Origin of the sequence: Micromonospora sp. CB01531 (assembly GCF_001905095.1) — a bacterium.
Classification (GTDB): Bacteria; Actinomycetota; Actinomycetes; order Mycobacteriales; family Micromonosporaceae; genus Micromonospora.
This window is the reverse complement of the sequence record NZ_LWLS01000057.1, coordinates 114,051-161,216: the sequence shown is the minus strand read 5'-3', so window position 1 is coordinate 161,216 and position 47,166 is coordinate 114,051. Positions and strand designations below refer to the sequence as shown.

The 47,166-nt window shown below is 72.3% G+C and carries 58 protein-coding genes, 1 tRNA gene and 2 pseudogenes (1 of these 61 cut by a window edge); 29 read left to right on the top strand and 32 right to left on the bottom strand.

The features are described 5' to 3' along the window. The 12 genes and pseudogenes from A6A27_RS09770 to A6A27_RS09715 all read right to left on the bottom strand — a co-directional run. A pseudogene (locus A6A27_RS09770) lies at nucleotides 1–464 on the bottom strand (LysM peptidoglycan-binding domain-containing protein); the annotation flags it as partial. Between the two features lie 16 nt (nucleotides 465–480). Next, the gene (locus tag A6A27_RS09765; protein ID WP_073834218.1) at nucleotides 481–912 is read right to left on the bottom strand and encodes a pilus assembly protein TadG-related protein; all 432 of its coding nucleotides are present in this window, start codon (nucleotides 910–912) and stop codon (nucleotides 481–483) included. Further along, entirely contained in the window at nucleotides 909–1,376 is a 468-nt protein-coding gene (locus A6A27_RS09760) for a TadE/TadG family type IV pilus assembly protein (RefSeq protein WP_073834217.1), read from the bottom strand. The genes A6A27_RS09765 and A6A27_RS09760 overlap by 4 nt, the downstream gene beginning before the upstream one ends. Before the next feature lie 5 nt (nucleotides 1,377–1,381). Further along, complete coding sequence (locus A6A27_RS09755) at nucleotides 1,382–1,870, bottom strand: TadE family protein (RefSeq protein ID WP_083672524.1); 489 nt, start codon at nucleotides 1,868–1,870, stop codon at nucleotides 1,382–1,384. Beyond that, on the bottom strand, nucleotides 1,870–2,079 hold the full coding sequence (locus A6A27_RS09750; protein ID WP_073834216.1) for a hypothetical protein: 210 nt from the start codon (nucleotides 2,077–2,079) through the stop codon (nucleotides 1,870–1,872). The genes A6A27_RS09755 and A6A27_RS09750 overlap by 1 nt, the downstream gene beginning before the upstream one ends. 23 nt (nucleotides 2,080–2,102) lie before the next feature. Then, complete coding sequence (locus A6A27_RS09745; protein ID WP_073834240.1) at nucleotides 2,103–2,963, bottom strand: type II secretion system F family protein; 861 nt, start codon at nucleotides 2,961–2,963, stop codon at nucleotides 2,103–2,105. A gap of 55 nt (nucleotides 2,964–3,018) precedes the next feature. Continuing rightward, nucleotides 3,019–3,918, bottom strand: a complete 900-nt coding sequence (locus A6A27_RS09740; RefSeq protein ID WP_073834215.1) for a type II secretion system F family protein — start codon at nucleotides 3,916–3,918, stop codon at nucleotides 3,019–3,021. Then, a complete protein-coding gene (locus A6A27_RS09735; protein ID WP_073834214.1) occupies nucleotides 3,915–5,444 on the bottom strand; it encodes a CpaF family protein in 1,530 nt (509 codons plus the stop codon). The genes A6A27_RS09740 and A6A27_RS09735 overlap by 4 nt, the downstream gene beginning before the upstream one ends. Next, entirely contained in the window at nucleotides 5,434–6,267 is an 834-nt protein-coding gene (locus tag A6A27_RS09730) for a hypothetical protein (protein WP_073834213.1), read from the bottom strand. Before A6A27_RS09730 ends, A6A27_RS09735 begins: the two co-directional genes overlap by 11 nt. Beyond that, nucleotides 6,267–6,923 (bottom strand): SAF domain-containing protein, encoded by a 657-nt coding sequence (locus A6A27_RS09725; RefSeq protein ID WP_073834212.1) that lies wholly within the window; start codon nucleotides 6,921–6,923, stop codon nucleotides 6,267–6,269. Before A6A27_RS09725 ends, A6A27_RS09730 begins: the two co-directional genes overlap by 1 nt. Before the next feature lie 19 nt (nucleotides 6,924–6,942). Then, nucleotides 6,943–7,884 carry a hypothetical protein gene (locus tag A6A27_RS09720; RefSeq protein ID WP_073834211.1) on the bottom strand — a complete coding sequence of 314 codons (942 nt, stop codon included), beginning with the start codon at nucleotides 7,882–7,884 and terminating at the stop codon, nucleotides 6,943–6,945. Next, entirely contained in the window at nucleotides 7,878–8,339 is a 462-nt protein-coding gene (locus A6A27_RS09715; RefSeq protein ID WP_443189960.1) for a hypothetical protein, read from the bottom strand. Before A6A27_RS09715 ends, A6A27_RS09720 begins: the two co-directional genes overlap by 7 nt. Before the next feature lie 786 nt (nucleotides 8,340–9,125). Between A6A27_RS09715 and A6A27_RS09710 the strand changes: the two genes are divergently transcribed. Further along, nucleotides 9,126–9,806, top strand: a complete 681-nt coding sequence (locus A6A27_RS09710) for a prepilin peptidase (RefSeq protein WP_198940255.1) — start codon at nucleotides 9,126–9,128, stop codon at nucleotides 9,804–9,806. A gap of 157 nt (nucleotides 9,807–9,963) precedes the next feature. Here A6A27_RS09710 and A6A27_RS09705 read toward each other — a convergent pair whose 3' ends face one another. The 4 genes from A6A27_RS09705 to A6A27_RS09690 all read right to left on the bottom strand — a co-directional run bounded on the left by A6A27_RS09705 (nucleotide 9,964) and on the right by A6A27_RS09690 (nucleotide 12,828). Further along, a complete protein-coding gene (locus tag A6A27_RS09705) occupies nucleotides 9,964–10,590 on the bottom strand; it encodes a phosphatase PAP2 family protein (RefSeq protein ID WP_073834209.1) in 627 nt (208 codons plus the stop codon). Nucleotides 10,591–10,715: 125 nt separating this feature from the next. Further along, nucleotides 10,716–11,207, bottom strand: a complete 492-nt coding sequence (locus A6A27_RS09700; protein WP_073834208.1) for a hypothetical protein — start codon at nucleotides 11,205–11,207, stop codon at nucleotides 10,716–10,718. A gap of 143 nt (nucleotides 11,208–11,350) precedes the next feature. After that, entirely contained in the window at nucleotides 11,351–12,247 is an 897-nt protein-coding gene (locus tag A6A27_RS09695) for an SdrD B-like domain-containing protein (protein WP_073834207.1), read from the bottom strand. A 146-nt stretch (nucleotides 12,248–12,393) separates the two neighbouring features. Further along, nucleotides 12,394–12,828, bottom strand: a complete 435-nt coding sequence (locus tag A6A27_RS09690; RefSeq protein ID WP_073834206.1) for an ester cyclase — start codon at nucleotides 12,826–12,828, stop codon at nucleotides 12,394–12,396. 358 nt (nucleotides 12,829–13,186) lie between these two features. Between A6A27_RS09690 and A6A27_RS43085 the strand changes: the two genes are divergently transcribed. From A6A27_RS43085 to A6A27_RS09660, 6 genes are all read left to right on the top strand, one after another. After that, nucleotides 13,187–13,573: a YbaB/EbfC family nucleoid-associated protein gene (locus A6A27_RS43085; protein ID WP_241825191.1), complete on the top strand. Its 387-nt coding sequence runs from the start codon at nucleotides 13,187–13,189 to the stop codon at nucleotides 13,571–13,573. Nucleotides 13,574–13,578: 5 nt separating this feature from the next. After that, nucleotides 13,579–13,908 carry a type VII secretion target gene (locus A6A27_RS43080; RefSeq protein ID WP_073834238.1) on the top strand — a complete coding sequence of 110 codons (330 nt, stop codon included), beginning with the start codon at nucleotides 13,579–13,581 and terminating at the stop codon, nucleotides 13,906–13,908. Next, a complete protein-coding gene (locus tag A6A27_RS09675) occupies nucleotides 13,905–14,606 on the top strand; it encodes a WXG100 family type VII secretion target (protein ID WP_073834204.1) in 702 nt (233 codons plus the stop codon). The genes A6A27_RS43080 and A6A27_RS09675 overlap by 4 nt, the downstream gene beginning before the upstream one ends. A 289-nt stretch (nucleotides 14,607–14,895) precedes the next feature. Next, nucleotides 14,896–15,330, top strand: a complete 435-nt coding sequence (locus A6A27_RS43075) for a hypothetical protein (protein ID WP_143193956.1) — start codon at nucleotides 14,896–14,898, stop codon at nucleotides 15,328–15,330. Further along, nucleotides 15,327–16,004: a pentapeptide repeat-containing protein gene (locus A6A27_RS09665; protein ID WP_073834202.1), complete on the top strand. Its 678-nt coding sequence runs from the start codon at nucleotides 15,327–15,329 to the stop codon at nucleotides 16,002–16,004. The genes A6A27_RS43075 and A6A27_RS09665 overlap by 4 nt, the downstream gene beginning before the upstream one ends. 787 nt (nucleotides 16,005–16,791) lie before the next feature. Beyond that, entirely contained in the window at nucleotides 16,792–17,247 is a 456-nt protein-coding gene (locus A6A27_RS09660; RefSeq protein WP_241825190.1) for a lamin tail domain-containing protein, read from the top strand. Between the two features lie 355 nt (nucleotides 17,248–17,602). Here the strand turns inward: A6A27_RS09660 and A6A27_RS09655 are convergent, their stop codons facing one another. Beyond that, nucleotides 17,603–17,854, bottom strand: coding sequence for a hypothetical protein (locus A6A27_RS09655; RefSeq protein ID WP_073834201.1), 252 nt, complete (start codon nucleotides 17,852–17,854; stop codon nucleotides 17,603–17,605). Beyond that, on the bottom strand, nucleotides 17,851–18,234 hold the full coding sequence (locus tag A6A27_RS47115) for a hypothetical protein (protein WP_338013280.1): 384 nt from the start codon (nucleotides 18,232–18,234) through the stop codon (nucleotides 17,851–17,853). Before A6A27_RS47115 ends, A6A27_RS09655 begins: the two co-directional genes overlap by 4 nt. 284 nt (nucleotides 18,235–18,518) lie before the next feature. Between A6A27_RS47115 and A6A27_RS09645 the strand changes: the two genes are divergently transcribed. The 4 genes from A6A27_RS09645 (at nucleotide 18,519) to A6A27_RS47415 (ending at nucleotide 21,268) form a co-directional block, all read left to right on the top strand. Further along, a complete protein-coding gene (locus A6A27_RS09645) occupies nucleotides 18,519–18,743 on the top strand; it encodes a winged helix-turn-helix domain-containing protein (protein ID WP_073834199.1) in 225 nt (74 codons plus the stop codon). Nucleotides 18,744–19,023: 280 nt separating this feature from the next. Beyond that, a complete protein-coding gene (locus tag A6A27_RS09640; RefSeq protein ID WP_158073975.1) occupies nucleotides 19,024–20,325 on the top strand; it encodes a low temperature requirement protein A in 1,302 nt (433 codons plus the stop codon). A gap of 203 nt (nucleotides 20,326–20,528) precedes the next feature. Then, nucleotides 20,529–20,807: a hypothetical protein gene (locus A6A27_RS09635; protein ID WP_073834198.1), complete on the top strand. Its 279-nt coding sequence runs from the start codon at nucleotides 20,529–20,531 to the stop codon at nucleotides 20,805–20,807. A gap of 20 nt (nucleotides 20,808–20,827) precedes the next feature. Next, complete coding sequence (locus tag A6A27_RS47415; RefSeq protein ID WP_443189957.1) at nucleotides 20,828–21,268, top strand: DUF7710 domain-containing protein; 441 nt, start codon at nucleotides 20,828–20,830, stop codon at nucleotides 21,266–21,268. A 195-nt stretch (nucleotides 21,269–21,463) separates the two neighbouring features. Here the strand turns inward: A6A27_RS47415 and A6A27_RS45810 are convergent, their stop codons facing one another. Then, a complete protein-coding gene (locus A6A27_RS45810) occupies nucleotides 21,464–21,772 on the bottom strand; it encodes a hypothetical protein (RefSeq protein ID WP_241825189.1) in 309 nt (102 codons plus the stop codon). Between the two features lie 215 nt (nucleotides 21,773–21,987). Between A6A27_RS45810 and A6A27_RS09620 the strand changes: the two genes are divergently transcribed. Continuing rightward, complete coding sequence (locus tag A6A27_RS09620; RefSeq protein WP_073834234.1) at nucleotides 21,988–22,269, top strand: hypothetical protein; 282 nt, start codon at nucleotides 21,988–21,990, stop codon at nucleotides 22,267–22,269. Between the two features lie 390 nt (nucleotides 22,270–22,659). On the opposite strand, the gene A6A27_RS09615 is transcribed toward A6A27_RS09620, so the two are convergent. Next, nucleotides 22,660–22,959 (bottom strand): hypothetical protein, encoded by a 300-nt coding sequence (locus A6A27_RS09615; RefSeq protein ID WP_073834196.1) that lies wholly within the window; start codon nucleotides 22,957–22,959, stop codon nucleotides 22,660–22,662. A 729-nt stretch (nucleotides 22,960–23,688) separates the two neighbouring features. Between A6A27_RS09615 and A6A27_RS09610 the strand changes: the two genes are divergently transcribed. The 4 genes and pseudogenes from A6A27_RS09610 to A6A27_RS09595 all read left to right on the top strand — a co-directional run bounded on the left by A6A27_RS09610 (nucleotide 23,689) and on the right by A6A27_RS09595 (nucleotide 27,740). Further along, nucleotides 23,689–24,201 carry a hypothetical protein gene (locus A6A27_RS09610; protein WP_073834195.1) on the top strand — a complete coding sequence of 171 codons (513 nt, stop codon included), beginning with the start codon at nucleotides 23,689–23,691 and terminating at the stop codon, nucleotides 24,199–24,201. 554 nt (nucleotides 24,202–24,755) lie between these two features. Further along, nucleotides 24,756–26,327: a replication initiator gene (locus tag A6A27_RS09605; RefSeq protein ID WP_073834194.1), complete on the top strand. Its 1,572-nt coding sequence runs from the start codon at nucleotides 24,756–24,758 to the stop codon at nucleotides 26,325–26,327. Continuing rightward, the gene (locus A6A27_RS09600) at nucleotides 26,324–26,521 is read left to right on the top strand and encodes an excisionase family DNA-binding protein (protein WP_073834193.1); all 198 of its coding nucleotides are present in this window, start codon (nucleotides 26,324–26,326) and stop codon (nucleotides 26,519–26,521) included. Before A6A27_RS09605 ends, A6A27_RS09600 begins: the two co-directional genes overlap by 4 nt. Beyond that, a pseudogene (locus A6A27_RS09595) lies at nucleotides 26,521–27,740 on the top strand (tyrosine-type recombinase/integrase). Before A6A27_RS09600 ends, A6A27_RS09595 begins: the two are co-directional and overlap by 1 nt. Nucleotides 27,741–27,823: 83 nt before the next feature. On the opposite strand, the gene A6A27_RS09590 reads toward A6A27_RS09595, so the two are convergent. Beyond that, a tRNA-Lys gene (locus A6A27_RS09590) sits at nucleotides 27,824–27,895 on the bottom strand. 128 nt (nucleotides 27,896–28,023) lie between these two features. On the opposite strand from A6A27_RS09590, the gene A6A27_RS09585 reads away from it, so the two are divergent. The 3 genes from A6A27_RS09585 to A6A27_RS09575 all read left to right on the top strand — a co-directional run bounded on the left by A6A27_RS09585 (nucleotide 28,024) and on the right by A6A27_RS09575 (nucleotide 30,045). Next, nucleotides 28,024–28,497: an anthrone oxygenase family protein gene (locus tag A6A27_RS09585; RefSeq protein WP_073834192.1), complete on the top strand. Its 474-nt coding sequence runs from the start codon at nucleotides 28,024–28,026 to the stop codon at nucleotides 28,495–28,497. 145 nt (nucleotides 28,498–28,642) lie between these two features. Continuing rightward, complete coding sequence (locus A6A27_RS09580) at nucleotides 28,643–28,918, top strand: hypothetical protein (RefSeq protein WP_241825188.1); 276 nt, start codon at nucleotides 28,643–28,645, stop codon at nucleotides 28,916–28,918. Nucleotides 28,919–28,962: 44 nt separating this feature from the next. After that, nucleotides 28,963–30,045, top strand: a complete 1,083-nt coding sequence (locus A6A27_RS09575; RefSeq protein ID WP_073834190.1) for an NAD-dependent epimerase/dehydratase family protein — start codon at nucleotides 28,963–28,965, stop codon at nucleotides 30,043–30,045. 102 nt (nucleotides 30,046–30,147) lie between these two features. Here A6A27_RS09575 and A6A27_RS09570 read toward each other — a convergent pair whose 3' ends face one another. The 4 genes from A6A27_RS09570 to A6A27_RS09555 form a co-directional block, all read right to left on the bottom strand. Further along, nucleotides 30,148–30,897, bottom strand: a complete 750-nt coding sequence (locus A6A27_RS09570) for a ZIP family metal transporter (RefSeq protein ID WP_073834233.1) — start codon at nucleotides 30,895–30,897, stop codon at nucleotides 30,148–30,150. Between the two features lie 39 nt (nucleotides 30,898–30,936). Next, complete coding sequence (locus tag A6A27_RS09565) at nucleotides 30,937–32,136, bottom strand: GNAT family N-acetyltransferase (RefSeq protein WP_073834189.1); 1,200 nt, start codon at nucleotides 32,134–32,136, stop codon at nucleotides 30,937–30,939. A gap of 49 nt (nucleotides 32,137–32,185) precedes the next feature. Continuing rightward, nucleotides 32,186–32,905 carry a PP2C family protein-serine/threonine phosphatase gene (locus A6A27_RS09560; protein WP_073834188.1) on the bottom strand — a complete coding sequence of 240 codons (720 nt, stop codon included), beginning with the start codon at nucleotides 32,903–32,905 and terminating at the stop codon, nucleotides 32,186–32,188. A 104-nt stretch (nucleotides 32,906–33,009) separates the two neighbouring features. After that, nucleotides 33,010–33,558, bottom strand: a complete 549-nt coding sequence (locus tag A6A27_RS09555) for a helix-turn-helix domain-containing protein (RefSeq protein ID WP_073834187.1) — start codon at nucleotides 33,556–33,558, stop codon at nucleotides 33,010–33,012. Between the two features lie 70 nt (nucleotides 33,559–33,628). Here A6A27_RS09555 and A6A27_RS09550 point away from each other — a divergent pair, with 70 nt between their 5' ends. Then, entirely contained in the window at nucleotides 33,629–34,849 is a 1,221-nt protein-coding gene (locus tag A6A27_RS09550; RefSeq protein ID WP_073834186.1) for a benzoate/H(+) symporter BenE family transporter, read from the top strand. 7 nt (nucleotides 34,850–34,856) lie between these two features. Here the strand turns inward: A6A27_RS09550 and A6A27_RS09545 are convergent, their stop codons facing one another. The 4 genes from A6A27_RS09545 to A6A27_RS09530 all read right to left on the bottom strand — a co-directional run bounded on the left by A6A27_RS09545 (nucleotide 34,857) and on the right by A6A27_RS09530 (nucleotide 36,771). Continuing rightward, on the bottom strand, nucleotides 34,857–35,216 hold the full coding sequence (locus A6A27_RS09545) for a hypothetical protein (RefSeq protein ID WP_073834185.1): 360 nt from the start codon (nucleotides 35,214–35,216) through the stop codon (nucleotides 34,857–34,859). A gap of 30 nt (nucleotides 35,217–35,246) precedes the next feature. After that, the gene (locus A6A27_RS09540) at nucleotides 35,247–35,495 is read right to left on the bottom strand and encodes a hypothetical protein (RefSeq protein ID WP_073834232.1); all 249 of its coding nucleotides are present in this window, start codon (nucleotides 35,493–35,495) and stop codon (nucleotides 35,247–35,249) included. An 80-nt stretch (nucleotides 35,496–35,575) separates the two neighbouring features. Further along, on the bottom strand, nucleotides 35,576–36,046 hold the full coding sequence (gene mscL / locus A6A27_RS09535) for a large conductance mechanosensitive channel protein MscL (RefSeq protein WP_073834231.1): 471 nt from the start codon (nucleotides 36,044–36,046) through the stop codon (nucleotides 35,576–35,578). Nucleotides 36,047–36,087: 41 nt separating this feature from the next. Further along, complete coding sequence (locus A6A27_RS09530; RefSeq protein ID WP_073834184.1) at nucleotides 36,088–36,771, bottom strand: FadR/GntR family transcriptional regulator; 684 nt, start codon at nucleotides 36,769–36,771, stop codon at nucleotides 36,088–36,090. A gap of 109 nt (nucleotides 36,772–36,880) precedes the next feature. Here A6A27_RS09530 and A6A27_RS09525 point away from each other — a divergent pair, with 109 nt between their 5' ends. After that, complete coding sequence (locus tag A6A27_RS09525) at nucleotides 36,881–38,128, top strand: MFS transporter (RefSeq protein WP_443189959.1); 1,248 nt, start codon at nucleotides 36,881–36,883, stop codon at nucleotides 38,126–38,128. A 10-nt stretch (nucleotides 38,129–38,138) separates the two neighbouring features. Here A6A27_RS09525 and A6A27_RS09520 read toward each other — a convergent pair whose 3' ends face one another. Next, nucleotides 38,139–38,495 (bottom strand): STAS domain-containing protein, encoded by a 357-nt coding sequence (locus tag A6A27_RS09520; RefSeq protein ID WP_073834183.1) that lies wholly within the window; start codon nucleotides 38,493–38,495, stop codon nucleotides 38,139–38,141. Nucleotides 38,496–38,715: 220 nt separating this feature from the next. Here A6A27_RS09520 and A6A27_RS09515 point away from each other — a divergent pair, with 220 nt between their 5' ends. Then, nucleotides 38,716–39,894 carry a PP2C family protein-serine/threonine phosphatase gene (locus A6A27_RS09515; RefSeq protein ID WP_241825193.1) on the top strand — a complete coding sequence of 393 codons (1,179 nt, stop codon included), beginning with the start codon at nucleotides 38,716–38,718 and terminating at the stop codon, nucleotides 39,892–39,894. A 29-nt stretch (nucleotides 39,895–39,923) separates the two neighbouring features. Here the strand turns inward: A6A27_RS09515 and A6A27_RS09510 are convergent, their stop codons facing one another. Next, complete coding sequence (locus A6A27_RS09510; protein WP_073834182.1) at nucleotides 39,924–40,733, bottom strand: helix-turn-helix domain-containing protein; 810 nt, start codon at nucleotides 40,731–40,733, stop codon at nucleotides 39,924–39,926. Nucleotides 40,734–40,764: 31 nt separating this feature from the next. Between A6A27_RS09510 and A6A27_RS09505 the strand changes: the two genes are divergently transcribed. The 6 genes from A6A27_RS09505 (at nucleotide 40,765) to A6A27_RS09480 (ending at nucleotide 46,804) form a co-directional block, all read left to right on the top strand. Further along, nucleotides 40,765–41,331 (top strand): TIGR03086 family metal-binding protein, encoded by a 567-nt coding sequence (locus tag A6A27_RS09505; protein WP_073834181.1) that lies wholly within the window; start codon nucleotides 40,765–40,767, stop codon nucleotides 41,329–41,331. Nucleotides 41,332–41,406: 75 nt separating this feature from the next. Further along, nucleotides 41,407–41,943, top strand: coding sequence for a PadR family transcriptional regulator (locus tag A6A27_RS09500; protein ID WP_073834180.1), 537 nt, complete (start codon nucleotides 41,407–41,409; stop codon nucleotides 41,941–41,943). Beyond that, nucleotides 41,940–42,641 carry an ABC transporter ATP-binding protein gene (locus A6A27_RS09495; RefSeq protein ID WP_073834179.1) on the top strand — a complete coding sequence of 234 codons (702 nt, stop codon included), beginning with the start codon at nucleotides 41,940–41,942 and terminating at the stop codon, nucleotides 42,639–42,641. The genes A6A27_RS09500 and A6A27_RS09495 overlap by 4 nt, the downstream gene beginning before the upstream one ends. Further along, a complete protein-coding gene (locus A6A27_RS09490) occupies nucleotides 42,638–44,152 on the top strand; it encodes an FtsX-like permease family protein (protein WP_073834178.1) in 1,515 nt (504 codons plus the stop codon). The genes A6A27_RS09495 and A6A27_RS09490 overlap by 4 nt, the downstream gene beginning before the upstream one ends. 49 nt (nucleotides 44,153–44,201) lie before the next feature. Continuing rightward, a complete protein-coding gene (locus A6A27_RS09485) occupies nucleotides 44,202–44,684 on the top strand; it encodes a hypothetical protein (RefSeq protein WP_143193955.1) in 483 nt (160 codons plus the stop codon). A 2-nt stretch (nucleotides 44,685–44,686) separates the two neighbouring features. Beyond that, entirely contained in the window at nucleotides 44,687–46,804 is a 2,118-nt protein-coding gene (locus tag A6A27_RS09480) for a bifunctional polysaccharide deacetylase/glycosyltransferase family 2 protein (protein WP_073834176.1), read from the top strand. A 65-nt stretch (nucleotides 46,805–46,869) separates the two neighbouring features. Here the strand turns inward: A6A27_RS09480 and A6A27_RS09475 are convergent, their stop codons facing one another. Next, a complete protein-coding gene (locus A6A27_RS09475) occupies nucleotides 46,870–47,049 on the bottom strand; it encodes a hypothetical protein (protein WP_073834175.1) in 180 nt (59 codons plus the stop codon). Between the two features lie 51 nt (nucleotides 47,050–47,100). On the opposite strand from A6A27_RS09475, the gene A6A27_RS09470 reads away from it, so the two are divergent. Next, on the top strand, nucleotides 47,101–47,166 hold the beginning of the coding sequence (locus A6A27_RS09470) for a threonine ammonia-lyase (protein WP_073834174.1). Its footprint extends 888 nt past the window's final position; 66 of the gene's 954 nt are visible here — the first part of the coding sequence; its start codon is at nucleotides 47,101–47,103; the stop codon falls past the right edge of the window.

The window sequence follows — 47,166 nt, the reverse complement described above, 5'->3', positions numbered from 1 at the left end:
GGCGCGGCGGCGAGCGGCGGCGCGGCCACGACCGGGGGTGCGGCGGCGTGCGGGGCGGTCAGGGCGGCGGCGCTCGCTGCGGCCGGGCTCGCCGCCAGGATCAGCGCCACCGAGCCGACCAGCGCGGCCGCCGCCCGCTGCTGCCGGCGCATCCCGGGCAGCCGGGGCGCCGGCCGGCGCACCGCCGCCGCCAGCAACTCCACCAGTACGGAGAACGCGAACGTCGCCCAGCCGAACCAGCCCACCACGGCCAGCGCCCGCAGGAAGAGCTGCCCGTCGTCGCGGCTGGTCAACGCCGTACCCACCTCGGCGAGGGTGGGCAGGTGATCGGGGAGGGGGTTGCCGGCGAAGGCGAGAAGCGCGATCGGGCCGCCGGCCAGCACCGCGCAGAGCACCACGAGGGCGCCGAGCCCGGTGAGGACCTGGCCGGTCCGCCGTACGGCGGAGCGTTGCGGTGCGGCCATGGCTGCCTTCCTTTCCTTACGGTGCCCCGGTGAGCGCCCGCGCGGTGGCCTCACCGGTGACGGTGACGGAGTTGTCCAGGCCGAACAGGCCGAGCAGATCCCGGCGGTAGGTGATGCGGACGCGTACCTGGATCTGCTTCTCGCCGTCGACCACCGGGAAGCTGACGTCGTGCCCGCGGACCCCGCCGGCGGCCCGCAGGTAGTCCGCGACGGCGTCCTGGGCGCCCGCCTCGTCGATCTCCTTCGGGCCGCCCTCGATCGCCCGGGCCCGGTCGATGACCTGGCCGCCGCTGCGGGCCGCCTCGGCGGCCAGGTTGTCCGCGCGCTGCAACGAGCGGAGCTGCCCGGCGCCGTCGTAGGCCAGGCTGATGATCACGAGTACGCCGGTCATCGCCACGGCGAGGAAGATGCTCACCCGGCCGCTCTCCGACACGTGCCCACCGCTCATCGTCGACTCCGGTAGGTGTCCAGCGGGGAGGTGAAGCTCGCCGAGACGGTCTTGCCGCCCGGCACCCCGGGCAGCCTGGGCGCCCTCAGGTCGGCGAAGGAGACCCTGCAGCTCACCGTGACCGTGACGGTGGCCGGCACTCCGGGCGCGCTGCGGTACGCGGCGGCGAAGCTGGTTTCCCTCCCCTGTACCGAGCCTCGGAAGGTCAGTGCCGGCGGGGCGGTGCAGTGCAGCCCCGACCAGTCGAGCTGACGGCGGGCCGCGTCGGTGGCCGCGGTCCGGCCGGCACCCGCGTCCCGAGCGATCGAGGCGGCCCGGGCGGCATCGTGCGCGGCCGACTCCACCGCCTCGGCGGCCACGGCCGTCCGCCCGGCCACCCCGGCCAGCACCATCAGCCCGATGAAGGCCGGGGCGAGCACCGCCACCTCGATCGAGACGGAGCCCCGGTCCCGCCGGCCCGCCATGCGCCTCACCCCGTCGTCCAGCGTTCGACCGTGCCGTGCGCGGTCTGCCGGACCGGGAAGTGGATCCCCGGAATCACCGACAGGCTGCGCCCGCTGACCGTGCAGGTGACCTCGGTGGCGGCCGTCGTGCAGGTGGGGCCGGGGTCCTGCCAGTCGACGAGCCAGTCGCCGGCGGCGCGCAGGAAGGTGCTGGCCCGGTTTCGGCCCGCGTCGGGCGGGGCCTGGAGCGCACGCTGGGCGTTGACCCCGGTCTGCGCCGCGTTGAGGGCGGTGGACCGGGCGACGAACCAGACGGCGACCTGGATCGAGGCGAAGAGCAGCACCAGGATCGCCGGCATCACCACCGCCAGTTCGACCGGGTTGGCCCCCCGCTCCGCCCCGCCCTCGACGAGCCGGCGACGGACGACGGCGGCGATCCGCCCCCGGTCGCACCGGCCGGTGGGCCGGCCGGCGGAGGCCGGCCGGGTCCGGTCCGTACGAGCGGGGCGACGCATCACGGCGCCTTCGGCGCCGTGTTGTCCGGGATGGCGTTCATCCAGTTGTTGGCCTTGGCCAGGGCGAGTCCGGTGACCGCCATGGCGACCGCGACCAGGCCAAAGATGATCACCGCGGTCGGCACCGGGCTGTCGCCGCGCTCCGTGTCCCGCCGTAGCTCGGCCAGGCGGCTGGTCACCGCGGCGTACAGGTAGGTGGAGAGGCGCATGGTGTTCTCCTTCTCGCAGGGGCTCACAGACGGGCGAGGAACGGATAGACGGCGAAGCCGAGCAGTACGAAGACCAGCAACGAGCCCGGGATGTCCAGCCGGCTGGTCACCCCCTCGGCCCGGGCCAGGTTGTCGGTGCGGATCTGGTCGCGCAGCGAGTCGGCGCGGCTGCGCAGGGTTTCGTGCACCTGGGCGCCCTCGCTGCCGGAGGAGCGCATGATCGCGCCCACGTCGCCCAGCTCCGGGATGCCGATCCCGTCGGCCAGCTCCTGGAGCTCGTCCCAGGGCGAGTGCATCTGGAGCTGGGCGATCCGCAGCGCCTCCCGGATCCGGTCGAAGACCCAGCCGTCGCAGACCGCCGCCGCCCGTTCCAGCGACTGCACCGGGCCGTGCGCCGCGGACAGCTGCAACGCCACCAGGTCCAGGTAGGTGCAGACCGCCTGGCGGAACTCGTCCCGCGCGGCGTCCGCCTTCGCCAGCACCTCGCGGTGGGCGAGCAGGCCGGCCAGGAACGCCACCCCCAGGCTGCCCAACACGGGTACGACCAGCGGCAGCGACACCCCGCCGAGGAACAGCACGGCCGACGTCAGGGCCGGCGTGGCGAACCCGAGCAGGGCGGAGAGCAGCACCGACAGGGCGTACTGCTCGGGGGTGCGGTCGAGCAGGGCGAGCTGCCTGTGCGGCGGGCGCAGCCAGCGGGAGAAACCGCCCAGCCAGTCCGGCCCGGCCCCGGCGGTGGCCAGTTGCCCGGGCGGCTGGTGCAGCCGGCGCAGCGCGGGGCCGAGCGCGGGGGTGGCCGGCAGCGCCTCGCGGACCAGCAGGAAGAGGCCGAGGCCGACGGCGGCCCCGCCCAGCACGGCTGCGGCGAGCTGCCAGTTGAGGATCACCTGAGCCCCTTTTCGTTCACGACTGCGGGACTCGCCAGCACACTCCGCGCGCTCACGCGATCACCTCGTCCGGGTCGGGAGCCGGCAGGAAGCGCGCGGGCCGGGGCGGCTGGCTCATCGACCGGACCCAGACCAGCAGCCCGATGAACGCGCCACCCAGCACCGCCATCACGAGCTGCCCGACCGGCGTCCGGTACGGCCGGATGTACTCGGTGTTGACCAGCCCGTACGCGAGCGCGGCCAGGGTCATCCCGGTGAGGAAGCGGACCGCGAACCGGGGTTGGGTGCGCTTGGCCTCCACCTCCCGCCGGGTGGCCACCTCGGCCGACGCGGCGGCGGCGATCGAGCCGAGCACGTCACCCAGCCGCTCGCCGCGGTCCGTCAGGTGCAGGATCAGCGCGGCCACCACCTGGTCGCAGACCGGGTCGCCGATCTCGTCGGCGAAGGCGAGCAGCGCCGACCTCGCCAGCCAGCCCGCCTGGAGCCGGGCGGCGAGGGTGCGTACCTCCTCCTGGATCTCCTCGGGTGCGGTGGCGATGGTGCCGATGATGGCCTGCTGGAGGCCCTGCCCGGTGCCGCAGATGTCCTTCAGCCGGCGGGTCCACTCGCCGACCGCCTCGACCCGGGCGATGGCCCGCTGCTCGGCCCGGCCCACCCCGAAGAGCCACGGCACCCCGGGCACCGCCAGTGCCACCAGCAGGCCGACCACCGGCAGCCCGGTCAGCAGGAAGGCCACCGCGCCGGCCACCACCGCCGCGCCGAGCAGCACCTGGTATTGATGCTGCTCCCGTCGGCTCGCTCCGGACCCGGTCCAGACCCGGCGCAGCACCGGCCGGGTGACCGCCGCCGGACCCGCCGGCCGGTCGGTGCCGACCAGCGCGACCACGGCCAGCACCAGCCCGGCCACCGCCGCCGCGCCGGAGAAGAGAGCGACCAGCTCGATCATTGTCATGACTGCCGCCCGTCGAGGTGGGTGTGCCGGGGGCGGCGCCAGGCGCCGGTGCCGGCCTCGATGAAGCGGGTCAGCAGCCGGGCGTCGTAGCCGACGCGCAGCAGCTGGTCCCGGATCCGCTCGGGGAGGTGGCGGGGGACCGCCCGGCCGTCCGGCCCTGGCCCGAAGACCGAGGTGGTGGTGATCCGGTTGCCGTCACCGACGCCGATCACCTCCTCGACGTGGGAGACGAAGCGGTGCTTGCGACCGCCGATCGCCGTCTCGTCCTCCACCGTGACGTAGACGATCAGGTCGAGCGCGTTGCCCGCCATCCGGCGCGCCTGGTCGACCGTCATCTCCCGGCCGTGGGAGAGCGCGAGCTCGATGATCCGTTCGCTCACCCCCGCCGGGGTACGGGCGTGGATGGTGCACATCGACCCACGGCTGGTCGTCATGGCCTGGAGCATCGGCACGATCTCCCGGGACCGGACCTCGCCGACGATGATCCGCAGCACGCCCATCCGCAGCGCGACCGGGATCAGGTCGGCGATGCTCACCTCACCGGCCGGGCGGCCGTCCAGCCCGCGTTCGCCGTGCCCCTCCCGGGCCTCGAAGCTCATCACCGCCCGGTGCCGCTGCCCCCGGCGGGCCGGCAGCAGCTCGCGGCTCTCCTCCAGCAGCACGTACGGCTCGTCCGCCGGGATCTCGTCCATCAGCGCCCGGATCACCGTGGTCTTCCCCGCCCCGGCCAGCCCGGCGACCATGATGTTCAGCCCGGCCCGCAGGGACGCGCGAAGGAAGTCGCGCAGCAGCGGGTCGATCATCTCGTCCAGGTCGGGCCGGCCGCCGGCGATGTCCTCCAGGCTCACCGCCAGGGTGTTGTGCTTGCGGATCACCGCGTACGGGCGGTGGCTGACCAGGAAGACCGCGGCGAGCCGGCTGCCGTCCGGCAGTTGCAGGTCGAGGGTCGGCTTCGAGGTGGACAGCGACCGCTCGGTGGCCCCGGCCCGGCGGGCCGCCGCCTGGAGGATCTCCACCAGTTCGTCGTCGCTGTCGGCGATCGGCTCGGCCCAGTCCACGCCGCCGCCGTGCCGGGTGATGCGTACCTGGTCGCAGCCGAGGATGTGCACCTCCTCGATGGTCTCGTCGACCAGCAGCGTCTGGAGTCGCCCCAGGCCGACCAGCTCGGCGGTCACCTGGTCGAGCAGCAGCCGTTCCGCATCGGCGGGCATCGGCGTGCCGGCTCGGCGCACCGAGTCCGCGTACGCCGAGACCACCGCGACGGCCAGCCGAGCCCGCTCGACCTCCTCAGCGTCCTCGTCGAACTCCCGGCCCCGCTGCCAGAGGGTGAGCCGCTCGCTCAACTCCCGGCGCAGCTCGCGGACCACCGCGAAGTCGACCCGGGGGCGGGGCGGCGGTGCAGGCGCCGGCGGCGCGACGGCCGGTGCGCCGGGATGGTGCCGGTTCGGCGGGACCAGCGGCGGCACGGTGGAGGTGGCGCCGGGCTGCTGCCCGCGCGGGTCGTGGGAGACCGGCTCAAACCGCACCGGACACCCCCGGCCCGCTCGGTGCGGTCACCGCCCGCGGTGGCGCCGCCCCCGGCCAGGCCAGCCGGGCGCGCCGCCGGTCCAGCAGCGCCCCGACCGGCACCTCCAAGGCGCCGGCCGCGCGCATCAGCGGCCGGCCGGAGCGTACGGTGCCGCCGAGGCTGAGCACCGCGGCGGTACGCGGGTCGTGCGGCAGCCGGGCGATCACGGGCAGCCGCAGCGTCTTGCTGATCTCGCTGGTGCCGTGCCCGTCCCCGACCACCAGCAGGCGCAGGGTGCCCGGGGGGACCCGGTGCTCGGTGAAGTCCCGTTCGATCGCGCGGACGGTCGACCGGGTGGCCGACAGGTCCGGCAGGTGCGCGCGGGTGACCAGCAGCACCACCGCAGCGGCCCGCAGCACCGGCCACGGTGGGCCGCCCACCTGGAGCCGGCCACAGTCGACCAGCACGTCGTACGGCGGGACACCCTGCTCCAGACTGGTGAAGAAGTCGGCGAAGCGCTGCCAGAGCGGGCTCACGCTGCCGGCCTGGGCCGGGTCGACCACGCCGGGCAGCAGCAGCCGCTCCCGCTTCGGGGCATCCAGGTCGACCAGTTGCGACCAGAAGGCGCTCTCCAGGTTGCCGTCGCGCAGCTCCCCGACGGCCAGTTCGCCGATGCCCCGGGGACCGTCTAGCGCGCCGCCGAGATAGCCGGCGAGGATCGAGCCGCCCGCCGGGTCGCACTCGGCCAGCACCAGCCGCCGGTGCCAGCTCAGCGCGGCGGCCAGCGCGGCGGTGGTGACGCCCGGGGAGCCCTTGGCCGAGACCAGGGCGATGACCGCCATCAGGCCGCCCCGGTGAGCACGAGCGCGATCCGGTCGTCCGCGGCGAGCGCCACCACCGCCGGCACGTCCCGGACGGCCAGGGCCAGATAGACCACCACATCGTCGTGCTCCGGCGCGACGGTGTCGATCACCGTGGCCTCGAACCGGGTGCCGCCGGCGCGCGCTTCGCCCTCGGCGTTCCGGTCCGGGGTGCTGATCAGCAGGACCTTGTCGCCGGGGTGGAGCGTACGGGCCGGCACCTGACTCGGCTTGAGCCCGAGCGCGATCTGCTGCTGCCCGGGCCCGAGCAGCGGGGCGTCGGTGAGCTGCGCCGGGGTGAGCAGGGTGCCCGGGGTCAGCCGGACGGCCGCCCGCAGGCCCACCACCTCCTTCAGCCGCCGGGTCGGCACCGGCTGCAGCCCCTGGCCGCCGGAGACCCGTACCGCGACCAGGTCGTCGGCGCTGAGCTGCCGGCCCACCTCGACCGGGCGGGCCACCGCCAGGTAGCTGCCGGTGGACCGGACCGAGGTGACCGCGAAGGCCGCGCCCAGCCCGCCGAGGGCGATCAGCAGCACCGCCAGACCGAGCAGGCCGGGGCGGATCCGCCGCTGCCGGACCACCCGGGGCGGCGCTACCGGCGCGTCCAGCGGGGTCCCGTTCCGGGTCGTCACACTCACCGGGCCACCATCCTTGCGCTCATCGGGTCACCACCTGGAGTTCGTTGATCTGCACCGGGACCGTGCCGCTGACCCGGCTCTGCGCGATGTCGCCGCTCTCGCCCCCGCCGACCCAGCGCACGGTCCAGTACGTGGTGGCGCTGACCTGGTAGGTGCCGGCCCGGGCGTACCCGCGGTGGTAGCCGCAGTCGGGGGAGGTCAACCCGGCCCGGGGGCCGTCGGCGGCGTACGGGGTGCCCGGCTTGCGGCAGGTGATGCTGCTGCCGTCGCCCATGTTCCAGACGATCCGGGTCACCCGGGCGGTGATCCGGACCGTCAGCCCCCGGTCCGAGGCGGAGGCGTGCAGCGGCCCGAAGTAGGAGGACCCGCTGCTGGCCCACATCCAGACCGGCAGGCCGACCAGACCCGGCCCCTTGCTCCGCCGGGGCGCGACCGCGATCCGGGGCGGCAGCAGCGAGATCGAGGCGAGTGCGCGGCGGGCCAGTTCCTCCGGGTCGGGCGGCGCGCCGTAGCCGGGCGGCGGGCCGTCCCGCAGCACCATGGTCTGCGCGCCCAGGTCACCGCCGTTGCAGGTCTGGAGGTACCACTGCTTGCCCTCGGGCGCGGCCTGCTGCGGCTCGGCCAGCTTGTAGTAGCAGCCGTCAGCGTTGTTGAACCAGCCCAGCTGGTCGTGGTAGCAGGGGATGGCCCGGCCGTTCCACTGGCACTTCGGGGCGGTGCCACTACCGTTGCCGCCCCCGCCGGTGTTCCCGCCGCCGCCCGGACCCGGGACGCCCGGCTCGTCGTCCCAGACGTTGCAGTCGTTCTGGCCGGGCGGGCAGTTGCCGCCGGGACCGGCCGCCCGGGCGGGTACGCCGGTCAGCGTGAGCAGCAACGCCAGGCTGGCGGCGAGCAGCAGCCTTCGGGGTGTCCCGGCCCGGGTCGGGCGGGCCGGGACACCCCCTCCTCCCCAGGTCAGCACGGCTGGTCCTGATGCGCGGCACCGGCGTTGATCAGCCACCGGCCGTCCGGGTAGCGGGCGGCGGTGGCGGTGGCCAGGTACCGCCCGCCGCGGGTGCCCGGGACGACCCGGTGCTCCTTGGCGTACACCAGGCGGTAGCCGGTGGCGTCCAGGCAGTCCTGGATCTCTACGACGGGCGGGTCGGCGGCCAGGTCGACCGACACGACGGTGGGATCGGAAACGAGCGTTCCGGTACGCATCGCGCCGTGCTCCTTCGCCTCACGAATTGCCAGCCGAACTCGGGTCAGCAGTGGATCCGCTAGGAATCGGGCCAGCGCCGGATGCGCCGGGTCGCTGCGTGCGCTCGCCGCGCGGGACGCGTCCAGATAGCCGGAATAGGCGGCGAGGGCGGCTTTTCCGGCCGCTTGTTCGTCGGCCGTCGATTGGGTGGCCGGCGCGCCGCCGGTCCCGGTCAGTGGGCGGGCGGCCGCCTCCGGTTCGGTGCCGCAACCGGCGCTCGCACCCAGCAGGGCAAGGCTGAGCAGGCAGCTTGTCCAGTGGCGGGAATCCCGTGTGCGCAACGCCGTGCCCTCCTCGGTGCTGGCCCGGAGCGTTCGCGCGGGCGTACTCCGGGCATGCGGAAGCGCGCCCGGATGAATGTGACCAGGCCTCAACTGACTGCCGCTGCAATTACCTGTGTTGATCTTTAGTGAATTCGAAAGGTTGTTTCCGATTGGCCTCCGACGCCAATTGCTCGGGGTTGCGTCGTACCCAAGGGGCGAGCATAGGCTGACGTCCGCCGATGCAACAGAGGCAATTCATTCGACTACTTTGAGTGATGACAGGTGGTGGTGGTCGGTGGGTGTCCGAACGGCGACGTTCGCCCGACGGTCGGCCGGGCCGGTGGCAGGAGTGCCCGCAACCTGTCAAGAGCCCGGCCGGGCCGGTTGGCGGCTGAGCGGTGGAGGAATGGGTGGCATCGGTGCCTCTGGTCCGATCCGTCCCGCCGGAATCCGGGCTGTTCCTCCGCGGTTGGTCGGCGGTCTCCCGGCCTCCGGCCGCTGTGGTCGGGACGCCGGTTTCCGCGCCATCCGCCACACGCCGGAGCGGCCAATATCACTCTCCGTGCTCCAGAGTGGAACGGTAAGCAACCGTGCCGGAGGGGTGAGGTGACGGCCGTACGGCTCCGGGGCGCCGGATCGGAGACCCCTGCCCGGCGTCCGGTGGTGCGGCTGCTCGCCGCCCTGGCCCTCGTACCGCCGATGCGGCTGGCGGTCGCGCGGTACGCCGTACCCCCGGGCTCGGTGGACCGGGCCCGGTGCGACCGCTGCGGCACGCCGGTCGGCCTGGACCGCCCGCTGCCGGCGCTCGGGCCGGCGGCCCGCTGCCCGGGCTGCCGGGCCCGGATCGGCGCGCCGCCCGGCGCGGTGGAAGCCGCCCTGGCCACGGCGGTGGCGGTGCTCGCACTGGCCGACGGACCGCTCGGCGGGCGGGCGGCGGCGGCCTGGTGGCTCGCCTGGGCGGTGCCGCTGGCCCTGATCGACGCGGCCGTGCACCGGCTGCCGGACCGCCTCACCTATCCGGCGGCGGCCGGCGTCTGGGCGCTGCTCGGGGTGGCCGCGCTGGCCGGGGCCGGTCCGGCGCCCTGGCTGCGGGCCACCGCCGCCGGGCTCGTCCTCGGCGCGGGCTTCGCCGCCACCACCCTGCTGCTCGGCCGGCGCGGGTTCGGCCTCGGCGACGCCAAGCTCGCCCTCGGCGCGGGCGCACTGCTCGGCTGGTACGGATGGTCGGTGCTGGTGGTCGGGCTGGTGCTCGCCGTCAGCCTTTCCGCGCTGGTCGGGCTGGCCCTGCTGGCGGCGCGCCGGGTCCACTGGTCCAGCCACCTGCCCTTCGGCCCGTTCCTCATCCTCGCCACCGCCCTGGCCCTCCTCCTCGCCCGCTGACGCCGCCCGGCGTGGGCCGCGCCCGCCGCGCCTGTCCCTCCGTCGCCACCCGGTGGCCGCACCTTCTCCGAAAGAGTGGCCATGACGCCCGGGACACGGACTATTTCCGTGAATCTGCGGCCAGGGCGGGGCATGGGCGCGGGCGGCGGCGGGTGGATCAGCGGCGGGCGGGGCGGGTGAGGGGTCGGGCGGCGCGACGGCTGCGCCGAGTCAGCAGCTCGGCGACCGGGCGGGCGGCGAGCGGGGTGAGCAGGGCGCCGACGAGAACCCCGAGCAGCAGGCCGGCGGCCACATCGTGCGGGTAGTGCACCCCGACGAAGGTGCGGGACAGCGCGGCCAGCAGGGCCAGCGGGGCGGCCACCAGGCCGATCCGGCGGTGCAGCAGCAGCGTGGTGGCGGCCAGCGCGCCGGCGATCGTGGCGTGGTTGCTGGGGAACGACCAGTCGCCGACGGGTGGGCAGTGCCCGGCGACGATCACCAGGTCGGCGGGGCTGCGGCAGGGCCGGTCCTCGGCGATCAGGTCCTTGAGCCCCTCGCTGGCGCCGTACGACAGCAGCACCGTGACCGGCGCGGCCAGGGCGAGCGCCCGGCCCCGGACGCCCCCGCCGACCAGCCGGGTCAGCGCGGCCAGCACCATGAGTACGCCGAGCAGCAGGATCGCACCCTCGGTGAAGTGGGTGGCGAACCAGTGCACCGGCTGCGGCGTGCTGTCGGCGTACCGCACGATGTCGTGGTACCAGTCCGCGCTGATATCCGGAACGTCGGTCATGACGGCGTCAGTCATGGATCACCTCACCAAATGTTCATACTCCGTTCACCCGGAGGGTGCCGGGAAAATCCCCATCGGGCACCGGAGTCTCAGGCGGTTCACAGCCGGTGAGCAGGGATCACGCAGTGGCGGGGCGGGGGCTATGGAGCGTCGGACGGGTGGGGCGGCGCCGGCTGCGCGGGCACCCCGGACATACGCTCGACGATCTCCTCCAGCGCCTCGAAGGCGTACGCCCAGTTGTGGCACTTGAAGCTGCGCAGCCCCTCGATCGGGCTGCGGCAGTCGGCGCAGTGCACGCCGGGGATGGCCTCCGGCACCTCGGTGTTCACGTACTTGCGCTCACCGAGGATCACCCGGGCGATCATCGTGCGGTCGTGCACCCCGTGCAGGGCGGACGAGACGATGTCGTACCAGTTCACCCGGCGACCGCACTTCGGGCAGTCCGGGTCGTCGCCGCTGACCCAGAGCGGGGCGCCGATGCTGCGCGCCGGCATGTTGAGCAGCTTCTCCAGCCGGCGTACGTCCGACTCGGGGGTGGTCCACCGGTGCCGGCCCGGCAGCGAGGCGGGCGAGTCGTAGACGGCGCGGAACACCACCGGATCGACCTCCACGGTCTCCCGCCTACCGGTCATCGGTACCCCCTCACTGCGGCATGCTTGCCACCGTCGTACCAGGTGGGCGGCATTCGCAGCCGGATCATGGACACGACGGGCCAGCGGCGTGTCGGCGGGGCCCGCTCGCCCCGGGATCGCTTCCCGGGGCGAGCGGGTGCGGTTCAGGTCTGGGCCACCAGGCCGGCGTCGATCACGTATTCGCCACCGTGGTGGGCGGAGAACTCCGCGCTGCCGATCAGCAGGGTGGGCTCGAACTGGTACGACGTCACCATGTCGGAGTCGGTGGTGTCGTTACCCATGTCGGCGACGGTGCGGCCGTACCGGCTGGATGCCTCGATCCGCACCTGGTAAAGCAGCTCGGTGCGAGCGGTGATGGACCAGGTGCCGTCAGGGTTGACGGTGGTCGAGCCGCCGCCGACCGCCTGCCCCTGCCGGGCCCAGAGGCTCACCCGCAGCACGCCGTCCGGGCCGTCCGCGACGGCCGGCTCGCCCTCATCGCGCTGCCCGTCCCGGTCCAGGTCCTGCCAGACGGTGCCGCGGATGACGCAGGTGCCGGCGATGGCCACGGTGACCGAGCCGGTGTTGTTGTCGGGGTTCGCCTCCCGCTTCTGCGGGGCGATGCTCGCGGTGATCGGCACGGTGCTGCCCGGGGTGGCGTCGGCCACGACGAGCGGCACGTTCAGCCGATCCCGGCCGCCGGCCACGAGCTGCGGGTACGTGCACGAGTAGCTCGTCGCGCTCGCCACCGTGCAGTTCCACCCCGAGCCGCCGTACGGGGTGGTCGTCTGCAGCCCCGGCGGCACCGAGACGGTCACCTTGACCGCCTCCGAGTCGCCGTTGCCGACGTTCCGGACGTCGATCTGGGCGGTGAAGGTCTCCCCCTCCGCCGGATTCAGCACGTCGGTCGTCACCAGGTCGACCAGCAGGTCGGGCTGGGCGCGCCCGGCCGCCACCGCGTCAGCCGGGAGAACCGCCGCCGTGACTCCGAACAGAGCGAGGCCGGCCAGGGTGGTGGGGATGACATCTCGGAGCGAGCGGGACAGGGAATTCAGTCGCATTGACTTCCTCACGCCGTGCGGGACGCCCCTGCCGGATGGCGGGGCGGGTTGGAGATCAACCTCTTCACTCATCCGGCGTTGTCGATGCGACTGCCGTTACACCGCGGCGGTGGTGGGCCGCCTGCCGCGCGCCTTTCGCGCCAGTGTCAGGGCATCAGGTCGAGCTGCGTCATGATGCCCGCCAAGTCGGGGTGGATGCTGAGCTCCACGAACCGCCCATCCTTCACCCGAGCGAAGTACGCCCCCCGCCCAACCACCGTCCTGCCGGTCGGCGGCACCTGGGTCGAACCCACCGCCATGGGACCGGTGTGGGTTCCGGTGAACTCCACCTCGGCGGCGACCGCGCCATCATCATCGTCCACGAGGCGGCTGGTACGGCGGATCCGCATGTCCGGCAACGCGGTCAGCCATGCCTCCACGTATTCACGCGCGCCCGCCCTGGTAGTGATTGGCGCGCCGACCGTGGTGTCGCGAAGCACGAAATCATCGGCCAGCAGGTCAACGAAGGCATCGATACGGTGGGTGTCCCACGCCGCGAGCCGGGCATCATCCAACCTTTCGAGGGCTTCCCTGTCGATCACGCACCTCCAGCTGGCATCCGCACGCTCTCGGCACATCCTGCCTGGGCACCGCTGGCCAACTGCCGCGTATCGCTTATTCCGCCCCGATCAAGGCGGTTTCCGCGTCCGCTGGGGGCTGTGGCCATGCTGGTTCCGGCTTGGCGAGGTCGGAATCGCCTCCTCCGCCGGCAGTGTCGGCGCCATCTTCGACAACGCCGTGACGTACGTCTGTTGTGGACCGTGGCGGTGCCGACGGTGGTCGCCCGTGTGGATGCGATGTTAGTCTGCGTCGGCCACGAAATGATCACGGTGAGCAACCGGGGGACACATGGGGGCCGGCGTTCCGAGCGCGGGGGGCTTGCTGGATCCGGACGGCGCGATGGATCGGCTGGCGGCGTGGAAGGGCCGGATCGACCGGTTGGCGGCCGACACCAAGGCGATGAGTGACCGGCTCCAGGAGCTGCGGGTGACGGTTGCCGACGGCAACGGCCTGTGCGAGGTCACGGTCGACTCTGTGGGGGCGTTGGTCGACCTGCGGCTGGGTCCACGGATTCAGCGGGTCGCCCCCGAGGTCGTGGCCAGGACGATCATGGACACGATCCGCGAGGCGAAACGGCAGTTGGCCGACCGCTCGCAGGAAATCATCGCCGACACGGTGGGCACCGAGTCGGCAGCGGCGCGAGCGATCGCCGAGCGCGTCGGGCAGCAGCTACGGGACTCCGATCCCGCCGCGGACAGCCCCGACGACCGGCACTCCGGGTGGTGAGCCCGATGGCCGACGGTTTCGCGGTCGACGCCGAGCAGATCCGCGCGCACGCCCGCAATGTCGACACGCTGCGCGGGCGTTTCGACGCGATCAAGACCGCCAGCGCGCACATCGCGCAGAGCGACGAGGCGTACGGACTGCTCTGCAGTTGGCTGCCGGCGATCCTGGAGGGCCGGCACAGGCGGCAGGACGAGTTGATCGCGTACGTCGAGGAGAACCTGTCGTTGGTGGCCGCCGGGCTGCGGAAGACCGCCGACAACTACGACAACGCCGACACCGACGCCGACACCACGATCCGTAAAGCGGGTGGGGGGCTGGCGGGGGCGGCGCGATGACCGACACGTCACTGGTCGCCGACGTCGTCTCGACCCGCAAGCCCTGGACCGGGGCGGCCCTGGCCGACAGCTTCCAGGGGCTGGTCGACGCCATCCACAGCGAGGGCTGGGTCGACGACCTGATCGCGGGCGCGGCGTTCGGGATCGAAGCCGCCGCGAGCGTGATGGACCCGTTCAGCGCGCTGCTGGCCAACGGGCTGGGCTGGGCGATGGAATACTTCGAGCCGCTGCGGCAAATCCTCGACGAGCTCACCGGCATGCCCGACGTGGTGACCTCGCACGCGGCCACCTGGGACAACATGGCCGCCGCGCTGCAGAGCATGGCTGCCGACCTCAAGTCCTTCGTCGAGGGGGACACGCCGCACTGGCAAGGGCGGGCCGCGGACGCCTACCACGGCCTCATGGAACACAACGTGGAGGCGATCAACGGGCTCGGCGGGATCTCCGCCGCGATGGCCGCCGCCACCCAGGCCGCCGGGAACCTGGTGATGTTCACCCGCGACATCGTGCGTGACCTCATCGCCGACCTGGTGGCCCGCGTGATCGTGTGGGCGGTCGAGGCGATCTTCGTGGTCACGATCCCGGTGATCGCCGCACAGATCGCGGCAGCCGTGGTCAAGTGGGCCGGGCGCATCCTGACCTACGTCATGTCCCTGATCACCAGCCTGACCAACCTCTCCAAGCTGCTGGACGGCTGAGGGCCCGACGATGGCGAAACCCAAAACCCCCCACGGCGGCGGAAACGGCGACGGCCCGAACTCGTCCCGCCCACCCGGCGACGGTGAGGGCGATGGCGCCGGTACCCCATCAGGGCGACGCCGCAGTACCGACGTCCCCGAGAACGTCAGCCGAGCGCAGGAGACCGTCGCCGAGGAGGCACGCCAGGGCCGCCCGGGCGGCGACCAGGGCGGCTCGCAGGGCAAACCCTCGGGCAGCGACGACGGATACCAGACCCCGAAACCCGGCACTCCTGAGTACGACCGCCGGGTGCAGGAGCTCGCCGCCGACCCGGCCCACAACGGAAAGATCAGCGCCAAGTCGCGCCGAGAGGCGGAGGTCGGGCTCGAGGCCGAGGCGCAGGGCAAGATCCCTGGCCCGATTCGCCGCGCCGAACTCGACAACACCGATCCTGCATTCCAGAAGGATCAGGGCGAGTTCATCGACGGCAACGGAAACAACTGGGACGTCAAGAGCCCGGTCGACACCTTCCCAGCCGGCCGGCAGGCCGGCCAACCGATGCCCGAGGGCACGAAGGGACGCTACGACGGCGACGAGTTCGAGCAGAAGCTCGCCGACGAGGTGGACGGCGGACAGCATGTCATCATCGACAGCAAGAACCTGTCTCCGAGCTCCCTGGCCGACCTCAAGAGGCGGGTCGCCGGTAACACGGACTTGGACGGCAAGGTGGTGTTCCTCGAATGAGCAGGTACAAGCAGAGCAGCGCTGACGTGACCCGTTGGCCCGACAGTCCCGAGGCCAGGGAGGCGCTCGAGGAATGGTTCACCGCCGTTGCCTCGGACCCCACGTCGTACCTGTCGGGCGATTTTCTCGATTTCCGCGGCGCGGACCTCAGCACCATCGACCTGACGGATGCCTACCTGGTCAGTTCCTGCCTGACCGGCGTCCGATTCGAGGACGCCAATCTCGGCGGCGCAAACCTGAACAACGCAGAGCTTGCGGACGCCGACCTGAGCTTCGCCGACCTGGCCAAGGCGGAACTGGTTGGTTGCTCAGCCCCGAACGCCCGCTTTCGCGGTGCGAGGCTGTTCGCGGCGGAGCTCGACGAAGCCGTCCTGGCGGGTGCCGACCTCAGCCACGCGATTCTCAACTCGGCCAAGCTGTACAAGACCGATCTGCGCGGAGCCAACCTCGAGTTCGCGAGCCTGCGGTGGTGCATCCTCGGGGGCGGCACGATGCCCGCAGTCCTGACCGGCGCACGGATGTTCGGCTGCCAACTTGAGGGCGCCAAGGGGACCGTGGTCGGCCCGGTCGTGGTGGACGAGCACGGCACCCGGTCGCTCGACGGCGCCGAACTCGAGGCGTGGTTCTCGGAACGGGACGCGGAAAACATCCAGGTGCTCCGCGTCTCAGGCTGAGCAGCCCCTCCTTCGCGAGCGCCCTCCATGGGGCCACCTCTCTCCACCTGGCCAGAGCGGAGAGGGGTGGCCTGCGGTCGCAGACGAAAGTCCCCCAGCAGTAGCGGACCGTACCGGCCAGGGCCGGCGCGCGGAGCACCCGGTTCAGCCTCTTGCCCACCGGCGGCTCCGACAACTTGCCGCAGATCGAGCCGGATGGCTTTTCCCAGACGCCTAAGTAGACATCGTTTCCCTGACAGCTACTTTCCGGAGGGAAACTACCCCGGAGTTCCGCAGCCGGCGTATGGCCCTAGGCTACGAATCTTCGGATTGACCAGGACAAACGCGTTCGGGCAGCGCAAGTAGGCGTGTCACTAGGGCCAGACGTTTCTGCAGGTCAGCGGCCTGCCGCCGTCTGGCTTGCGGCCGGCTCGGGGCGGTACGCGACACCGTCCGGGCGCGCAGACCATAGCGACACGGCATCGACCATCAAGACAACGACACGCCGGATGGGTCGTTACCTCCCGGTTTGCACCCCACATCTCGACTGCTTTGAGTTCCTGGCCTAGTGACACGGCCACCCGCGCTGACCTGCGGAAACACAACCGCCTAGTGACACGCCCTACCGCCTATACGAGACCGTGTCCTTGCAGGTCAGGGGCCGCTTGCGTGTCGCAGGACCGGTCAGTTGCTGCGGAACGCAGGCTACCGTTCGCCGCCGTTACGCTCTGCGCGCATGTGATGCCGTCGAGGCATCTGGCCGGCGACGGGTTCACGCCGGCGTCCATGTCCAACCAAGGGGGACCACTTGAAGAAGACGCTGATTGGGTTCGTCTCGGCGCTCGCGATCGCCGTCGGCGGGTCGCTGGCCGTCGCCGCCCCGGCGCAAGCGGCCACCCCGGCCGTGATGATCACGAAGGTCTACTACAACTCGCCGGGCAGCGACAACGGGTCGAACACCAGCCTGAACGCGGAGTACGTGCGGCTGACCAACAAGCGCAGCTCCACCATCAACCTCAAGAACTGGACCCTGCGCGACAAGTCCAACCACGTCTACAAGTTCAGCAGCGACTTCAACCTGAAGGCCGGCTACAGCGTGGTCATCCACACCGGCAAGGGCACCAACACCAGCAGCAACCGCTACTGGGGCTTGTCCTGGTACGTGTGGAACAACACCGGCGACGCCGCCTACCTGCGCAACTCCGCCGGCACGGCGATCGACAGCTGCTCCTGGGGCAGCCGCGGCAGCTACACCTACTGCTGACAACACCTCCGCCGCAGGCTTTGACGCCGGCCCACTGGAGAAGGTGGGCCGGCGTTTGCCCCATTCGGTCAATGACGCTGGCTACGGTGGCGATCTTCCCGCGAACCCGGCTCGGCACGTCGTCCAGCAGTTGCGACACTCGCCGCCAAGATCAGCGCTAGTTTGTGCCGCGGTTGTGCCCGATGATCTTCTTCCGGCGTCGTTGCAGCTCACCGGCGATGAAAAGTGGGCCGCCAGGGACTCGAACCCTGAACCTATGGATTGCCGGCGAGCCGGTCGGCTGGAGTGTTGCGCGAGGTCATCTGGGCTGCTGAAGTGCTTCTCGGCCGGGTTCGGCTGGCACGGTTGCTGTACATCACTGCTGTACTGCTGGCGTCGGCCGAGCGGCCTCCCTGGTCCAGCCGAGAAAGCGGCGGTGCAGCACGCCGGCTGGCGTCCACGGCATGTCCTCGGTGGCTTGGACGAGATAGGAGCCGAGGTAGAGGGCCAGCGACACCGGAGCATCGGCGTACTCCGCCCGTAGCTCCCGCTTACGGGTCGGGCAGGGCCAGGGCAGGTCGCAGCCTCCGCAGCTCCAGGTCGGCATGACCGGGCCGTGGGTGGTCACCGCACACCCTCCAGGAAGCGAGCGGTGATCGTCCGGGCCTGCCGGCTGGTTGCCCATTCCACCTGCCAGCACGGGTACGGCGTCAGCCGCGACCACCAGGCACGACAGCCGGCGCACATGCCATCGAGCCCGCGAACGTGTACGGCCAGGATCGCGTGCTCCTGGTCGCCTTTCACTGCGCCTCCTCTCCTGGCCAGTGGCCACGATTGATCGGAATCCGGTGCCGGGCGCGACATGGCAGCTCGGCACCGCAGCGGCAGATCCGCCGCCACTTCCGCCAGGACCAGACCGGCCGGTGCCGCCGTGCGAGGGTGAGCGCTACCGCCAGGACGTACTCGTCGTAGGACGCGCGCCCTTTGTTCTCCGACCCCTGCCGCCAATGGCCGGCATCCCGGGCAGCGCAGCCGGCACCTGCGGTCGAAGCACTCGCATCGTTCGGTCTGGTCACCGCGCCTCCCGCCGACGCCTGGGGTCCGTGGGCACCCCGTCACCCGTGCCCGGAGACAGGGCACCCACGGCAGGACACCCGGCCGCCAAGCTGGGTAGTCCCACGAGCAACTTAGGACGCAATGTGCGCAGGGTCAACAGCTACGACACATAGCGTTGTAAGTCGAGCCCGTGATGTGGTCTGCTTGCACCAGCCGCCAAGCTGGGAGCACCACCTATGTCTGAAGCTGCCTACCTGCAGGTCGCCCGAGATATCCGTGAGCAGATCAGCTCCGGACAGTTAAAGCCGGGCGACAAGTTGCCCTCGTTCGCTGCCCTCTGCGAGCACTACGAGGTCAGCAACACCGTCATCCGCGCTGCCATGCTCCTGCTCAAAGCTGAGGGCCTGATCGACGGCCGGCAAGGCAAGGGTGTGTACGTCACCAACCCCCTGCCCAGGTAGGCCCGGGCAATACGCCGAGTCCGGGCGCCTCGTGTACAAGCTCTGTGCATCGCGTCCGCACACGTCGGGGACCGGCTGCACGCTCGGAGTTTCGTCCATGCCAGGGCTCGTCAGTGTGCTGCCGTCCGGCGTGGTTGCTGTCAGGGTTGCTGTCGGCAGCTCTCCGCCGGCGACCCAGGGCGACCCGCGCTGTCCGGCGGGGGGCCGTCGGCGACGAGGTCGACCGCGATCAGTGATTCGGGCATCTTCGGTGTGGCCGGCTGCCACACTCTGTCGTGTGGTGAGTGAGGACGACGGGGCGTCCGATGGCAAGTCAGCGCGAGCGCCGCGCGGCATTCGACCGCTACGCGAGGGCGTCGGCGTAACCAGCGTGGAGCTCTTCTTCGACCTGGTGTTCGTCCTCGGGTTCATCCAGGTCGTTGCGTTGATGGAAGACGACTTCACCAGTCACGGCGTGCTGAACGGGATGCTTGCGCTGGCCCTGCTCTGGTCGACGTGGTCCATCTATGCCTGGCTGGGCAACAGCCTCCAAGCCCGGGTCGGGCTGATCCGGATCGCGCTGCTGTTTGTGACGGCGGTAACCCTTGCAATGGCGGTGGCAGTCCGGCAGGCATTCACCGGCCTCCCGGGCGCGGCTATCTCCGGCCCGGTGGTGTTCGTCGCGTGCTTCGTGGTCGTTCGGCTGGTGCATCTGGCACTGCGTTGGTACGCCATTCCAGACACGAGGCCGCGCATCGTCCTGCTGGTCGCCGCGCCATTGTTTGTCGCCTCCGTTCTTCTGTTCTCCGCCGCCGTCGTGCCGCAGCGACTGTTCCACGACCCCTGGCTGGTCAAGGCGAGCCAGACCGGGCTCTGGATGCTCGCCATCATCATCGACTATGGCCGCGCCCTGCTGCTGCGGTCGTGGGGGTTGCACATCATCTCGGCCCGACACTGGGCGGAGCGGCACGGCCTCATCGTGCTCGTCGCCCTTGGCGAGTCGCTCATAGCGGTTGGCCTGACTAGCAGCGGCGTGCCGATGACTGGATCGCTCATCGCGGCCCTCGTCTTCGCCATCGTCACCGCCGCCGCATTGGGCTGGACCTATTTCGACGTCGTCGCGATCGCCGCCGAGCGGACGCTAAGCCAGAACACCGTCCAGCGCCGGGTCGCCTACGCCCGCGACGCCTACAGCTATCTGCACCTGCCGATGATCGCCGGCATCATGCTGCTCGCCCTCGGACTGCACCACGTGGTGACGATCATCAAAGACAACGAACTACACCATTCGACCGCGCGACTGGAGAGCCTGGGGCTCCACGCCCTCTACGGTGGAGCAGCCCTGTTCCTGCTCTCCCACGCCGGCTTCCAACTACGGATCACGCGCCTGCTCGGACGGGTCATCTGGCCGCGATTGATTACCGTAGCGCTGCTGGTGGCGCTCATCCCTGCCGCTGGCCAGCTTTCGGCGGTAGTGGCGCTCGGCCTGCTGGCGGTTATCTGTGCCAGCCTGGTCATCACGGAGGTCCTCGTCGCCGGCGGGCGGCGTAAAGAACTGCGCGAGGCCGCTCTAGCCGGGGGCTTTCGGCCAGAGGGCCCATAGATCGGGCCGGCGCCACCCTAACCATCAGCTTCGGAATCGGATTGATCTACACGTTGGGTAGCCGCATCGCCCGGTAGAGGAACACGGAGCGTTCGGTTATGGCCGGCACGATTGGCGGCGATGGCTCCTGTTGGCCCCTGCGTCGGGCACGGATCGGGCACGCGATCGAGGGCGGCCGTCGTCCCGGGTGAGAGGCTGAGCGCGTGGGACTGAACAAGGAGCTAGCAGCGCGGCTTGCCGATGCACGTCTTGCTGAATGGCGACGCGTCGGCTCTGGCGAGTGGCGCGCGATGCTCGACGACAAGGACGTACGCCAGGTCGTCGGCGAGGATGGCAAGCAGTACAGCGCAGTCAGCTACGCCCTTGATGATGGCGATGGGCGTGTCCGCATGTCGGTGGCCGTGGATGACGGGGGCTGGTCGGCGTTCGTGCCGCTGGTGTGCGACGAGATCATGAAGCCGGATGGCACCTTCGTCGAGTGACCTCTTCTGTGTGAACACGGATGCGCTCCACCGTTGGGTGCTGTCGGACGCTGCTCTGTGGTGTCAAGCATGGCCGCTGTGCTGTCCCGTGTCGTCGGCTACCGGTTGTTGTTGTTGCTTTCGCTGCCTCCTGGCTGCCTCACTCCGGCGGCTGGCATACTGCGGCGGTGAACGACAGCCGGAGTGCCCAATCGTCCCCGACGGTGTGGGTCTTCCATGGCGATGGGGCGCACTTCGCGTCTGGCGTCTTCGCTTCCCGGGAGGACGGCCTTGCCTGGGTGGCTCGGCACCGCCTCACCGGCATCCTTAGCGAATATCCACTCGGGGAGGGCTGCTACGACTGGGCCTTGGCACGGGGTCGGTTCCGGCCAAGCAAGCCACACCACGGCAAGCCCGGCCATGTTGCCGAGTTCTCCCCCAGCCTTGATCACGTCCACGTCACCGACGGCGCAACGGACTAGACGCTACCTCCGGGCCGCGGTACCCGGTCGATACCTGCCAGCCGACGTAGCCAGCGCCGGCCGGAGCACTTGACCCCCAGTCAACAACCAGGGCGTCTCTACCTGGGCCGACCTCCGCCATACGCTGGCGCTCGTGTCCGTCGTCGTCCACGGACGTCCGGTCCAGTACACCCCGATCGTCACCCAGCTAGTCACTCAGCCGCCGGCTTCGACTTCGGCTGGCCGTAGTCTCACTTGCCAGTTGTGAGCGGCATGGTCGGCCACGACCGCATCGAAGTAGACGCCAACAGTTGGAAGCTCGCTGCCGCGCGGGAGCGCGGTTATCTCCAGCAGGCCAAGCGCATCCGGCTGGCCGTCGATCTCGACGAAGACGCCGAACGTCATCGCCGCGAGCACCCGCACGCGGACTCGTGCACCCACAGGCAGTGCCGACTTGATCGCGGGCCACGAGCGCTTTGCTCGCTCAGCTCTGCCGTCGAGCAAGCTCCAGGCGTCGGGGCTCATGGCCACTCATCCTCGCACGGTCAGTTTGGAAGGTGCCTTGATTCGGAGGCAGCCGGCTCCATCTGTGCTGGTGATCAGGCTGGCTTTCCGTTGGCCCGGCGACGGAGACCACACGGAAACGCCGCTGTTGACCCCTACTGACCGGCCTGCCGGGCACGCAGCGGGCACGGATGTTGTCGGACGGCGGCGGCATGGTGCCGGCTATCGTCCCTTGCATGTTCGTCGAAATCATCGGAGATCAGCACCTACCCGACGCGGTCGATCGAGACGACGTCGAAGAACTCTTGGAGCAGACCCTTGGTGACGAGGGCAGCGTCACGGGTGCCGGCACGGGCGATGGACGGTGGCACCTGGACGTAGAAATCGACACCGACGGACAGCAGGCGCAGTTCCTCGTGCAGCGGCTAGCACAAGCGCTCGTTGACGCCGGGCTTGGCTGGGTGCGCGTCCGGCCTGAGGCAGAGGACGCGGGGTTGCCTGCCTCAGCACTCGTCTGAGTCACGCCCTGGTCGAAGCACGACCACCGACCTCTTCGTCCCGAACGAACTTCCGGGTTGGCTCGACCAGCATCGACAAGGGCGATGAGGTGCGGAGAGGGTCCACGGGTGTCCGTAGTTATCCGCCGGGGTGCTTGCCGGTCGTCACTCGGTTAGTGGCCCAGGTTCTGCCTTCTGGAGTGCCCACGCCGGTGGGAGAGCCGCCGAAGCCTGCGCTCGTACTGGCCGGCGGAGGTCGGCGGAGCGTCCGTTCTACCGCCTCCGACGGCATGTGCCGGCTCCGGCCTGACCGTCGTCGTGGCCGGAGCCGGCACCCCCGCCCGTGCTGGCCCGTCGCTTGCGGCGTCTGATACTCACCTCCCGCGCCTGCATCAGCACGGAGAGGAACATCTAAAGCACCTTAATTTTCTTCAACCTCTCAACGACGGCCTCGTTCGTTGCTTTCGTCTGCTCGGTGTCCCCGGCGGCGATGACAAGCTCCCAAAAACTGCTGGGCGTTTTCTGGAAATGGGCGATAGAAACCCTGACGCCATCCTTGTTGCCAGCGACATCGAGGGGGCTGGAGGCGACATCGCGGAACCCTAAATCGTCCCGCAAGGCGTTCTCAATGAGAAACTTCAACTCACCGATGCCGGAGACTGCCGGCCCGATATCGCGGACACTGCTGTTCCACCAGAGAAATGCCACCATTTACCCCATACGGTTAAGGACGGTCCATTACTGACCGTACAGCTTGTAAGCCCGCTCTGCGCTCAAAACCCCAAAATCAGCCCAACTAACACCACCCAATGTCACTAACGCGCGGGCATGTATCGGGCACGCCACAGACTGCGCGCTGTTACCATCCCGTGTGCCGCCGACCCGCCCGCCCGGGGAGCGGGCCGCCGCCCGGTCCGCCACGTCAAGCGGACCTTGACGGCTCGTACGGACGCTGGCGGGCCGGGCGGTGGTCTGCTCGGCTCGCCCGGGTCGTCGGCTGGCGGGATGGCCCTGCGCAACCATCCACGAACCGCAACGCGCGGACGCAGCCCCGGCCATCCTGGAGTCGTTGCGCCCCCGCCGGAGGCGCACTGACCGCGACCCGGCGACCGGCGCGACCCGCCGCGCGGAACCAGCGTGCCCTTCCCTGCGCCGCGTCGCTCGGGCGCGGCGCGGCCGGCTGCCGGCCCACGAACCTCAACCGCTCTCGGCGCTACCGTCTGCGGCGGCCCCGGGCTCCCCGCTCTCCGCGCCAGCCGCCGGGCGTCAGGCGTGACGGCCGCAGAGCGACAGCGGCAGCGGCCGGCGCGCGCCCAGGCGGCGGCGCGTGCGGCCCGTCAAGGGCCGCACTTGATAGACGTACAGAAAGTCCTCCCACACCGGCCGGCAGCCGGCAGCCGGGCCGGAAGCCGGGCTGCTCCGTCAGGGCATGCTGGTCACATGCACATCCCTTGGCGGACCAGCGCTGACGTGTTCGCGCAGATCCTGCGGCGGCACGGCGTCGAGCAGGACTCTGTGACCGATGTCGAGGCGGCATGGGGCGGGTTCGCTGAGTTCCTGCAACTGGACATCGACGGCATCGACTCGACTCCGAACTCCGATGCTGATGGCTTCATCATCCAGTGGGGCCGACGGTCCTGGAGTGACAACCGCCTGATTCTGACCTTCACCCGACAGTTGGCCATCGCTGATGTCGGTGACCATGACGATCCCTACTGGCAGCCCGAACTATGGCAGCTCGACCTCGAGATGGCCTTCGACGATGAGCCCGATCTGATCGGCCTTGACTGTCTCGACGTCCATGACACGGGGTTCAGGTTCCCTCCCACCGGGCCGCTACGCGCCGCAGCGCTGGCGGATACCTGGGCGGAGACGCAACGGCATGCTCCTGTCCGGGCAGCCTGGATCGCGACCCCAGCGAGTAGCGGCTTGTCCTTCGAGTGCGTCTGCTGACACTCAGACCCGGAAGTAGAGCGGGCTCGCCAATCAGTGAAGCGGAGTCACGGCGGGTTGACGTGTCGGTACCCGGTGCTACTCTGGCCGTCGTCGAGGACACCAGCGCGGCCTTCCTGCCGGATCGCTGGACTCGACGCCGGAGACGCCGAGCGGCCTTCCTGCCGCTGATGCGGGCCACGTCCCGCCGGCTCTCAATCGCACCGGCCGCCATGCCGGTTCCCCGAATCCGCTGAGCGGCCCAGCACGGCCTCACCTGCCGTCCAAGATGGCCCGGATTCGCACACCTTCATGGGTGGGGGCAGCCTGCGGCAACCCGCCGGATGCCGATATCCCAGGCTCCCCACCCGTGCCGGGCCTCATCACCGAGTTCACGAGCGCGTGAAAGGACATGACCCATCGGCGGGAAGTGGCAAGACCACGATTCCGCCCTCCGGCGTCGGCCGCCCTCTCGGCGGTGCCAGTAGACACGACGAACACCACCAGCGGACAGGCGTCCAGGGCTGGTGGTGCTTCGTCTCCCGTCCCTGCCACCCCCTGTTGAGGAGACAGTCGTGTCCACCACCCCGCTCACCATCTACCGGCCCGGTCTCGCCGTCGGCCGTGACGCCCAGGTCCTGCATCGCGCCGCCTCTCCGGAGTTTTCCGGCTGGCTGGAGCACACTCGCCCCGCTGGCGGCTGTGCTCGCCCGATCCGCCTCACCGGCACCATCGCCGCCGTCGACCGGAACACCGGCCGCATCACCGGCAAGCTGCACACCGACGCGCGGCCCGACCGCGCGCTTTACAAGGCGTGCGGCAACCGCCGCGAATCGGTGTGCCCGGACTGCGCCTGGGTCTACCGGGGCGACGCCTGCCAAGTCGTTTGTCGCGGCCTGACCGGTGGCAAGGGCGTCCCCGCCTCGGTCGGCCGGCACCCGGTCGTCTTCGCTACCTTCACCGCACCGTCCTTCGGCCCGGTCCACCACCGGCACGTCCCCCGCCACACCTGCCGCAACCGGCAGCGCTGCGACTGCCGCCCCGCCCCCTGCCGCGCCCGCAGCAACGCCGGCACCTGCCCGCACGGGCGGCCCGCGGCGTGCTTCGCCCGCCACGACGCCGACGATCCGCGGCTTGGGCGGCCGTTGTGCCTGGACTGCTACGACCACGACCACCAGGTCGTCTGGAACTACTTCTCCGGCGAGCTGTGGCGGCGCACTAAGCAGGCCGCCGACCGCCGCCTCGCCGCCCTCTGCCGCAAGCGCGGCATCCCCTTCGTTCAGGTCGTCTCGGCCTCCGGCAAGGTCCGCTGGGTGCCGCCCGTGCGGGTAGCGCACGGCAAGGTCGCCGAAATGCAGCGCCGGGCCGCCGTGCACTTCCACGTCCTGCTGCGCCTCGACGGCGTCGACCCGGACGACCCGGACGCTCTCGTGCCGCCGCCGGCCGGGATCACCGTCGACGACCTGGAAGACGCGATCCACGCCGCCGCCCGGCAGATCACCGTCACCACGCCCGCGCACCCCGACCAGCCCGAAGGCTGGCTGATCGCCTGGGGCGAGCAGGTCGACGTCCGACGCATCAACACCGCTGGCGGTGAGCTGACCGACGGCAAGGTGGCTGCCTACCTCGCCAAGTACGCCACCAAGGCCACCGAAGCCACGGGTCACTCGTCCGCCCGGCTCACCCCGGCCACGGTCGACGACTACGCCGATCCCGAAGGCGACCACGTCGCCCGCCTCATCGACGCCTGCTGGCATCTCGGCCGCCCCACCCACACCGACATGTCCAGCGGCGCCGCAACCGTCGACGACCGTCAAGACAGCCTTGACGCCAAGTCCAACATCTACGGCGGCTTGCGTCGCTGGGCGCACATGCTCGGCTTCGGCGGCCATTTCCTCACCAAAGCCCGCCGCTACTCCGTCACCTTCCGCCTGCTCCGCGACACCCGCGCCACCTACCGGCGGGAAGAGGACGACGAACCCGCCGACACCATCACCGTCGGCACCCTCACGTACATCGGGGCCGGCTGGCTCACCGAAGGTGACGCCCTGCTCGCCAACACCGCCGCGAGGCAGCGACGCGAGAGCAGACGCATCGGCCGGGAAGAACTCGCCCACGAAGCCTGGCTCCTCGGAGCCGCCGCATGACCCACGACCTCCGCCCCCGCTGGTACTCGCCGGTAGAAGTCGCCGTGCTGCTCGGCTTCGGCATCTCCAAGGTCAAGATGAAGATCGCCACCGGCGAGCTGCGCTCCATCAAGGACGGCAAGTACCGCCGTATCCTCCCCGAATGGGTCGACGACTACATCCGCGAGCAGGTCGAACGCCAGGAGGCAGCCTGATGCCCGCCCGCACCCGTGCCAACGGCGAGGGCTCGATCTTCCCGTACCGGAACGGCTTCGCCGCGTACGTCTGGGTCGAGAAGCCCGACGGCAAGCGGGGACGGAAGTGGGTCTACGGCAAGACCCGCGAGGAGGTCCACGACAAGTGGATCAAGCTGCACGGTCAGGCCAAGGCCGGCCCTGTGGCGACCCGCTCCCCGACGGTAGGGGAGTACGCCGACTACTGGCTGCGCGAGCTCGTCAAGCCGAACCTCGCTCCGGGCAGCTACGTCACCTACGAGGTGGTGGTTCGGCTCTACCTCGCGCCGGGGCTGGGCCGGAAACGCCTCGACAAGCTCCGGGTCAGCGACGTGCAGACCTGGATCAACGAGGTCGGGCGGACCTGCCAGTGCTGCGCCCAGGGCAAGGACGAGCGGCGCAAGCCCGCCCAACGGCGCTGCTGTGCCCTCGGCCGCTGCTGCCAGGATCTGCCCTCGGCAACCAGCGTCACTCACCTCCGGACGGTGCTCCGGACGCTGCTGTCCCAGGCGATCACCGAAGGGCTGATCAGCCGCAATGTCGCGTCCCTGGTGAAGCTGCCGCCGGTACGGAAGCGCAAGCGGAAGGCGTGGACGAGCGACGAGGCACGGCGCTTTCTGGAGTCGGCCCGCGCCGACGACGACCCGCTCTACGCCGCCTACGTCCTGGTCCTGGTGCTCGGTCTGCGCAAGGGCGAATGCTGGGGCTCACCTGGGCTGACGTCGACCTCAACGCGGGGGAGTTGACCATCGACCGGCAGCTCCAGCGAGTCGGTGCCGAACTGCTGCACCGGGAGACGAAGACGGCCGCCTCGGACGCCACCCTACCGCTGCCGGACATCTGCGCCGTCGCGCTCGACCGCCGCCGCGTCGCCCAGACCGCCGCCCGCGACGCCGCCGGCCCAGCCTGGCAGCCCTCGGACCTGATCTTCACCACCCGCTACGGCAGGCCGGTCGAGCCGCGTAACTTCAACCGCTTCTGGGACCGGCGTTGCGACGCGGCCGGAGTCCGGCGCATCACCGTGCGGGACGCCCGGCGTACTTGTGCCTCGCTCCTGGCCGACCTGGACGTGCATCCCCGGGTGGCGATGCAGATCCTCCGGCACGCGCAGTTCGCCATCACCATGGAGATCTACACGGTGGTGTCCTCGGCGGCCACCCGCGACGCCCTCAAGCGGCTCGGCAGCGCACTGGACCGGTAAGGGCTACTGCTGTACTTCGCTGCTGTACCGGCCCGACTCACCGCAACAGCGGCCCCGCAAGGGGCCGCTGAGCTGCGGAAGAGTGGGCCGCCAGGGACTCGAACCCTGAACCTATGGATTAAAAGTCCACAGCTCTGCCATTGAGCTAGCGGCCCGCCCGCTCAGGCTACCGGAACCCGCCGGGGCCGGGATTCCGGCTTCCCGCCGTCCATCGATGTCCGGCACCCGACGCCCCGCCGATCAGGGGTGGCCGGCGGCGCGGTTCTCCGCTTGGCTTACCGGCATGACGATCGTGCGTACGGGAGTGCTGGTCGCGGCGACCCTGCTGACCGGGCTGATGGCCGGGTTGTTCTTCGCCTACTCGTGCTCGGTGATGCCGGGGCTGGCCGCGACGGACGACCGGAGCTTCGTACAGACCATGCGGTGGATCAACCGGCGGATCCTGAACGGGTGGTTCCTCACCGCCTTCCTCGGGTCGATGGTGCTGCTCGTGGCGGCGGTCGCGCTGCACTTCAGGAACGGGCCGGTGCTGGCCTGGACGGGCGCGGCCCTGGTCCTCTACGGCGCCACGCTGGTGATCACCATGCGGTGGAACGTGCCGCTGAACGACCAGCTCGACCGGGCCGGCCCGGCCGACGACCCGGCGGAGGTCCGCGGGCGCTTCGAGGCACCGTGGGTGCGGTGGAACCTGGCGAGGACGATCACCTCCGTCGTGGCGTTCGGCTGCCTGATCGGGGCCCTGGTGGGCAGCGACTGAGCACGGCGGCGGATCGGCGACGTGGCGGTGTCCTGCCGGCGGTTCACCGCCGGATCGCCGACCTGGCGTCGCACCGGTCTTGCCGAGCATGGCAGCGGCCCCGTGGGGAATCGGGTGCGGCATGAGGTTGAGCAGCAGGCCCGCGGTGGCCGCGTCGAGAGAGGTGGCGGGGGCCGACGGGGTACGCCGGCCCGGTGGTGAGGTGCACGCCTGGCTGCCCGGGCAGAACCAGACGGTCTGCGGGCTGCCGCTGAGCCGTACCCGGCTGCGTCGCTTCCCGCACGTGCCGTTCGACTACTCGTCCACCGACGTGCTCACCGATGCCGACCCGGAGGGGTACGTCTGCCCGCGCTGCCTGGCCGCCGCCCAGGGCCGCCGGCGGCAGGAGCGGAGCTGGGTACGGCACGCGCCACGGCCCTGACCGGTCCGCGGTTGGGACCCGCCGCAGCGGGTACGGCAGGCGACATGCGCATCGTGATCGTGGGGGCCACCGGCAACGTGGGGACCGCGCTGCTGCGCCGGTTGCGGCGGGAGTCCGGGACGGAACTGGTCGGCGTGGCGCGCCGGCTGCCGGGGCTGGACCCGGGGGAGCCGTACGACCGGGTGGCGTGGCACTCCTGCGACGTCGGCGACCCGGGGGCGGTCGAGCGGCTGGCCGCGATCTTCGCCGGGGCGCGGGCGGTGGTGCACCTGGCCTGGCAGATCCAGCCCAGCCACGACCGGCGCACCCTGTACCGGACCAACGTCGGCGGCAGCCGGGCGGTGATCGACGCGGCCGTCCGGGCCAACGTCCCCGCCCTGGTGTACGCCTCGTCCGTCGGCACGTACGCGGCCGGCCCGAAGGACCAACCGGTCAGCGAGCGCTGGCCGGCGACCGGGGTGCCCGAGTCGTCATACAGCCGGCACAAGGCCGAGGTGGAGGCGCTCCTTGATGAGGCCGAGCGGGAGCACCCGGAGCTGCGGGTGGTCCGGCTGCGGCCTGGGCTGACCTTTCAGCGGGACGCCGGCACCGAGATCACCCGCTATTTTCTCGGCCCGCTGGCCCCGGTGCGGCTGCTGCGGTACGGCCGCATCCCGCTCGTACCCACGAACCGCCGCCTTCGGCTCCAGGCGGTGCACGCCGACGACGTGGCTGACGCGTACGCGAAGGCGGTCCTGGGTGACGCGCGCGGCGCCTTCAACGTGGCCGCGGACCCGGTGCTGACCCCGGAACTGGTGGCCCGGCACTTCCACGGCTGGACGCTGCCGGTGGCCGCGCCGGTGCTGCGGGCGGCGGCGGCGCTGACCTGGCAGGCGCGGCTGCAACCGGTCGACGCGGGCTGGGTGGACCTGGCGTTGAACGTGCCGCTGATGTCCAGCGAGCGCGCCGAGACCGAGCTGGGCTGGGCCCCGCAAATCGACTCGGTCACCGCGCTGCGGGAACTCTTCACCGGCATGGCAGACCGCGCCGGCACCCACTCGCCGCCCCTGTCGACCGTCCCCACCCTCCCCGGTCGCCCCGCCGCCCTGCTCCACTCCCGCCTCCCCGGCCACCCCAACCCCTACTGACCACCCACCCCACCCCAACCCACGTCGGAGTGGATCTTCCAGGCGACCCAAACCTCTTGACCACCGGAGTTCAAGCCGCAGGGGGCGGGGTGCGGGGGCGGGTCAGGTGTGGGAGAGGGCGAAGGCGACCAGGAAGCCGAGGACGGTGATCAGGCCGACCAGCAGGTGGGCGTCCTCGAACGCCTCGGGGACCATGGTGTCGGTGATCATCGCGAGGATGGCGCCCGCCGCCAGCGCCGTGATGGCGGCCAGCACCTCGGGCGGCGCACCGCCGAGCAACGCGTACCCGGCCAGCGCCGCCACGCCGCTGACCAGGGCGATCGCCGCCCAGAGCAGGAAGACGTAGCGCCGGGTGCGGCCGGCCCGGCGCATGCCGGCGGCGCTGGACAGGCCCTCCGGCACGTTGCTCAGGAAGACCGCGATCACCGTGACCAGGCTGACCGGGCCGCCGGCGAGCAGGCTGGCGCCGATCACCACCGACTCCGGTACGCCGTCCAGCAGCGCGCCGACCGCGATCGCCGTACCGGAGCCCGGCTGCTCCTGCTCGGAGGGCTGCTCCTCGCCGGAGCGCTTGCGGTGTTGGGCCCCGCGCCGGGCCAGCAGCACGTTCGCCCCGGTGTACGCGAGCGCCCCGCCCACCGCCCCGATCACGGTCGGGGTCAGGCCGCCCCGCTCGTGCGCATCGGCGATCAGCTCGAACGAGACGGCGGAGAGCAGCACACCCGCGCCGAACGCCATGACGGAGGCGATGACCCGGCGGGGCACCCGCGCGAAGTATCCGGCGACCGCCCCGATCAGGAGGGCGGACCCGGCCAGCAGGCCCCAGAAACCCGCTTCCAGCCACTGCGGCACGGGCAGCACCCTACGCCCGAGCGGGGGACGAGAACCAGCTCAGAAGTCGGCGAAGAGGTACGGCAGTTGGCGCGGGAAGATGCGGCGGAGCTCGGTGGCCGCGTCCACCGGCACCACGCCGAGCCCCCGGATGGCGACCTCGGCCGGGTCGAGCACGCCGTACGCCAGGGCGCTGAGCCCGGCGGCGGTGAGCGTCGCGGTGGGGACGGTGCCGACGGCGGCGGCGTCCCCGGGCAGCACCTCCAGCCGCCCGGTGGCGCCGTCAAGCAGGTGCGTGCCGGCCAGCCAGCGGTCGCCGACCAGCTCCACGGTGACCCGGCCGGTCCCGGCCGGCAGGCCGGCGAGTGCGTCCAGGCTCAGCAGCCGGGCCATCGGGGCCGGCGACCCCGGCCGGGACACCCGCGCCTCGACGTGTACCGCCAGGTCGGTGAGCCACAGTTCGGGCAACTCGTCGGCGGGCAGGTGGACGCGGACCCGGTCCACCTGGTCGACGTGGCGGGCGAAGAACTGGAGCAGCGACGCCCGGGCGTACGGGTCGCCGGCGAGCAGGTCGTCGGCGATCAGCTCGCCGCCGTGGTCGTCGATGCGGTAGGTGACCGCGCCGACCGTCTCGCCGTCGCGGACGACGGTGAGCAGCCAGCGGTCGTCCCGGTCGCGCAGCCCGACCGCGCGGAAGTCGGGGAAGACGGCGAACCCGTGCCGCTCCAGCAGGCACCGCTCGGTGAACGCGCGCCACGCCGGGTAGCCGGCGCCGATCCGCTCCCAGACCACCTCGCCGGGCAGCTCGGCCCGGAGTAGCGGGGCCAGGTCGGCCGGGGAGAAGACTGCGGTACGCCGGGCGGGCAGCCCGACGTATCCGAAACGCTCGTAGAACGAGGCACGGAACGGGTAGAGCGCGGTCAGCGAGTGCTCCTCGGCGCGCATCTCGTCGAGGAGTTGGTGCAGCAGCGCCCGGACGTGGCCGCGCCGGCGGGCCAGCGGGTGGGTCGCCACCCCGGCCACGCCGGCCATCGGCAGGACGCGTCCGCGCAGGTTCTGCCGCATCGGCACCCCCGAGACGGCGGCCATGGTGCCGCCGTCCTCCTCGACGACCAGCGTCCGGTTGCCCGCGTTGTACGGCAGGTACTCCCGGAACTGCTCGACCCGGCCCGGCCCCATCGGCGACGCCTCGAACGCGTACGCCTGGAGCGGGAAGCTGTGGGTGAGACGTTCCTCGGCGGTCAACCGGCGGATGATCATTCGTCCATCCCAACCCGGCCCGGCGGTCGGCGCAACCCGATTGCCGGGGTCAGACCGCGGTGACGTCGGAGACGATGACGGTGACGTTGTCCGGCGCGCCGGCCTGGTGGGCGAGCTTCACCAACTGTTCGCCGCACTGCTGCCGGTCGCCGTACGTGGCCAGCGCCGAGGCGATCGCGGCGTCCTCCACGTAGTCGGAGAGGCCGTCGCTGCAGAGCAGCAGCCGGTCGCCGGGTGCGACGGTGAGCATTCCGATGGCGGGCGGCGCGTCCGAGCCCTGCACGGCGCGGGTGACCAGGGAGCGCTGCGGGTGGTGCCGGGCCTGGTCTGGGGAGAGCGCACCCTGGTCGACCAGCGCCTGGACGAAGGTGTCGTCCCGGGTGAGCTGGGCCAGCGCGGTGTCCCGCAGCAGATAGCAGCGGGAGTCGCCGACCTGGGCGAGGACCAGGGTGTCGCCCGCGAGCAGGCCGGCGGTCAGCGTCGTACCCATGCCGTCGCGGGCCGGGTCCACCGTGATGGCGGCCCGGATGCGCTGGTTGGCGGTGCTGACCACGGCGCGCAACGCGTCGGCGGCCTCGTCGGGGACGGTCGGCGGGGTCAGCTCGTCCAGGATCCGGATGACGATCTCGCTGGCCACCTCGCCGGCGGGCAGTCCGCCCATGCCGTCCGCGACCGCCAGCAGGCGGTCACCAGCGAGGGCGGAGTCCTCGTTGTTGGTCCGGACGAGGCCGACGTCGTTGAGGATGGCCGAGCGGAGGATGAGCGTCATGGGGTCAAGCTTGCCAAGAAGACCCCACCGGCGTCTCTACGCTACCGGTGGGTATGCCGGAGAAAGATTCCCCGGTGACCGGTCGGCAGCATTGTCCACAGTGGTCATCGGCGAGGGTAGCGCAGCAGCAGGCTCGCCTGTACCTCCTCGTCGCCGACTGCGGCGTAGCTGTGCGGGACGTCGGAGGTCCAGCGCAGGTGTTCGCCTGTCGCGGCGGTCAGCGGGGCGTCCAGCGGCCCGGCCCGCAGCATGCCGGCGAAGACGGTGATGTGTTCGGTCACCCCGGGCTGGTGCGCGGGGGAGAGTTGGCCCGGGCCGGGGGCGACCCGCATCCGGTAGAGCTCGTAGGTCGCGTCGGTGTCGGTGAACACCTCCAGCAGGGTGGCGGTGACCGCCGCACCGGTGACGGTGGGGGTCGCCGCGGGCTCGGAGAGGACGGCGGTGAGCGGTACGGCGAGTTGCGCGGTGATCGCGTACAGGGTCTCCAGGGTCGGGTTGCGGGTGCCGTTCTCCAGGCCGGAGAGGGTGGCCTTCCCGACGCCGGCCAGCCGGGCCAGCGTGGAGAGGGACATGCCCCGCTCCTCGCGCAGGGCACGGACCCGGCGGCCGACCGTCTCGGGTGCCGGGTCCCGGGCTGGTGGGGCTGCTGCCATGCGGCTATGGTGCTACATCGAGTCGTTCCGTAAACGGAACGGTGGACGGTCCGACGGTCGGGAGGATGACGTGGCCGGTCGACTCCAACCGGTGCTGGCCGGTGTGGTGACCGCGCTGGTCGGGTTCGCCAGCTCCTTCACGGTCGTGCTGGCCGGGCTGCGGGCGGTCGGCGCGGACCAGGCGCAGGCCGCCTCCGGCCTGCTCGCGCTCTGCCTCGCCACCGGCGCCTGCGCGGTCTGGCTGGGCCTGCGGCACCGGCTGCCCCTGGCGATCGCCTGGTCCACCCCGGGCGCGGCGCTCCTGGTGGCCACCGGTCCGGTGCCCGGCGGGTGGCCGGCCGCGGTCGGCGCGTTCCTGCTCACCGGCCTGCTGATCACCGCCGCCGGACTGGTCCCGGCGCTCGGCCGGGCGGTCGCCGCGATCCCCGCCCCGGTCGCCAGCGCCATGCTCGCCGGGGTGCTCCTGCCGCTCTGCACCGCGCCCGTGCGGGCCCTGGTCGAGGTGCCCGAGCTGGCCGGGCCGGTGGTGCTCACCTGGCTGGTGCTGCACCGCTTCGCCCGCCGCTGGGCGGTGCCGGGCGCGCTGGCCGTGGCGGCCGTGGCGATCGCGCTGACCGCGTCCGGGCCGGCCCGACCGCACCTCGCCCCGGCCGTCGCGCTGACCGCGCCGGCCTGGACCGTGCCCGCCGTGGTCGGCCTCGCGCTGCCGCTGTTCCTGGTCACCATGGCCGCGCAGAATGTGCCCGGGACGGCTGTCCTCGCCGGCTACGGCTACCGCGCCCCGCTGGGCTCCGCGCTCCGGGTGACCGGGCTCGCCACCGCGCTCGGCGCGCCGGCCGGCGGGCACGCGGTGAACCTGGCGGCAATCACCGCCGCCCTGGCCGCCGGCCCCGACGCCCATCCCGACCCGGAGCGGCGCTGGATCGCCTCGGTCACCGCCGGGATCGGCATGGCGCTGCTCGGTCTCGGTGCCGGGGTGGCGACCGCCCTGGTGCTGCTCTCCCCGCCGATCCTGGTCGAGGCGGTGGCCGGGCTCGCGCTGCTCGGCGCGCTGGCCGGCGCGGTCTCGGCGGCCGTCGCCGAGCCGGACGCCCGCGAGGCGGCGGTGGTCACCTTCGTGGTCACCGCCTCCGGGGTGAGCCTGCTCGGTGTGGGCGGTGCGTTCTGGGGCCTGGTCGCCGGCTGGCTGATGCTCCTGCTGTTCCGCCGCCGCCGGGCCGCCGACCGGCCGACACCGCCCGCGGCGGATCGGTCCGCCGCCGAGCCCGTCACCTCGTCCCGGGCCGGCTGATCAGGCGTCACTCCTCCGCGGGCAACTCGGTGGCCGGTACGTCGAGGCGTACGCCGTCGTCGGTGACGGCCATGATCCGGTCGGCCAGCACGTAGACCGCGCCGGTCCGGGCCCGTTCGGTGGAGACCTTGAGATATCCGGTACGTAGCAGTCGGGCGGCCAGGTCGGCGGGGACGTCCGGCTCCTCGACCGCCGCCGACTCGATCAGCTCGTCCAGGCTGCCGCCCGGGTCGACCCCGGCGGGCGCCTGCACCGTCACCGCGTTCGGGTCGCCGCGCTGGACGAGATCCACGGTGCCGACCTCGGCGCCGGTCGAGTCGACCACCCGCATGCCGGTGGTGACCCGGGAAATGACCTGCTGACTCATGCCGTCAGCGGTTCCCGGGCCGGCCCGGCGCTAAACGGGCGGGGCCCAGCCGCTCGGCGGGCGGGGCGAGAGCTCGCGCCAGGTGTCCGTCCCCTCCAGCAGCGCCCGGACCGTCTCCTCCGCCTCCTCCACGCTGCCGTACTCGTAGAACTGGGAGACCCCCTCGGCGCCGCCGGCGCGCTGCTCGACGTGCCAGCGGTCGCCGTCGACCCGGAGGAAGACGTCCCGCCGGGCCAGCCGTCCCCATTTCCCGTTCCACCAGTGCCTGCGCTGCTCCATGACGCGGACTCTATCGAACATGTGTTCGACACACGTCGGCCCCCGTGGGATTCCCACGAGGGCCGGTGTGCTCGGGTGGGTCAGCGCGCGGTGGGCGGCTCCGGCCGGCGACCCAGCACGTCGTCCAGCGCGCCCCGCTGGGCCGGCGTGGCGTGGTTGCCGGCGAGCAGCGCGTCCCGGATCTCGGTGAGCAGCTTGATCTCCTCGCTCGGTGCCTTCGGCGGCGGCTCCTCGCCACGCCGCCGCCGCTCGGCGAGCTTGTTCATCGGGAAGACCACGAGGAAGTAGAGCGCCGCCGCGGTGAGCAGGAAGGTGATCACCGCGTTGAGGAAGGCCACCCAGTCGAACGGGATGCCGCGGAAGTTCGGGGTCGAGCCGGTGATCCCGTTCTTGCTGCCGGTGAGCAGTGCGATGGCGACCCGCACCAGCGGTTCCAGGAACGACTTGGTGAGCTGGGTGACCACGCCGGTGAACGCGGCGCCGATGACGACACCGACCGCCAGGTCGACGACGTTGCCACGCATGATGAAGTCTTTGAAGCCCTTGAGCATCCGCACTCCCGTGCTGTCCGGTTTCGGGGGTCCGGGACAACCTATGCCCTGGGCTGCGCCTCCAGAAAAGCACCGGCCTCGAGCGCGGCCCGGGTCGGATCGCCGTCCCGGATCGCGTCGACCAGGCGACCGTGGTCGACGTACCGCTCGGGCTCCAGTGCGTCGCCCATGGCCTGGGCGACCGTGCTGCGCAGCGCGGCGCCGACCGAGGCGTACAGCTCGGCCAGCATGGCGTTGTGCGCGGCGGCCACCACCGCGGTGTGCAGTGCGGCGTCCGCCTCGACGAACTCGTCCACCCGGCCGGAGCGCCACGCGGCCTCCCGGGTGGCGAGCGCGCCGTCGAGCGCCGCCAGGTCCTCGGGGGTACGCCGCAGTGCGGCGAGCCGGGCGGCTTCCACCTCGAAGGCGCGGCGGACCTCGATCACCTCGGTCATCCGGTCGTCGGTGAGCCGGCGGGCGACCACCGGGGCCAGCTCGTCGGTCGACACGACGTACGTGCCGGAGCCCTGGCGGCACTCCAGCACCCCGGCGTGCACCAGCGCCCGGACCGCCTCGCGGACGGTGTTCCGCCCCACGCCCAGCGCGGCCACGAGCTGCGGCTCGGTCGGGATCCGGCCGCCCACCGGCCACTCGCCGCCGAGGATGCGGGCCCGGAGCTGCTCGATGGTCTGGCGGACCCGGTGGCCGCGTGGGGGCAGGGCGACGGCGTCGACGGGGGGTGTCACCGGTAACAACTCCTGCCGAAATTCATCCCATGATTGTAGGTTGGAGGTCATGACGCCGCCACCCACCTGCACCGAGGCACCGGCCGCCGACCAGATCACCGCCGACGTGATGCCCGGTCCGGCGCCGGCGGCGGCCCCGCCCGCAGTGGCCCCGCCGGCGGCCCGGCGGGCGGCCGGCGGCGGCGCGCTGGTGCTGGTCGGCATGCTGCTGGTCGCGCTCAACCTGCGCGCCGCGGTGACCAGCCTGGGTGCCCTGCTGGACGAGGTGCGCGGCGGCCTCGGCCTCTCCGGCACGATGGCCGGCTTCGTGACCACCCTGCCCACCATCGCGTTCGCCGGGCTCGGCGCGCTCACCCCGTGGCTGGTCCGCCGCTGGCCGGCCGCCCGGGTGCTGGTGGTGGCGATGCTCGCGCTCACCGTCGGGCAGGTGCTCCGGGTGGTCACCGACTCGGCGGCGGTCTTCGTGCTCACCAGCGCGCTCGCCCTGGCCGGCATCGCGGTGGCGAACATCCTGCTGCCGATGCTGGTCAAGCAGCACTTCGCGCACCGCACCGGGCTGGTCACCGGGGCGTACACGATGGCCCTGACCACGGGCACGACGGTGGCCGCGGCCTCGGCGGTGCCGGTGGCGCACGCCTTCGGGTCGTGGCGGGCCGGGCTCGGCGTCTGGGCCGGGCTGGCCGCGGTGGCCGTACTCCCGTGGGTGCCGCTGGCGCGGCGCGCCCGCGCCGCGCGGCGGACGGCGACCCGGGACGCGGCCGTCGCGACCTCGGCCGGGGTGCGACCGGCGCGGACCCGGCTCGGCTGGGCCATGGCGGTCTATTTCGGGGCGCAGTCGCTCAGCGGGTACGCGATCATGGGCTGGCTGGCCCAGCTCTTCCGGGACGCCGGCTACGCGCCGGGGACGGCCGGCCTGCTGCTCGCCGGGGTGACCGCGCTCGGCGTGCCGGTGGCGCTGGCGATGCCGGCCCTCGCCGGCCGGCTGCCGACGCTGCGGCCCCTGGTGCTCGGGCTGACCGCCTTCTCGGCGGCCTCCTACCTCGGTCTGGCCGTCGCCCCGCACGGCCTCGCGCCGCTCTGGGTGCTGCTGCTCGCCCTCGGCCAGGGCGCGTTCCCGCTGATCCTGACCACCATCGGGCTGCGCGCCCGGACCGCCGAGGGCACCGTGGCGCTGTCCGCCTTCGCGCAGAGCACCGGATACGTCATCGCCGCGCTGGGTCCGCTGCTGGTCGGCATCCTCTACGAGGCGACCGGAGGCTGGACCGCGCCGATCGGTTTCCTGCTGGTCGCGCTCGCGGTGCAGACCGCGGCGGGCCTGGTGATCGCCCGCCCCCGCTACATCGAGGACGAGCGCTGAGGCGGGACGGTCAGGAGGAGGCCGGCGTCGGGTCGCCCGCGACCGCCTGCTCCACCGTCGGGTAGGTGTGCAGCACCTCGACCAGGCCGCTGACCTCGAGGATGCGGAGCACCCCGCGTTGCGGGGCGGCCAGCCGGACCACGCCGCCGGCCTCGTCGCAGCTGTTCTTCGCCCGCACGAACACGGACAGCCCGGTCGAGTCGCAGAACGACAGCTCAGCCAGGTCGAAGACGAGCCGGTTGCGCCCCTTGTCCAGCAGGTCCGTGATCTGGTCCTGCAGCTGCGGTGCCGTCGCCATGTCCAGCTCGCCCGCGACCGACACGACGACCACGTCGCCGCGCTGTTCCGTGTGCACCGTCAGGGACATACGCAGACCTCCTGTGTTCGGTGGAACGGTATCCCACGAGAAGGGGGATACGCAGAACGGGAGCCGGCATCGTGCTGTCGATCATTCCTTTGCTGCGTGACAAGTAGCCCGCATATTCCGGTGATAGAGTCCGCCCGTCCAGAAATCAGGAGGTCGTCGTGGCGTTGAGCGCGATCATCCTCCCTTCGGCCGGAGCGTGACGGTGGACGGCGGCGCGGCCATGGTCCGCTACCACGAGGCCCGGCAGCGGGCCGAGTTGCTCGCCGAGCGGCTGGTCGCGCTGGCCGACACGACTGTGCAGATGCATGCCGCGCCGAACTTCGGCCGGCTGCTGGCGGCGGCCGCGGCCGGTGCGGCGCGGATCTTCAAGAGTCCGGCGGCGGTGATTGCCGAGACCTTCGACGGCGACGGCCTGGCCGGGGTGGCCGCCGCGCCGGACGCCGCCGGGGTCCTCGTCCCGTGGACCATCGACAGCGCCGGGGTGCCGATCGGCACCACCGTCCGGATCGACGAGCCGGGCAACTGGGGGTTGGTGGGCTGGCCGACCGGCGACACCGTCACGGTCGCCGCCGCCCGGCTACGCGAGGACCGGGCTCCGCTCTACGTGGTGGTGCCGACCGCCACGCAGACCGTCCGTACGCCGGTGCTGGTGCAGCTCGCCCAGGCCGTCGCCTCGGCGGTGGAGGCCCAGCGCTCCTTCGACCAGGAGCACCGGATCGCGGTGACCCTCCAGCGCAGCCTGCTGCCCCGCCGGCTGCCCGAGATCGCCGGCCTGGACCTGGCCGTCCGCTACGAGCCGGCGAGCGCCCACACCGAGGTGGGCGGCGACTTCTACGAGCTGGTGATGCTCGACGGCCACCTGCTGATGGCGATCGGCGACGTGGCCGGGCACTCGCTGCACGCCGCGACCGTGATGGCCGAGCTGCGGCACGCGGTGCGGGCGTACGCGGTCGAGGGACACCCGCCGGGAGTGATCCTGGACCGGGTCAACGAGCTGATGCGCATCCTGCTGCCGAACGAGCTGGCCACGCTCTGCCTGCTGCTGCTGGACCCGGGCAGCGGGCTGGTCCGGCTGGCCAGCGCGGGGCACCTGCCGGCCCTGATCAGCACCGGCGGCCGGGTGGAGTTCGTGCAGCAGTCCGCCCCGCTGCTCGGGGTTCGCGCGCCCCGCCCGCCGGACCTGGAGTTCGTGCTGCCGGCCGGCGCGACGCTGGTCCTCTACACCGACGGCCTGATCGAGCGCCGGGACACCACCATCGACGAGGGGATGGCGGCGCTGGCCGCCGTCGCCACCCGGGTGGACGACGACCTCGACCAGTTCTGCCAGCGGCTGCTGGTCGAGCTGGCGCCGCCGGAGATCCACGACGACGTCGCGGTGGTCGCCGTCCGTCGCTGCTGACTACGGTCCGTCCGCGGCACGCCCGGCCGTCACCCACCGCGGGACGCGGCCAGCGAGCGGGCGTACGCCGCGGGGGAGACACCGGTGACCGCGCTGAACTCGCGGACCAGATGGGCCTGGTCGGCGTACCCGAGGTCGGCGGCGACCCGCGCCCAGTCCAGCGGCCCGGCGGCGGCCTGTTCGATCGCCTCCTGGAGCCGGTACCGCCGGATCACCCACTTCGGGCCGACGCCGACGTGGTCGAGGAAGAGCCGTTGCAGCCGGCGGGTCGAGACACCGTACCGCCGGGCGAAGTCGTCCACCCGCAGGATCCGCCGGTCGGCGCGGATCTCCTCGACCAGCGCGGTGGCCTCGGCGGCGAGCGGGTCCGGCGCGGGTGCCCAGGCGGTGAGCAGCGCGTCCAGCCGGCGGCACCGCTCGTCGTCCGGGCCGGCGCAGTGTTCACCCTCGACCGGCAGCCCGACCTGGGTGAGCGGCCGGCGCCGGCCGGTCAGCTCACGGACCGGCCGCCGCCAGAAGGGCCGGAAGCCGCCCGGGCGGAACTGGATCCCGCTGGCCCGGCCGGTGCCGTGCAGCGTGACGGTGAACAGTTCGAGGCCGACCCCGGCGACCTCGCCGGTCTCCGGGCCGCCGGCCTGGGCCTGGAACACCACGTTGACCGCCGGGTGCGGCACCACCCGCTGCCGATGCGGCTCGGTCAGCGCCCAGTCGACCAGCCAGTAGTGCTCGACGTACGGGCGCAGCGCGGGCGCGGGCAGCCGGCGCCGGAAGCGGACCGTCCGCAGCAGCCGGCCGGGGTCGAGGATGCCCCGACTGTCCTGTCGCGGTTCGTGTCGCATTTTTTCAAGACCACCCCCATACGCTGGCCCTATGACCACGAAGACTAGTGAGCTGCTGGCCGCCGCCGCGCCCCGGACGGTGACGGTGGTCCAGGGCATCTCCGACGACCAGCTCGACCTGCCCACCCCGTGCCCCGACTTCGCCGTGCGCGACCTGATCAACCACCTGTACGACGTGGTGGTCAACTTCCAGGCGCTGGCCCGGCGGCAGGAGGTGGACTGGTCGGCGAAGGCGGACCACCTGACCAAGGGGTGGCGGGATCGGTTCGCGGCGGAGACCGAACGGCTGATCGAGGCGTGGTCGGACCCGGCGGCGCTGGAGGGTGTCTCGCCAGGGATGGGGCTGCCGCAGGAGACGGTCGGCGACATGGCCCTGATCGACCTCGCGGTGCACGGTTGGGACCTGGCCCGGGCGACCGGTCAGCGGCTCGAGGTCGAGCCGGCTGTGCTGGCGGCGGGGCACGGCTTCATGGACCGGATGGGTGAGACCGGCCAGCAGATGGGCGCGTTCGGTGAGCCGGTGCCGGCCACGTCGGAGGCCACTGCGCTGGACCAGTTGCTCGGCCGGACCGGCCGGAATCCCGCCTGGACCGCCTGACGCCACGGCCCGCCCGGCACCGCGCCGCGCGGGCCGTCCTTGACACCGCTATTCGCTGAGTGAATAGTTAAGCAGGTGTCCACCCCGCACGTTCTGCTCGGGCTGCTCGCTGGGGGCGCCCGGCACGGGTACGAGCTGAAGCGCGCGCACGACGAGCGGCTGCCCCGGGCCCGGCCGCTCGCCTTCGGGCAGGTCTACGCCACCCTCGCCCGGCTGCAGCGGGACGGCCTGGTGGTCCCCGCCGGCCAGGAGCGCGACGGCGGCCCGGACCGCACCTCGTACGCGCTCACCCCGGAGGGCCGGGACGCGCTCGACCGGTGGCTCGCCACCGTCGAGCCGCCGATGCCGTACGTGGCCAGCACCCTCTTCGCCAAGGTGATGGTCGCCCTGCTGGTCGACGACGCCGACCGGGCCCGGTCCTACCTGATCGCCCAGCGCCGGGCGCACACCGAGCGGCTCCGCGAGCTGACCGCGGTGAAGACCGCCCCCTCGGCCAGCCTCGACGAGGTGATCGCGGCCGACTTCGCCATCGCCCATCTCGACGCCGACCTGCGGTGGCTGCACACCACCCTGGAACGCGTCGCCGACTGGCACCGGGAGGTGCACTCGTGACATGTCTGGAGGCCCGCGGGCTGGTCAAGGCGTACGGCAGGACGCCCGCCCTGCGCGGCGCGACGCTCGACGTGGCGGAGGGGGAGATCCTCGCGGTCACCGGGCCGAGCGGCTGCGGCAAGTCGACGTTGCTGCACTGCCTCGCCGGCATCCTGCGCCCCGATGCCGGTCAGGTCACCTGGCGGGGGGAACGGATCGACCTGTGGTCGGAGGCGGTCCGGTCCCGGCTGCGCCGCACCGAGTTCGGGGTGCTCTTCCAATTCGGTCAGCTCGTCGCCGAGCTGACCGCGGCGGAGAACGTCGCCCTTCCGCTGCTTCTCGCCGGCACGGGGCGGCGAGAAGCGCGGACGGCGGCGTTGACCTGGCTGGATCGGCTCGGCGTGGCCGAGGTGGCCGACGTCCGGCCGGGCGAGATGTCCGGCGGGCAGCAGCAGCGCTGCGCCACCGCCCGGGCCCTGGTCACCGAGCCTCGGGTGCTCTTCGCCGACGAGCCGACCGGTGCCCTGGACACGCTCACCGGCGAGCAGGTGCTCACCCAGCTGGTCCGGCTCGCCCGCGAGCAGCACACCACCGTCGTGCTGGTCACCCATGAGCCGCGGATCGCCGCGTACGCCGACCGCGAGGTGATGCTGCGCGACGGGCTGGTCGACCAGTCGGGCCTGGGACTCGACGCGCCCCTACCGGGCGGCCACCGGTGAGGCCCCACACCCTGTTCCGGCTCGCCCTGGCCGGCACCCGGACCGACCTGGCCCGGGTCGCGCTGACCGCGCTGAGCGCCGCGCTGGCCACCCTCGCCGGTCTGGCCGCGCTGACCGTGCTGGCCATCCGCAAGCCGCCCGGTGACGCGTGGACCCAGTCGGAGCAGTACAGCAACGCCCTGCTGCGGGAGCCGGGGCTGCGCGGCGGCACCGCGTTCGCCCTGCTGCTGCTGACCGTCCCGGTGCTGGCGCTGGCCGGGCAGTGCGCCCGGCTCGGCGCCCCGGCCCGGGACCGCCGGCTTGCCGCGCTCCGGCTGGCCGGCGCCACGCCCGGGCAGGTCACGTGGATCGCGTTGGCGGAGACGGGGTTGGCCAGCCTGCTCGGCACGCTGGCCGGCCTCGTCGGCTACCTGGTCGGTCACCAGCTGCTGCACCGCCCGGACACGCTCGGGCGATTGCCGCTGCCCACTGACGTCTACCCAGCACCGCCGGCGGTCGTCGCGGTGGTGGTCGGGCTGCCGTTGGTGGCGGCCCTGGTCAGCGCGTTGCTGATGCGTCGGGTGACCACCACCCCGTTCGGTGTGGTCCGCCGGGTCCGGACCCGGGCACCGTGGCCGTGGCCCGGTGTGCTGATCATCGTCGGGTTGGCCGCGTTCGCCGCCTTCCAGCCGGTGGCGGCCTGGTACGAGCGGCGGAACGACCAGCCACCACCCTGGCTGCTGCCGACACTGCTGACCGGCGGCGCCCTCCTCGCGATGGTCGGGGTGGTCACCGGCACCGGCTGGATCTCCCACACGGTCGGCCGGATGCTGCACCGGCGCGCCCGCCGCCCAGCCGCGCTGCTCGCCGCGCGCCGGCTGATGGCCGACCCGTGGGCGGGCAGCCGCACGTTCGCCGCGCTGCTGGCGGCGCTCATCTTCGGCGGGGGTGCCGCCGGCTTCCGCGCCGAACTCCTGACGACCATGGAGTTGAATCGGCGGACCGGTGCCGGGCTGGGCGGATCGGACGACTTCTACCTGCGGACGATGGACCTGGTCGACATGGCCGTGGCGGTGGCGGTGGCCATCGCGGCCGGTGGGCTGCTCGTTGCGGTCGTGGAGGGCATCACCTCGCGCCGGCGGGCGTACGCGGCGCTGGTGGCGACCGGGGTGCCCCGGGGCACCATCGGCCGCGCCCTGCTCTGGCAGTCCCTCGCCCCGGCCGTGCCGGCGGTCGGCATCGCGCTGGCTGTCGGGTACCTGCTGGTCCGGGGGGTGTTCCGGCCGCCGAGCGCGGGCGGCTACACCCAGCAGGTCTGCGACGCCGGCGAGCAACTCTGCAACGACCCGGCCACCCAGGCGCAGTACACCCGGACCGAGTGGGTGCCCCACGTGACCGTCGTGCCCGACGTACCGCTGGAGCAGTTGGCCTGGCTCGGGGTCGGTGCCCTGGCCGCGGTGCTGGCCATGGTCGGGGTCGGCCTGCTCTTCCTGCGCGCCAGCACCAACCTGGAGGAACTGCGAACCACCTGATGTGACGCGGTGACCAGCGCGAACGCTGTTGGCACCGGGAGGCCTGCCGATGGCCTTCCCGGAGCCGGGCCGCAGCGGCCAGCGGAGAGCGCGACAGCGGGAGACCACCAGCATGCACAACCAGCCCGGCAGACCGGCACCGGTGTTCGTCGACCGGACCGGCCGCCGCCGGCGGCTGACCATGGTCGCGGGCACGGCGATGGGCCTCGGCCTGCTCACCAGCCTCGGTCTGATCTTCGCCGGCCTCTTCGTCGACTCCTCCGTGCCACTGCCCGGGTGGTCGGAGACGAAGGTCGGGCCGCCGCTCGAGGTCGGCGTGGACGCCCCGCCCCCGACCGGGCAGACCAGGCCGCGCCCTCGTCCCGAGCCGGTGACCAGCATCACCCCGCCCGTGTCCTCGCCCACCGCCACCCAGCCGACCGGCGCCGCCCGGGCCGCGACTCCGGCCCCCCGCCGCTCCGGCAGCGTGCCGGGTCAGGGTGACGAGCGGCGCAACAGCGCCAAGCCGAGCAAGAGCCCGGGCAAGCCCTGACCATGGCACGACACGTGGCCCGCCGCGACCCCCGGGCACACTGGTTGCTGCTCCTGCTGGGGCTGGTCGCCCTCCTTGCGGCGCTCAGCTTCAACGGCCTGGTCACCAACGTCCGCGGCGGCTCGGGCCCCGCCCAGACGCCCACCGCACCGGCACCGAAACAGGTCAGCGCTGCTGGACCCGTGCTGCGGCTGGACGGCCCCACGCCGGTCACTCGGCGGCTCGCGCCGCGCACCCTGGCGCTGACCTTCGACGACGGGCCGGACCCGCGGTGGACGCCGCAGGTGCTCGACGTGCTGCGCCGGCACCACGCCCGCGCCACCTTCTTCGTGGTCGGCGCCCGGGTGAATGAGCACCCCGAACTGGTCCGGCGGATCCTGGCCGAGGGGCACGAGATCGGCTCGCACACCTTCACCCACGCGGACGTGGGCAACATGCCCGGCTGGCGGGCCAAGGCCGAACTCGCCTGGACGCGGAACGCGATCGCCGGCGCCACCGGCCGCGAAGTGACCCTGTTCCGGCCGCCCTTCTCGTCGACCCCCGCGGCGCTGACCCGGCCGCTGTACGACGCGCTACGCGACGCCGCCGGCAGCGGGCACGTGGCGGTGCTCGCCGACCGGGACGCCAGGGACTGGGAGCGCCCCGGTGTCCCGGCCATCGTCCGGGCGGCCACGCCGCAGGGCGGTGCCGGGGCCGCGGTGCTCATGCACGACGGCGGCGGCGACCGCAGCCAGACCGTGGCCGCCCTCGATCAGTTGCTGCCCCGCCTGGCCCAGGCGGGATACCGGTTCACCACCGTGTCGGAGGGGATCGGGGCTCCCGCGTCGATGCTCCCGGCCGGCGCCGGTGCCCGGCTGAGCGGGATCGCGGTGCGCTGGGCGCAGACCGGGGCCGGCTGGCTGGCCTCCGCCATGAACCTGCTGCTCGGCGTGGCGCTGGTGCTCGGGGTGGCGCGGCTCGGCGTGCAGGTGGTCTGCGCCCAACTGCACGTACGCCGGGTCCGCCGGCCCCGGCGTCGCCGGCCCGTGGTGGGCGCGCCGGTCTCGGTGATCGTGCCGGCGTACAACGAGGCCGCGAACATCGCCGCCACTGTGCGGTCGCTGGTCGCCAGCGCGTACCCGACGCTGGAGGTGATCGTGGTGGACGACGGCTCCAGCGACGGTACCGCCGAGATCGTCGAGCGGATGCGGCTACGCGGGGTACGCGTCATCCGGCAGGCGAACGCCGGCAAGCCGGCCGCGCTGAACACCGGCATCCGGGCCGCACGCGCCGACCTGCTGGTGCTGGTCGACGGGGACACCGTCTTCCAGCCGGACACCCTCCACCGGCTGGTCCAAGGCTTCGCGGACCCCCGCGTCGGCGCGATCAGCGGCAATACCAAGGTGGCCAACCGGCGCCGGCTCCTCGGCCGCTGGCAGCACCTGGAGTACGTGATCGGGTTCAACCTGGACCGCCGGATGTACGACGTGCTCGAGTGCATGCCGACCATCCCCGGCGCGATCGGGGCGTTCCGTCGCGAGGTGCTGCTCGCCGTCGGCGGCGTCCCCGCCGACACCCTTGCCGAGGACACCGACCTGACTATGAAGGTGCTCCGGGCCGGCTGGCGGGTGGTGTACGAGGAGCGCGCGATCGCCTGGACCGAGGCGCCGTCGTCGCTGCGCCAGCTCTGGCGGCAGCGGTACCGCTGGTGCTACGGCACCCTGCAGGCGATGTGGAAACACCGGCACGCGCTGGGCGAGCCGGGGGCGGGCGGGAAACTGGGCCGGCGGGGTCTGCCGTACCTGACCGTGTTTCAGGTCGTGCTGCCGTTGGCCGCTCCGGCGGTCGATGTCTTCGCCCTGTACGGACTGCTCTTCCTGCCCTGGTCGAAGCTCGTGCTGGCCTGGGTCGGGCTGCTCCTGCTCCAGGGCTTCACCGCCGCGTACGCGCTGCGCCTGGACCGGGAGCGGTTCGGGCCCCTGTGGGCGCTGCCGTTCCAGCAGCTCGTTTACCGGCAGGTGATGTACCTGGTGGTGGTGCAGTCGGTGGTGACCGCGGTGATCGGCAACCGGCTGCGCTGGCAGCGGATGGCGCGTACCGGGGAGGCGGCTGCCCTGGCCCCGCCGGCCCCGGTCCGTTGAGCGGTTGCTGGGCGGCCCCGCCGCCGTGACGCCGTGTGCCTGCGACGCGGCGAACGTGGTGGGCGTCAGCGGGTGGTGAGCAGGCCGGCGGACCAGGCGACGACCAGGCCGATCACCGCCGAGCAGCAGCAGACCAGCAGGGCGGCGGCCACCACCGCGAGGATCACCCAGGTCGGCCCGCGCCGGGCCGCCCGCGCCGGGGGTGCCTCCGTCCCGGTCGGCTCCTCCTCGGCGGTCCCGCTCATCCTGGCAGTCTAGGGGCGGCGAGGTTCGCGGCGGCGGGGCAGGATGGGCCGATGGAGCTGATCTCGATCGAGGACGTCCGGGCCGCTGCCGACGACATCGCCGGAACGGTCGTGCGT

Bases quoted from the DNA above. Each gene is read 5' to 3' on its own strand.
- A6A27_RS09765 (WP_073834218.1), bottom strand. From the start codon at position 912: ATGAGCGGTGGGCACGTGTCGGAGAGCGGCCGGGTGAGCATCTTCCTC.
- A6A27_RS09760 (WP_073834217.1), bottom strand. From the start codon at position 1,376: ATGGCGGGCCGGCGGGACCGGGGCTCCGTCTCGATCGAGGTGGCGGTG.
- A6A27_RS09755 (WP_083672524.1), bottom strand. From the start codon at position 1,870: ATGCGTCGCCCCGCTCGTACGGACCGGACCCGGCCGGCCTCCGCCGGC.
- A6A27_RS09750 (WP_073834216.1), bottom strand. From the start codon at position 2,079: ATGCGCCTCTCCACCTACCTGTACGCCGCGGTGACCAGCCGCCTGGCC.
- A6A27_RS09740 (WP_073834215.1), bottom strand. From the start codon at position 3,918: ATGACAATGATCGAGCTGGTCGCTCTCTTCTCCGGCGCGGCGGCGGTG.
- A6A27_RS09730 (WP_073834213.1), bottom strand. From the start codon at position 6,267: ATGGCGGTCATCGCCCTGGTCTCGGCCAAGGGCTCCCCGGGCGTCACC.
- A6A27_RS09710 (WP_198940255.1), top strand. From the start codon at position 9,126: ATGCGGCTGGCGGTCGCGCGGTACGCCGTACCCCCGGGCTCGGTGGAC.
- A6A27_RS09705 (WP_073834209.1), bottom strand. From the start codon at position 10,590: ATGACTGACGCCGTCATGACCGACGTTCCGGATATCAGCGCGGACTGG.
- A6A27_RS09700 (WP_073834208.1), bottom strand. From the start codon at position 11,207: ATGACCGGTAGGCGGGAGACCGTGGAGGTCGATCCGGTGGTGTTCCGC.
- A6A27_RS09695 (WP_073834207.1), bottom strand. From the start codon at position 12,247: ATGCGACTGAATTCCCTGTCCCGCTCGCTCCGAGATGTCATCCCCACC.
- A6A27_RS43085 (WP_241825191.1), top strand. From the start codon at position 13,187: ATGGATCGGCTGGCGGCGTGGAAGGGCCGGATCGACCGGTTGGCGGCC.
- A6A27_RS43080 (WP_073834238.1), top strand. From the start codon at position 13,579: ATGGCCGACGGTTTCGCGGTCGACGCCGAGCAGATCCGCGCGCACGCC.
- A6A27_RS09675 (WP_073834204.1), top strand. From the start codon at position 13,905: ATGACCGACACGTCACTGGTCGCCGACGTCGTCTCGACCCGCAAGCCC.
- A6A27_RS09665 (WP_073834202.1), top strand. From the start codon at position 15,327: ATGAGCAGGTACAAGCAGAGCAGCGCTGACGTGACCCGTTGGCCCGAC.
- A6A27_RS09645 (WP_073834199.1), top strand. From the start codon at position 18,519: ATGTCTGAAGCTGCCTACCTGCAGGTCGCCCGAGATATCCGTGAGCAG.
- A6A27_RS47415 (WP_443189957.1), top strand. From the start codon at position 20,828: ATGCGCTCCACCGTTGGGTGCTGTCGGACGCTGCTCTGTGGTGTCAAG.
- A6A27_RS45810 (WP_241825189.1), bottom strand. From the start codon at position 21,772: ATGAGCCCCGACGCCTGGAGCTTGCTCGACGGCAGAGCTGAGCGAGCA.
- A6A27_RS09620 (WP_073834234.1), top strand. From the start codon at position 21,988: ATGTTCGTCGAAATCATCGGAGATCAGCACCTACCCGACGCGGTCGAT.
- A6A27_RS09615 (WP_073834196.1), bottom strand. From the start codon at position 22,959: ATGGTGGCATTTCTCTGGTGGAACAGCAGTGTCCGCGATATCGGGCCG.
- A6A27_RS09610 (WP_073834195.1), top strand. From the start codon at position 23,689: ATGCACATCCCTTGGCGGACCAGCGCTGACGTGTTCGCGCAGATCCTG.
- A6A27_RS09600 (WP_073834193.1), top strand. From the start codon at position 26,324: ATGACCCACGACCTCCGCCCCCGCTGGTACTCGCCGGTAGAAGTCGCC.
- A6A27_RS09585 (WP_073834192.1), top strand. From the start codon at position 28,024: ATGACGATCGTGCGTACGGGAGTGCTGGTCGCGGCGACCCTGCTGACC.
- A6A27_RS09575 (WP_073834190.1), top strand. From the start codon at position 28,963: ATGCGCATCGTGATCGTGGGGGCCACCGGCAACGTGGGGACCGCGCTG.
- A6A27_RS09565 (WP_073834189.1), bottom strand. From the start codon at position 32,136: ATGATCATCCGCCGGTTGACCGCCGAGGAACGTCTCACCCACAGCTTC.
- A6A27_RS09560 (WP_073834188.1), bottom strand. From the start codon at position 32,905: ATGACGCTCATCCTCCGCTCGGCCATCCTCAACGACGTCGGCCTCGTC.
- A6A27_RS09555 (WP_073834187.1), bottom strand. From the start codon at position 33,558: ATGGCAGCAGCCCCACCAGCCCGGGACCCGGCACCCGAGACGGTCGGC.
- A6A27_RS09545 (WP_073834185.1), bottom strand. From the start codon at position 35,216: ATGAGTCAGCAGGTCATTTCCCGGGTCACCACCGGCATGCGGGTGGTC.
- A6A27_RS09540 (WP_073834232.1), bottom strand. From the start codon at position 35,495: ATGGAGCAGCGCAGGCACTGGTGGAACGGGAAATGGGGACGGCTGGCC.
- mscL (WP_073834231.1), bottom strand. From the start codon at position 36,046: ATGCTCAAGGGCTTCAAAGACTTCATCATGCGTGGCAACGTCGTCGAC.
- A6A27_RS09525 (WP_443189959.1), top strand. From the start codon at position 36,881: ATGCCCGGTCCGGCGCCGGCGGCGGCCCCGCCCGCAGTGGCCCCGCCG.
- A6A27_RS09520 (WP_073834183.1), bottom strand. From the start codon at position 38,495: ATGTCCCTGACGGTGCACACGGAACAGCGCGGCGACGTGGTCGTCGTG.
- A6A27_RS09515 (WP_241825193.1), top strand. From the start codon at position 38,716: ATGGTCCGCTACCACGAGGCCCGGCAGCGGGCCGAGTTGCTCGCCGAG.
- A6A27_RS09510 (WP_073834182.1), bottom strand. From the start codon at position 40,733: ATGCGACACGAACCGCGACAGGACAGTCGGGGCATCCTCGACCCCGGC.
- A6A27_RS09505 (WP_073834181.1), top strand. From the start codon at position 40,765: ATGACCACGAAGACTAGTGAGCTGCTGGCCGCCGCCGCGCCCCGGACG.
- A6A27_RS09485 (WP_143193955.1), top strand. From the start codon at position 44,202: ATGGCCTTCCCGGAGCCGGGCCGCAGCGGCCAGCGGAGAGCGCGACAG.
- A6A27_RS09480 (WP_073834176.1), top strand. From the start codon at position 44,687: ATGGCACGACACGTGGCCCGCCGCGACCCCCGGGCACACTGGTTGCTG.
- A6A27_RS09475 (WP_073834175.1), bottom strand. From the start codon at position 47,049: ATGAGCGGGACCGCCGAGGAGGAGCCGACCGGGACGGAGGCACCCCCG.